Origin of the sequence: Streptomyces maremycinicus (assembly GCF_001184025.1) — a bacterium.
Lineage (GTDB): Bacteria > Actinomycetota > Actinomycetes > Streptomycetales > Streptomycetaceae > Streptomyces > Streptomyces maremycinicus.
The window spans coordinates 342,516-400,186 of the sequence record NZ_BBYG01000017.1 but is presented as its reverse complement, the minus strand read 5'-3'; the positions used below and the strand labels follow the sequence as shown (position 1 = coordinate 400,186).

The window sequence follows — 57,671 nt, the reverse complement described above, 5'->3', positions numbered from 1 at the left end:
GGGGACGCGTACGAGGTCGGCGGGGATCGAGACGGAGGTACGCCGGTGGCGGCGATCGATGAAGCGGTGTTCTCCCGCCTCCGCTTGGGGGAGTGGCTTCGTAGTGAAGCCGGGGAGGTCCGCGAGGGCGTCGTCGTAGGTGGTGAAGCGATCGGCGGCCACTTTGAGAGAAAGCGGGAGAGCAGGCTCCCCGGCCGCCGGTACGTAGTACGCGCGCAGCCGTTCGGGCAGCTCCAGGTAGGCATCCAGGCTCTGCCGCCACATCCGGCCGCGGCGCATCGGCCAGAGCAGGTGTCGGGCTGCGGTCACCGCGGTCTGCTCGGCGGTTCCGATGGGGAGTTTCGCGGCCTGCACGAACCGGAGACCATGACCGCCGAGAAGTGTCCACGCTCCGTTGGCCGCGTGGCCGGGTGCCACGGTCTCCAGTAACCGCAGGGCGAGCTCGACCTGGCAGAGTAGGGTCGGCCGGGTCCGGGCATGCTCTTCGGGCCAGGGACCCAGGGCGGCGACGACTGGCTGGTACCAGCTGCTGCGGTCACGCATGATCCGCTCCGTTCTTCCGGGCGCCATCGGCCGGCGCCGTGTGGTTTCCGGCCGGGGGCGACTGGGTGCGCACTGTGCGGGTGGGCGCGATGGACGCGTCCGGTCCGCGTTCGCCGGACAGCCGCAGCCGTGCGGCCCGTATCAGTTGCTTGTCAGTCAGAAGCCGCAGGCCGTCCGCCCCCGCACCACGCTCCCGGGTGTAGACGTCGAGGTAGTCGCGGCGGGCGCGCACCCGGAAGCTCGGCACCACCCAGCAGGCCTCGTCGTACGGCGGCTCGGCGCGGACCGTGGCGGCGGCGCGTCCGAGGAAGGCGGGGTGTGCCCAGTCCTTGACGTCGACGGCCCACACGTGGCCGTCGGGGAAGGTGACGCGCAGGTCGTACGCGTCGAAGCCGGGCCACATCTCGACGGTGAGCCCGAGGGCACGCAGTTCGCTCTCCAGCGATACCTCGGAGCGTCCGGGACCGGTGACGAACTGCCGCAGGGGTTTGCGCAGTTGGCGCAGCTCACCCACTTCCGCCGCGACGAGTTCCCTCCCGTGCGGTGCGGGGCCCCGGTGCCGACACTGGTCACGCTCGCACCACCACTCGTTGTTGGACACCGGGTGGAGCAGGGTCAGGCAGCGGTGGCAGCACAGGTAAGCCCCGTTCCGGCGGAACCCGAGGGGGACGGGGGCGTAGATCTCCTCGATGAGGAAGCGGACCGGGTCGAGGAAGAGGTCCGTACTGACCTCGGTCCAGTCCGCCTCCGTGAGCACAGGCTGGGTGACCAGAAGGCGGCGGAAGGCCGTGTACGACTCGGGCGATGACATGGCGCGGCAGGCACGGAGGGCCTCGTGGATTACCAGACGGTCGTACTGTCGTCCGGTGCTGTCGCCGTGTCCCTGCACGGCGAGTTCGTGGCAGAGCTGCGCGGGCTCTCCCGAATCCGCGTCGATGAGTCGGTCGGCGGCGTCGAACAGATCGGCGGGCAGCCTGTCGAGGGGCCAGCTGCCCAGGGGACGGGCTCGGGCCCAGCGCATCATCTCGGGCACCCCTGCTGGAGGCTTGGCCCTGTTGCGCAGGCACTGGAGCACGAGGGCGTCCAAGGCGCGCTGCGCGGCGGGCGGGTAGGGCAGGGTGAAGGAGTCGAGGCGGTCGACGGCCGCCAGGTGTAGGACGGCGGTGGCGACGTCCCGGAGGAGGACGACATCGGGGTTGGACAGCCAGTCCGGTACGAGTTGCTGGTCAGTCATGAGCGGAGGCCTCTCCTCTCGGTGTGGGCCTCGCATCCGGGGAGGACGCTGCCCCTGGGGCGGACAGGCGGTCGGGCGCGAGCTGCTCGTCAGGTACGTGCCGGGGTGTCTCCTCGTAGGGGGTGTCCACGGCGGGGCTTCCCGGGCGTGGATGGTCGGTGACGTAGGCGGTGCCGGGCCGGCACCAGGTCCGGGCTTGGCAGCCGTGGCAGTGGCGCCCGGTCCTCGGTTCGTACGTGGTGTCGTCCAGGAGTGGCTGGGCGAGTTCGGCGATGACGGCCCGGGCTTCGTCGACGTTCTCAGCGCGGCCGGGGTCGATGGGTTCGAGCCGGCTCTCCCCATGACCTTCGCGTAGGTGCTCCAGTTCGACCCAGGACCGGCGCGGCTCGGCGCCGAGCGCACCTGCATGGAACAGCAGTACCCCGAGGGCGAGTTGAGGGTAGGTACGGAGCAGTGACTCGCGTTCCCACAGCGGGCGGGCCGACGTCTTGGTCTCGCGCCAGATCCATCGTCCGCGATGGGTGTACACCAGGTCGGGTACGGCGAGGACGACGACGTCGAGCTCGGGCACGTACGTCGTTACCCGATGCTGTACAAGCACCTCCTCGTCGGCGCCGAGCCCGTTGAGCGGACACAGCAGCCGGTGCTCGGCGAGCATGGCGGCGGCTTCGCGTGCGGACGCGTCGTCGAGTACGGTACGGGCGCGAATGTCGACCGGCCCCGGGGGCTGACGGTCCCGGCAGCCCCGCGTTGGGCGTTCGGCGTGCTGCGCGTCGAGCCAAGCATCGACGGCCCGGCCGCGCTGTGCGCCCTGGTTCTCTCTGGACAGATCGTTGAGGTGCAGCCGCCGTACCAGGTGGTACTGGGCAGGACACTCGGCGTGCAGGCGCAGATCCCAGACAGATATGGAGCGGCGTTTGCGAACGGGGACCGGGGGCCGCCCGTTCCACAGCCGCGGGGTGCGTTTGAGATCCGTACAGCTGGCGAGGGCCTTGCAGTCGACGCAGCTCTCCCCGGGCCGCACACCGGTTCCGGTCGCGGCGGAGAGGAAGGCAGGCACGGCGTCTTCCGTGAATCGCCGGCTCGCCTCGGCCGGGTCTGTGGAGAGCAGCCCCTGTACGGAGCCGTCGGCGCATCCGACATCGAAGACGCGGAGCAGTCCGGGCGGCCGGACGACATCGGTCGCAGTGGGCGGAGGTTCGCTGCGCGCCTTACGCCGCGGCGTGGGCGCGCCGTACACCATCACCTTGGCCACGGCCGCGAGTTCGGCATCGGGGCGGCCGGTCTTGGCGCGGCCCAGGGAGGGGAGCCACAGGTCGCGCACCATTCCGTCCTGAGAGGCGTACATTCGCCCCCAGAGGGTGTGCTCGTACTGCCGGACACCACGCGGATCGGGGGTGTCCGTGCGGAGGGTGCGCCACGTCCATGGCTTCAACACCGGCTCGGTCGGGGGCAGTCCGGCCTCGACGGCAGCAGCCTGCTCCTGGTGGCGGGCGGCTATGTAGCGCTCCAGGGCGTGGGCGGTCCAGGCCAGGTGAGCGGGGTGGACCGGGGCGCCCCACCCTCGAAAGGGGCCGCGGGTGTTGCGGAGTTCCTCACGCACCCGCTCGATGGGCCAGCCACTGTGCTCCACAAGGTCGAGGGCCGTGAAGAGAGGGGCGAACGGGAACTCCTCGCGCGGGTCGGGCCGGAACGGTACGGGCGGTTCGGCGACGAGGAGGGGGCGCATCGCCGTGCGCCGGTGGGTAGGACAGGCCGCGTCGTCGGGCCGGGCCATCCGGGGGCTCGCCTTGATCAGCCAGTCGTGGCCGACGACACCCGATGGATTCTGCATGCTGACCCCCGTGGATGGCGGCATGGGCAGGAGGTGCCCAGGACTGATGGGACTCTATTGAGGCCCGATGCCAGTCGAGCATGACATACGTTTGTGAACTCAGTCCATGGACTACTCGCGTGATGCTCCCTTCACGCTACTCTGGTGTGCCTGATAAAGCAGGAGCGCAAAGGGGCACGGCGGTGGACGCGGATACGTACAGGCCCAGTGCGGGCGATCTCATCGACGGGCGTTACGAGTTGAGAGACTCGCTCGGCAAGGGCGGGATGGCCCAGGTCTGGCGGGCCCGCGAGGTGTCCGGGGGCCGGGAGGTGGCGGTGAAGTTCCTGCGCCACGACTCCGAGGCCCTCTATTGCCTCGAACCGTACGAGCGGGAGGCCGAACTCGCAGTCAGGAACGCCCGGTTCCGGCGTGAGGCCAGCCTCCTGGGTACGCTCGACCACCCGGGTATCACGGAGCTGTACGGCAGCGGATCGCACCAGGGCGTGCCGTATATCGCCATGCGACTGGTGAACGGGGTGAGCCTGCGGACCTTCCTCGACGAGCACAATCCCCTGCCCCTTGCCACGGCGGTCGCCGTCGCCGCGCAGATGGCCGGGGCACTGGCCTGTGCGCATACGCTCCCCGTTGTTCACCGGGACCTCAAGCCCGCGAACATCATGATTGACGACGAGGGCGCGGTGGTCCTCATCGACTTCGGGATCGCCAAGCCACTGCGCGCCGATGCCACGCGGTACACGGCGCACGGTTCGACGCTGGGCACCCGTGGCTATCTGGCGCCGGAACAGCTCCTGGAGCTGGAGCCGACCGCTCGTACGGACGTCTACTGCTTCGGCTGCATCTTCTACGAACTCCTCACCGGACGGCCCCCGTTCCCGCTCGGTGCGGACTCCGGCCTGACCGACAAGCACCTCCACGAGGAGCCGCTGCCGCCGAGCGTGTACGCCGCGGGCATCCCGGAGCCGATCGAAGATCTGGTGGTACGGATGCTTGCCAAGAAGCCCGAGCAGCGTCCCGCCGTCGGCGAGGTGCTGGCGATGCTGGCCCCGTTCGCGCCTCGGCCTGGTGCCCCAGGGCCCAGTCCGCGTACGCACCCCGACCCCACCGCCCCGTTGCGTCGGCCGCAGGAGCGGGCCCCGCGCCGCCCCGCCCCCGCTCCCTCGCCCGCCGAATCCGCGTCGACCGAGGAGGAGTGGTTGGATCAGGGTGCAGTCGACCAGCTGTGCACGCAGGCCGAGTCGGAGATCGCCTCCGGCGAGCCGGGCGACGCGGCCGCCGTGCTGGTTGGCCTGACGGAACGGGTCCGCAGCGAGTGGGGAGAGCGTCGTCCCCTGGTACGCCGTGTGTGGCAGGCAGCGGCGGACGGACTCCGCTTGGTCGGCGATTTCGGCTCCGCGACCCGTCTTTATCGAGCCATCGGTGACGACCTCATCCACGGGGACGGCCCGGCCGAGCGGGCCGAACGGGCGGTCATCCGGCTGCGCCTCGCCGAGTGCCGCCTCGCCTTCGGTGAGCTGGAGTCCGCCATCAGGGCGGTCGAGGCGGCGGGCCGCACCGCCGCCGGGTTGACACTGGATCTCGCGGCCCGCGTCGAGGCCGTACGCGTCGCGGTCGACACCCAGCTCTCGGCCCGCCTGGCGGACCCGGGGGATGTGGGGGCGTGACCGCTCGCTGAGCAGCTGGGCGATGTCGTCGACGCACGGCCGCATCCTGCGGACGACCGGAGACTACCCGCCGGTCCCACGGACACGAGTACGTAAGCACGGTCCGCGCAGGCCGGGCCGCATGACGCTCACAGTTGGCGGCAGAGCGTTGCGTGAGCCAGACGGACCCGGCCACCGTGTCACGCTCGCCGTCCTACGCCCCGCCCGCCAGGCGTCCGGCCGCGACTTCGTCGCCGAGGTCGCGGACGAGGTCCGCGCCGAGGTCGGTGGCGCGGCGCAACACCCGCTCGAAGGAGTCCAGTTCACGGAAAACCTCGCCGTAGCGGCGCTGTTCGCTGAGCGGGACCTGGCGGACTTGGAGGCGGCGGACGTCGATGCGGGAGGAACTCGTCGTGTGGGTGCCGGCCTGCCGGGCGTTGGCCGGGGCGCGGAGCGAACCGGCGAGGAACCAGGCGTCGAGCTGCTCGGGCTGCACCCGCACGGCATGCAGCTGCGGACCGAGGGCGGTCGGCGGCCCCTCGTGGACCCAGGCGGAGAATTTCCGCGCCACGCCCACGACCACGATGTCCCCGGGTTGGACGATCACGGCCTCGCGGGCCGAATCGCCGTCGGAGGCGAGCCAGCCCCCGGGTTCCCCCGTCCCCAATAGGTCGGGAACGGTGAGGAAGGGGATGTCGCCGTCGGACGAGGGGCTGGTGCTGATCGACTTCTCCGGTGGCTGTTGGCCGCCGCGCAGGGTGAGTGCACCGGCCCGGGCGAGTTCGGCGACGGTGGTCGCTGTCGGTGTGTCCGCCGTGGCTGCGACGAGGTCGAGCGCGGCGAGCAGCTGCGCCGACTTGTCCACGCTTGCGGTGAGTGCGGTGAACTCCCCCCAGGACGCGGCCAGTCGGGGCGCGGTGTCCGCTGGGGACGGGCTGATGTGGCGTCCCGGGGTGAGGTCGACCTCGTCGTCGAGGAGTTCGATGACGGGCACCTGCGCGACGTAGGCGGGGAGCTGCGGGGAGTCGGCCTGCTCGACGGCCTCGCGGACGAAGGCGCCGATCGATGCCCAGTCGGGGGCGGGGGCGCTCTCCCGCGTGGAATCCCGGGGGAAGCGTGACGCGGCGTCGGCGACCAGGAGTCGCCCGCCCGCCTGCTTCTCCTTCCCGGGCACGGGCGTTTGCAGCAGCCACAGGTGCAGGGAGACGCTGTGTGGTGCCGCGCATCCCGGCGGCAGTGCGACGACGGCCCGGAGGTGGCCGGTGCGCAGCAGCGAACCGCGGATTCGTCGTCCGGCCTTCCTGGCCGCGACGGCGGGCGGCAGCAACAGCACAGCGGCGCCGCCGGGATGCAGCCGGGCCAAGCAGTGCTGGACCCACGCGAGTTCGGGCTCGGTGCGCGGGGGCAGCCCGTAGCTCCAGCGGGAGTCGGTGGCGAGCTCCTCATATCCCCAGTCCCGTTCGCTGAAGGGCGGATTGCACAGGACGATGTCGGCGGGGTCATCGGCGAAGGGGTCGTCGCGCAGCGAGTCGCCAGCTCGCACATCGATGACGGCCCGCCCGCCCTCCCTCTCAGCGAGTCTCAGGCGGGCGTCCGCAAGTGCGGCGAGGACAGGGTCGCGGTCACCGCCGAGCAGGGTGGGCTCCCCGCCTCCGGCTGCCTTCACCGCTTCGGCCCCGGCTACGAGCAGGTGCCCGGTGCCACAGGCCGGATCCATCACTGTGACGCTGTTCGAGCCGCTCCCAGCGCTGGTGGCCGCGCTGAGAGCGAGGCTCGCCATGAGTGCTGCCAGGGGTTCCGGCGTCGTGGCGATCTGGCGTACGTGGACATCGAGCCACCGGCGCAGCAGGAACGCGAATGTTTCGGCTTCCCCCTCGCGCCGCCCCAGCGCCACGGTCCGGTCGATCAATTCCGCAGCCTCAGGGGGGAGTTGGCCACAATCCTCGTCCTCCTGGCTGGCGAGGAGCCGTCCCGTCCGTGCGATGGTATCCCCGGTCTCGTCGCGTCCGCCGAGCACCTCGAAGCGGGGCCAGAGCCATTCCCGCTCGACGGACTTCTTGAGTTTCTTGTTCTCGCGCAGCCAGTTCTCGATGTCGGTCATGGAAAATTGGGGGTTGACGTCGGTGCCCGCGATGCGCTGGGGGAAGGTCGGATGCCGCCGCCGCCAGTTGCTGACGGCAGCCCGCCCGACGCCGGCGAGGCGGGCGATTTCGGCCAGAGTCACCGGTACGGCGCGAGGCGTGGTCATCTGCACTCCCAGGGCGTTTCTTGGGCGAACGAGGATTTGCCCCCGACGGTGGGTGCGTGATCGAGCCACCCTTCTCCTCTTACGTCCGTCAGGCTACTACGGCCATTGACTTTGTTCACAGGTCAGGCATGGTCGTTCAGACGCTCCATGCACCTGATCGAGGAACGGGAATGCGGAGACGGACATCCCGGCCACGACCACGCAGTAGAACTCAAGCCCCTTGACGCTGTACAGGCTCGACACCTAAACGCCGACCGTGTCGGCGGGCTCCCTCTCCTCGACCCGCACCACCGGAAGCCTCGCCTTGGCGAGCTCGCTGATCTACGCAGCGTGCATCTCGAACCGCGCAGACCGCGATCTTCGGGGAAGTGACCCCGGCAGCCTGCCAGTCGCGCACCTGCCATCCACGGAGTCGGCCAGCTCCGGACCCATGCCCCGGGCGCAGAGGCCGCTCGCCGAGCAGCAGGGAGCCGTCAAGGTTGCTCGTGGCACGAACTGTGTTGCGCGATGTGTGCGAAGGCGGAGCTGAACGCAGTGACCGTGACATGCTCCACGGCGAGTGGAGGATGGGCGTAAGTGTCCCAGGTTTCGGAGAACTCGGCATGCCGGGAGAGCGCTTGCACGGTCTTCGGATCGTGATTACCGGAGGAGCCGAGCGTGGTGGTGTAAAAGTGCTTGAGATCGTGGAAACGTGTCGTTCCGGGAAGCCCGGCCAGCCTCACGGCCCTTTTCCACTTGTCATGAAAATCGCTGCGCAGGACAGGCCTGCCGAAGCGGTTGGTGACGATGAGGTCCTCGCCCGGTGGCTCCGCGTAGCCGCGCGCCCTGCGGCGCTGCTCGGTGTATGGCGAAACGAGCTCCGGTTCAACGAACTGTGAACTGTGCTGGGTCAGCTGCTCGATCAGGAAGTGGTCCACTGGCAGCGTGGCGTAACTGGCTTTGGTCTTGAGCCCTACGGCCTTGCCGCGCTGCCGTTGCTCCTTGATGCAGAGCCGGTCCTGGCTCTGCATGACTTGGCTTTGCCTCAACCCAAAGGCCTCACCTTGACGGAGCCCGGCGCACGCGGCGAGCCAGATCAGGATCTCGTAGCGGGGCGCCACCTTGCGCATGGCTGCTGCGATGGCTGCGACCTGTCCGGGTGACAGCGCGACCGCTACGCGCTGTGTGACGTCCGGAAGGTCGATGCGCGCCACGACGTTGGACGGTAGTGGAACGTCCTCGTCCAGCATGTAGTGCACAAGAATCCGCCAAGTTTTGAAGATCTGGACGACCGTGCACGTGGAACTGAGGCTGGGTTTGACGAGGAGCCAGTCGACTAGCGCCGTGGAGTCCCGGCGGCGTAGCGCGCTCGCGGGCCGGCGTCCGGCGAACGGCAGGATGTGATTCCGAAGATGGCTCTCGTAGGTATTTGTCGTGTTGGCGTTTTTGTTTCTCTTGCGCCTCCTCTCGATCAACTGTTTCGCGTAGAACTCGACAGGCAGGCTGACTGCACCCGGGTTACCCGATGTACCCAACTGCATGGCTGCATGAAGATTATCCAGATGGTCGCGGCACTCCTGCCAGGCGGCAAAGGAGCGACGGTACTGTTTACCGTTGGAGTCCGCGTATCGGGCTTGCCATTGGAGTCCTCGCCCGTGATCCGATGAGGGATACAGCGGGCGACGTGTCGTTCCACAGCGGCATGGGATCTCCCCGCGGTCCGGTTTTGGATACGTCTTGTGCCAGCGGTCAAAAGGTTCGTTTGGCCTGCCCATGAAATCCCGCCTGCCTGTCTACTGTTTACCCCTCGGCCTTGTTGACCTCGCGTTGGCTTCGGAGCCCGAGTGCTCCGTTGATGGCTGCGAACAGGACCTGCCCACAGCCATCAACGCCAGCACGCGAGTGCTGACGACGGCCGACGGTGTGCTGCTCTATCCGTTCCCCGCGCAGACTTTCCACTACGGGAAGTAGTTATGCACAGCTGTTCATGGTGTACCTGATGGGTTGACGGTCGAGTCACCATGTGTCTGAAAGCTCATCGCCGCCCGATCCGCGACTCCTGGCCATCGGTCTGCAAATTCGACGCCTCAGAGAAGAGCGCGGTTACAGCTTGGAGCAGCTTGCTGAACGCAGCGGATTGAGCTTTCGAGGCCTCATCTATATCGAGCACGGGAGGCGCAATCTCAGCGTGCTGACACTCCTCGGCATCGCAGCGGGGCTTGGTGTGGAACCAGGGCGGCTCGTCAACCATATTGGGGGAGAACCCGAAAAATCCATCTCGCACTGATGTGGGATAAGCACTTTGTTGGTGGTCATTTTTCTGAGGAGCTCAATCGCCACCGCCCCCTCGCCGACTGGCCATGAACTCGGCGGTGCCCGAACGGCATGACGTTTTGGCGTGTCCGGGCGGCTGATTGCTGTACTGCTGCTATCCCCTGTGGGCAGCCCACGCGGAGTTCCGCGGCTGTTGTCGGGCCCGATCCGTGTCGTTGTCGGGTGAGTGCCTCCGGAACCGCGAGTTCCCCACGACCTCCCCGATGACGGGGGAACGAGGTGTGCGCCTGAGGCTCGGCCGATAGTGTCACCGCTGGTGATCGAGTCGGGGCAGAGGCCATCCCAACCCGATGGGGGAGTATGAGCTGGCCCGGCAGACAGCGGGGAGGGGTGCGTGCACGCTCAGGAGACCACGTTCAAGGAGCTCGTCCAAGGCGAGAAGCAGTTCCAGGTGCCGCTTTACCAGCGCACATACAGCTGGCAGCAGGACGAGCTGCAGCAGCTCTGGGACGACGTGCTGGAGCTGGTCGAGGAGCACCTGGAGGGCAGGACGCCCGCGACCCACTTCCTCGGCTCCGTGGTGCTCGCCCCGGGAAGGATCACCGCGGGAGGTATGCAGCGCTGGCTCGTCGTCGACGGGCAGCAGCGGCTCACCACCCTCATGCTGGCCCTCACCGCGCTGCGTGACCGCTACCGGGAGCGCGGCGCCGAGCGGGACGCCGACCGCATTCACGACCTCGTGCTCGTCAACAGGTACCGCAACGGCGACGACCACTACCGTCTCCTGCCGACACAGGCGGACCGCGAGGCCTTCACCGCGTGCGTCGAGAACACCCCCAAGGCCGGTGGCCCCGGCAATGTGGGCGCCGCCTACCGCTTCTTCGTGGCCGTCCTCACGGAGGGCGAGGAGAACGGCGGCGAAGCGTGGACGGGCGCGGTGGAAACCGTCCTGAGCAGTCTGGTGTCCATCGTCGAGATCACCGCGGCCGAAGGCGACAACGTCTACCGCATCTTCGAGTCCATCAACAACACCGGTGTCGGTCTCCGCCAGAGCGACCTGCTGCGCAACTACCTCTTCATGTGCTTGCAGACCCGTGGCGAGTCGGTCTACCGCAACCACTGGCTGCCTATGCAGGAGCTCCTCGGTCCCGACAACCTCGAACTGCTCGTCTGGCTTGATCTGGTTGTGGCTGGCAACAGCCGGGCCAAGCAGAGCGAGATCTACCGCGACCAGAAGAAGCGCCTGGAGCCACTGAGCACCGACGAGGCGGCACTGGAGGCCGAGATCGCCTCCCTCGCCCGGCGGGCCGAACGGTTGATGCGCATCCTGGAGCCTCGGCGGGAGCCGGACCCGGAACTGCGAGAGGTCCTGGAGAGGCTGTTCCGTTGGGGCGGTCAGACCCACTACCCGCTGGCGCTCCAGCTGCTCGACCGTGTCGACGACGGCCGGGCCACGCCCCAGCAGGCCGCCCGAGCGCTGGCCTACGCCGAGAGTTACATGGTGCGCCGCCTCTTGGCGGGCCTGTCCACCACGGGCAGCAACCGGGTCTTCATGGAGATGCCCAAGGAACTGGAGAAGGACGACGACCCGGCGGACGCCGTACGCCGTTTCCTGTCCCGGAACAGGACGGGGGCACGAGTCTGGCCCGGCGACGAAGCGCTGCGCGAGGCTGTCCGCACCCGCCCCTTCTACAAGGCGGGCCGCAGCAACCAGCGGTTCCAGGTGCTGCGCCGACTGGAGGAGAGCTATGACGGTAGTGAGCCCGTGGACTACGCCAAGGCATCCCTCACCGTCGAGCACGTGCTGCCGCAGAGCCCGGCCCAGCAATGGTACGACCTTCTCGCCGAGGACGCCGAGGACGGCCAGAGCCCGGACGAACTCCACGCCCTGCTCGTCCACACCCTGGGCAACCTCACCCTCTCCGCGGACAACGCGCGCCTGTCGAACCACCCCTTCCGCCGCAAGCAGGAAATCCTCGACGCCAGCGCCTTGCGCATGAACCAGCGGATCGCCGCCGAGGAACGGTGGGCGAGGAAGGAGATTCTCGCCCGCGCCGACGAACTGGCGGACAAAGCCGTGAGGTTGTGGCCCGGCCCCGCCGAGGGAGTCGTCCAAGCAGAGGACGAGTGGGCTGGCTGGAAGGAACTCCGGGCTGCGCTCCTCGCCATGCCGGCCGGCACGTGGACGACGTACGGCGATGTGGCGGCACTGATCGGCACCCATGCCGTCCCAGTGGGCCAGCACCTGGCGACCAGGGTTGGTCTGCACGGCGCGTACCGCGTGCTGACGGCGGACGGCCGCGTCTCGGCGGGCTTCCGGTGGCCGGACGGCAAGGAGTCCGGCGACGCGCGAACCCGCCTGGAAGCGGAGGGAGTTCGCTTCGACGACGCGGGACGGGCCCGCCGGTCCCACCGGCTGACCACCGCCGACCTGGCTACCCTGCTCGGCAGGGACACCGCGGATGAGTCCGTGCCATCCGCGCAGGCCGAAGTCGAGCAGCAGACAAAGGCCGACCGGTTCGAAGCCCAACTCCGCGACAACCAGACCGAGGAGACCGTGCAGGGCGTCCTCGGCGCACTGCGTTATTGGGAGCAGCAGGGCGGCCACCTTGCCTACGGCCGAGCCGACGAGACCAGTTGCTTCCCAATGGTGCGGTTCGGCGACACGCGCGACACCGCCCGTGCGCTCTGGCCGCTGGGGATCTACCCAGTCGCGGGCACTGTCGAAGTGGTCTTCCAATACTTGAAGCGGCGGCCTCCGTTCGATGACGAGCCAATGCGCCGGGAGCTGATGATCCGGCTGAACGGCATCGAGGGCATCGACCTGGCGGAGGCCAAACTGGACCTGCGTCCATCCTTCGCCCTGGAGGTCTTCTCCGGGCACAGCGAGGAGATCTGCGTGGTGCTGGAATGGTTCGCGCAGACCGCCGCTCTGGCTGAGGCCCGCCGCATGATGGACGACGGTCCGGACACGCTCTGACGTTGTCATCACGGGTGTGAGGCCCGAGAACGCATGGGCCCCACACCCGTCGAACCCAAAGTGCTACGGACGCGGACCGCTGATGACTGGTGCCAGGAACGGACTCGGCGTCCCGTGCCAGGACACACGCAGTGCCTCCCGCGCCCGCGTGCACGCCACGAACAGCACGCTCAGCTCGCTATTCACATCCTCCTGGTGCTGCTGCGCGTCGACGTCCACCGGAGTCACGGCGGACTTCATCGGAACCGTGCCGTCCATCACCCCGGCCACGGCGACGCAGCGGAACTCCAGCCCCTTCATCCGGTGCATGGTCCCTATCCGCACCCCCGCACCACTGCGCCCGGCCCCCAGGACGAAAGAAGGGATCCCGGCGCGTTCCAGGGCCTTGGCGATGTCCCGCCCGAACTGGATGAACCGCACCGCGATGCCGATGTGTTCCGTATCCACGCCCGAGGCGGCCCACTTCTCCACCTGGGCCACCAGCGCCGCCATCTCCTCGGGCTTCGAGGCGTGTCCCGCGGTCTCGGGCCGTTCGCCGTGCATCGTGGAGCGATAGCCAGCCAGGGTCTCCTTCCCCTCGTCCATGTCGTCGGGCTTCTCTCCGGTCAGCAGCGCGGTGGACCAGGCGAGGATCTCCTGCGTGGTGCGGTAGTTGACCCGCAGCCGGTACGAGCGTCCGACGACCTCGACGCCGAGCGAGCGAAGCGAGACCCGGTTGCCGTAGATACGCTGGTGGGTGTCCCCGGCGAGGAACAGGTCGTCGGCGCCGGAGCCGACGAGGGCCCGCAGGAACCGCCACTGGGCGGGGTGCAGGTCCTGTGCCTCGTCGACGACGACATGCCGGAAGGGCCGCTTGCCGCTCCCGTCCAGGACACGTGCGGCCTCGGCGCACACCTGCAGGAACGTCCATTCCCCGGCCTGGCGCAGCTGCTCCTCGAAAGCGGAGACCGCACGCCACACCTGAAGGCGTTTCAGCGGCCCGAGCCCGCTCCCACGGCCTGTCCGCAACACTTTGAGGTATTCCTCGGGAGTGGCGACGGCATGCGCGACGACGACGTGCCGCCACTCCTGGTCGAGGAAGACGTCCGTGAAGTCGAGGTTCAAGCGTCGCGCGATCCGCGCCCACCGAGCGGTGATCTCCTTCTGGTCGAAGACCAGTTTCAGCGGTGCGCCGCCGCGGTCCGCCCGTACGATCTCGTTGGCCAGGGCGTCGACGTTCACCACCCGGATCTTCGCGCGGACAGCGTCCTCCGTGATCAGCAGCTCCATGCAGCGCTGCAGTTCGGCGGCCAGGTCCTTCGTGTAGGTCGTCAGCAGTACACAGCCGTCGGGCGCGTCGGCGGGCAGGCCCCGCGCGAGGTGGTACGCCCGGTGCAGCGCCACGACGGTCTTGCCCGTACCCGGCCCGCCGGTGACCCGCGCCGAGCCGGCGTAACTCTCCTGGTAGGCCACCCGGTACTGGCTCGGATGCAGAAAGACCCGCCAGGCGTCGAAGGGGCGCTGAAGGATCTCCAGCAGTTCATTGGCTCCGGAGACGAGGGCGATACGGCCGCGTGAGCGGCCCATCGCGGTGCCCAGCTCGTCGCCCTCGGAGGCCCGGGCGCTCCGCACGGCTGTCCGGGCGTACGCCTGCACGAGCTCGCGGTCGATCTCCTCGGGCTTCATACCGGTCGCGAGCCCGAGCAGCACGTCGTACTGCTGCTCGGGAAGCACCTTGTGCAGTGCCTCCAGGTGGGCCTCGTCGGGGACCAGCCGGATGATCGGCAGGATCTCCTCGTCGACCCCGAGGCTGCGCAGCACCTTGTCCGGATACTCCGCGGCGGGGAACAGACGGGACGGCTCGTCGGCGGCCAACGCACGCAGCCCAGCCGTGGCCCGCTCCAGGGCCACATCGTTGCGTATCTCGATGCCCTGGGTGGCCTCGTTCACCGACGCCCGGTGCTTCGCCGCCCAGTCGTTGGCCTTGTCGTGCGGGAGCACCCTCAACAGCAGATAGCTGTCGCCGGACTCCGCCTTGAGGACGACGCCGCGCCAGAAGTCGGTGATCCGGATGGTCCGCAGCCGCGGATCCTTCTGGTGCGTGAGCTTCTCCAGGTGCAGTCCCGCGTGCTTGGCTGCCGCGAACTTCTCGAACACCTCGAAGACGCGTTTCTGGACGGATTTCTCCAGCGTGGCGAACTCCATCAGAAAGTCCCGGTGCATGCCCAGCGTCGCCATCCCCGCCCCCTCCGGCCAGCCTTCCAGGAACTACGATCACTTTACTGATCGCCCCGCCAGGAGGGGGAGTTCGTGCACACCATCGGCCAGGGCACCGTGCTCGGCGACCGCTACGCACTTGACCGTCCTCTTGGACGCGGCAGCATGGGGCAGGTCTGGCAGGGACGCGACCTGCACTTGGGGCGTCCTGTCGCCGTCAAGACAGTCGCCGCGGAACTCCTCGCCGAGGCGGAGGACCGCGAGCGGGCGCGGCGCCGCTTCGTACGGGAGGCGAAGGCCGCGGCGGCGCTCGACAGCGACAACATCGCCACCGTCCACGACGCGGCCGTCACCGGTGACACCCACTGGCTCGTGATGCAGCTCGTCGATGGGGCGACGCTCGGTACAGTCATCGACGAGGCCGAGGAGGAACGGCTCGACGTGGCGTCCGCAGCGGCCGTCGCCGCCCAGATCTGCTCCGGCCTCGCCGCCGCGCACGCCGCAGGTCTCGTCCACCGGGACCTGAAGCCCGAGAACGTCATGATCCGTCGCGACGGCGTGGTGAAGATCCTGGACTTCGGCCTGGTGAAACTGATGGCGGACGAGGGCCCGAGACTGACCGCCACCGGTGAGCAGCCCGGCAACCTCCGCTACGCGTCGCCCGAACTGCTGTCGGGCGACGCGGCGCTCGACGGGCGCAGCGACCTGTACAGCGTCGGCTGCCTGCTGCACCACATGCTCGCCGGAACCCCGCCCTTCCCCGCGGAGCGGCCGTTGGCCGTCCTGCGCGGGCATCTGCACGACGCGCCGCCCAGCCTCGCCACGGCGGGCGTCCCCGTACCGGACGCGCTCCAGGAACTGGCCCTCGCCCTGATGGCTAAGGGCCGCGAAAATCGGCCCTCCTCGGCCGCCGAGGTGTACGGCGCGCTCGGACCGTGGCTGCCCGCCGCCCGCCCCGGCCCCGGCACCCTGCGCGGCTTCGGTACCGAGGACCCGCGCCGACCGTTCGTGCTCCCGCAGGGCCCGTACCCGGTGTGACCACCCGATCACCAGGAGCGTGAGAATATGCCGTACGGGCGACCGCACGAACTGGGCAGGGGGCCGAGTACGGCGTGACACGACGGATCAGAGGACACTACGAGCTGATCGACCGCCTGGGCCGCGGTGGCATGGGCGACGTGTGGTCGGCCCGGGACCTGCGGCTTGACCGGCCCGTCGCAGTCAAGTTCCTGTCGGCGGGCGGCCGCGGTGTCGACCTCGACCGCATGGAACAGCGCTTCCTGCGCGAGGCCCGCCTCACCGCCCGGATCCGCCACGCGAGCGTGCCGGTCGTGTACGACTCGGGTCGGCTCGACGGAGACGACGGCGACGGACTGTACCTCGTCATGGAACTCGTGCAGGGCGATACCCTCTCCCGGCTCCTCAAGCGCAACGGCCCTTTCCCGATCCACCTCGCCGCCGAGGTTGCCGCACAAGCGGCCGACGCCCTGGCCCACGCCCACCGCATCGGCGTCGTCCACCGTGACCTGAAGCCGTCCAACCTGATGCTCACGCCGAACGGCACGGTGAAGGTGCTCGACTTCGGCATCGCGGCGGCCCTGGAGCCGGACGTCGGCGAACCCCGGCTCACCCGCACCCAGGAAGTGCTGGGCACACCCGGGTTCATCGCACCGGAACAGGCGGACGGCGGGCGGGCGACGGAGCGGAGCGACCTGTACGCCCTGGGCTGTGTGTTGTACGAGATCCTGGCGGGCCGACCGCCCTTCACCGCGGGGACGGCCGTAACACTCCTCTACCGGCACGCGTACGAGGAACCGCCCCGGCTCGGCGATCTGCGCGGTGACATACCCGCGGGCTTCGCCTCCCTCATCATGGAACTGCTGGCAAAGTCCCCCGACGACCGCCCCTCGACGGAAGAGGTCCGCAGCGCGGCACGCCCATGGCTCACCCGGTCGCCCGGCCGGGCTGTCACCGGGAGAACGTCCGCCACCTCCGGGAGCACGTCTGCCAAGCCGGGCAGCGCGGCAGCCACCGGCTCCGGTGCCCTGCGGTCCGCTTCCGTGTCCGTATCACCCCCGGCCGGCCACTCCCTTTCCGGGCCGATCCCTGCCCCGCGCCCCGCGCCTACCGCAGACCCCGCCCCGGCCGCCGCCATACCTCAAGAGATCCTCGACCAGGCCGCCCGGGGCGACCACGCGGCGGCTGCCGCCTCGCTGGAGCGGATGCTGCACGAGACGGGCCGCCCGCTCGGCGACAGCGAGACCGTGGCGGCGCGGCTCACACTGTGCGACCTGCTGGTGAAGTCGGAAGAGTTCACCCGCGCCCACGGCGGCTACTCCGCACTCGGCGACGCGCTCCGCCGCAGCCGCCCGGCCACCGACCCGGATGTACTGGCCTGCCGGGCCGGCTCGGCCACATGTCTGGCCGAGCTGGGGCACACGACCGAGGCGCTGCACGAGTTCGAGAGTCTCCTGCCCGTGCAGCGGACCGTCTTCGGCGCCGCCGATTGGCGCGTGTTCGACACCAGGTTCCGGATCGGCTCGCTCGTTGCCCGGATGGGACGGCTGCGCGAGGCGCGTGACCAGCTCACCGCTCTGCGGCAGGAGCAGCAGCGGTTTTTCCCGGCTGACGACGAACGCCGCGCGCGGACAGATAGCCTGATCGCCCGATTGGAGTGGATGCTGACGGATTCCGAAAGAGGTTCGTGAACTTAGTTCACAATAATCCGTCGGTGCTAGCTTACTGCAGGAGGCGGGGCGAAGGCCCTGTATTGCGTAGTGTTCTGGCCGTATGCCAGGCCAAGGGGAGGCGGAACACCGATGACGCAGACGGCTCACCGGGAGCGAGGTGCGGCGGCTCCTCAGGAGCGACTACCCGGGGACGGTGAGCTCGTCGAAGTACGGGGTCAGAGCTGGGTCGTCAGCAGGGTGGAACCCGCCCCGCCCTCCGACGGCCGCGCCGCCACCCTCGTCCACCTCCAGTCCGTCGCCGACGGCCGCTTCGGGGACACCCTCTCCGTTATCTGGGAAGTCGAGCCCGGCCGCCGTGTCCTCGACCGCGGCTCCCTGCCCGACGCGTCGACCGGACAGTACGACCCGCCGTCCCGTCTCGCCGCGTTCCTCGACGCCGTCCGCTGGTCGGCCGTCGCCTCCGCCGACGTCAAGACCCTCCAGGCGCCGTTCCGCTCCGGCGTCGCCGTCGAGCCCTACCAGCTCGAACCCGTCTCCCGCGCGGTCGGCGCCCCCCGTGTCAACCTGCTCCTCGCCGATGACGTCGGCCTCGGCAAGACCATCGAGGCTGGCCTCGTCGTCCAGGAGCTGCTGCTGCGAGGGCGTGCCCACCGCGTCATGGTGATCTGTCCGGCGGGCCTCACCCTGAAGTGGCGCGACGAACTCGCAGAGAAGTTCGGCCTGGACTTCACGATCGTCGACGCCGAGCGCTGCGCCCGGCTGCGCCGCACCCACGGCACCGCCGCCAACCCGTTCCGCGTCCACCCGCTCACCATCGTGTCCCTGCCCTGGCTGCGCGGCACCAAGGCGCAGCGCCTCCTCGACGAGGTCGTCCCGACCCGCCAGGAGACGAGGGAGGACGGAACCGACCGCCGCTTCTTCGACCTGCTAGTCCTCGACGAGGCCCACCACGTGGCACCCGCCGCGCCCAAGCAGGTGTACGCCGTCGACTCCCAGCAGACCAAGCTGATCCGGCGGCTCGTCCCGCACTTCGAGCACCGCCTCTTCCTCTCCGCCACCCCGCACAACGGCTACCCCGAGTCGTACACCGCGCTGCTGGAGCTCATCGACAATCAGAAGTTCGCCCGTGGTGTCGACCCCGACGAGCAGGCCCGCAAGGAGACCGTCGTCCGACGCCTGAAGTCCACCATCACCAACCCCGACGGCTCCCCCCGTTTCCGCACCCGCCGCACCCGCGAACTCCCCGTCGAGTACACCGACACCGAACGCGAGATCCACGGCGTGCTCAGCAGCTTCTCCGACCTTCGCCGCAAGCGGATGACCCCAAAGGCCCGCGGCGGCCGCCGCGCCGCCGACCTGGTCACTCTCCTGCTGAAGAAGCGGCTGTTCTCCTCCCCGGCCGCCTTCCTGCACACCGTCCAGGTCTACCTCTCCCACCTCGACGACACCCGGACCCGTTCCCGCTCGGCCGCTGCCGAAGTCCCCGATTGGCTGGAGGACTTTTCCGACCTCGTCGCCGAACTCGACGACCTGGGCCTGGCGGAGGCAGAGGACGACGCCCTCACGCGCTCAACCAGCCTCACCCCGCAGGAGGACGGCGAGGAACTCGCCCTTCTCCAGCAGATGGAGCGCTGGGCACTGACCCACGAGGCCGCCGCCGACTCCAAGGCCGACGCGCTCATCCGCGAGCTGAAGGCCATCTGCCGCCCCGATGGCCAGTTCTGGACCAACGAACGCGTCGTGATCTTCACCGAGTACCGCGACACCCAGAAATGGCTGCTCAACCTGCTCCAGCAGCAGGAACTCACCGACGGCGGCCGCGTCGCCGTCCTCCACGGCGGACTCAGCACAGACGACCGTGAGGACATCCGCCTCGGCTTCCAGGCTCATCCCGCCACCGACGAGGGCAAGGTCCGCATCCTGCTGGCCACCGACGCCGCCAGCGAGGGCATCGACCTCCAGAACCACTGCCACCGCCTGTTCAACTACGACATCCCCTTCAACCCCAACAAGCTCGAACAGCGCATCGGCCGCATCGACCGCTGGGGCCAGAAGACCGACCCGGAGATCACTCACTTCATCGGCGCCGGCTGGGAGAACGCCGCCGCCGGATCCTACGAGGCCGACCTGGAGTTCCTCTCCCGCATCGCCCGCAAGATCGCCCGCACTGAAGCCGACCTGGGCTCCGTCAACGCCGTCATCGCCGACGCCGTACAGCGCCGTATGACCGGCGACACCACCCCCGTCGACATCGACAACGCCAAGCCCAAGCAGATCGCCGGTCGCCGCACTGGCGGCACCGTCGCCGCCGAGCAGAACGTCACTGCGCAGGCCAAGCGCCTCGCCGAGCAGTACCAGGAGACCGTGGACGCCCTTGGCCTCACCCCAGCCAACATCAAACGGGTCGTCGACACCGCCCTCACCCTGGACCACCAGCAGCCCCTGACTCCGCACTACAACGAGGACATGAAAGGCCTCTGGACCGTCCCGCCGCTCTCCGGCACCTGGGAACGGGCCACCCGCGGCCTCGCCCACAAACTTCGCCCAGCCGAGCAGCGCCCCGTCACATTCACCCCGCAGGTCGCTGCCCTCGGCCGCGACGACGTGGTGCTCGCCCACCTCAAGCACCCGCTGGTCGCCCTCTCCACCCGCCTGCTCACGGCCGCCGTGTGGAACGCCGACACCGTCGGTCTGCACCGCGTGACCGCCGTCGTTACCGACGACCCCGCCGTCGAGACGGCCCTCGTCTCCGCCTACGCCCGTTACGTCCTCGTCGGCAACGATGGCACCCGCCTTCACGAGGAGATCCTTTACGCGGGCGGCTGGTTCGGCGACACCGGCCGCTTCCGCCGCTGGGAGTCCGTACGCACCCAGGGCGCAGTCCTCGCCCGCGCGCTCGCCGACGGCGCCGAGGCCGCCCCCGACCTGCGGCACGCCTTCACCGACGCCTGGTCCCGGCTGGAGAAGCCCCTCCACGACTCCCTCACCGCCCGCGCCCGTGAACGCGGCACCTCCCTCGAATCGGCGCTGGCCGCCCGCCGCACCGAGGAGGAGAACCGCATCCGGGCCACCCTGGACCGCTTCGAGGCCACCCTGCGCGCCAAGCTCAAGGAGGAGGGCGACGACGACAACGAGCAGATCGCTCTCTTCGGCACCCGCGAGGTCACCACCGCCGAACAGCGCCAGTACCGCGAGGACCGGGACCGCTGGCAGGCTCGCATCGAAGGCCTCACCGCCGAACGCGAGCGCGAACTCGCCGCCATCGCGGCCCGCTACTACGAGCCGCGCTCCCACCTCTTCCCCGTCGCCGTCGTCGTCGTGATCCCCGCAAAGGAAGCCAGCCGATGAGCCGCTCCGCCGCCTCTTCCTTCCGTGGCTCCTCCCGCGGAGTCGCCGCCGCCAGGGCCAAGGCCATGGACGGCCGGGGCCAGCACCAGGAATGGCTGGACCTCACCGAGGTCTCCGGCCCTTTCCTCACCATGCCCGTCCTGCTCCAGGCCTGGCCCCAGCTCGACGCCCTCGACAAGGACCAGCGCACCCGGCTGCGCGCCCGCCACGCCGACTGGCAGGCCGACACCAACGCCGGCCGCGACGAGTGGACCGGCTACATCCTGCGCTCGCTGCTGGAGTGGGGCGATGCGCTTGTTCTGCGCGAGGGCCAGGACGACGACCTCGCCCTGGACCGCCTCACTCTCGACGTCCACGAGCACAACGCCCGTGTCCGCGCCGACTTCGCGCTAACCGAGCCTGGTACGGAACTCGCCGCCGAACCGGACACGGGGTCTGCTGCCAAGCGCGTACGAGTGCTGGGCATGACCATCCCCAGCGGCACCGCCCCAACGGCCCGCCCGAGCTGGGGCGACGACTGGGCGGCCGGCCCCGCCGACCGCCTCGCCCGACTCCTGCGCCACCACGACGTACCCCTCGGCCTGGTCACCGACGGCCGCTGGTGGTGCCTGGTCTGGGCCCCGGTCGGCGGCGTCACGACCACGGCCGTCTTCGACGCCATCGGCTGGAACGAGGCCGCCGAACGCACGGTCGTCCGCGCCTTCGTCTCCCTGCTGCGCCGCCGTCGCTTCTTCGAGTACGACGAGTCCGAGACTCTGGTCGGTCTGCTGAGGAAGAGCCTCGACGCGGGCGACGAGGTCACCGAGGCCCTCGGCATCCAGGTCCGCCAGGCCGTCGAGCAACTGGTGGACGCCATCGGCCGCGCCGACGCCAGCGCCATGGAACGCGGTACCCCCGGCCTGCGCGCGAGCGGCGTCGAGGCGAGCGAGGTCTACCGGGGCGCGGTCGCGGTCATGATGCGCGTCGTCTTCCTCCTCTTCGCCGAGGAACGCGGACTGCTGCCCGCCGACAACGAGGTCTACGCCCGCTCCTACTCCGCCCGCTTCCTGCGCGCCGAGCTGAAGTCCCGCGCCGACGCCGAGGGCGAGGCCTCCCTGGAGTACACGACCGCCGCCTGGCACCGCCTGATCGCGCTGTTCCACGCCGTGCACGGCGGAGTGCTGCACCCTGAGCTCGAACTCCCGGCGTACGACGGCTCCATCTTCGATCCGGACAAGTACCCCTGGCTGGAGAACAGCTTCCCCCTTCTCCCCATCGACGACCGCACGGTGCTGCACATGCTCCAGTCCGTGCAGGAGGTCCGTGTCGGCACGGGCAGGCAGAGGGAGACCCGCACGCTCAGCTTCCGCGCGCTGGGCGTGGAGGAGATCGGCTACGTGTACGAGGGCCTGCTCTCGTACGACGCCCGGCGCGCCGTCGAGATGATGGTCGGCCTCATCGGCCCGGACGGCGTGGAACACGAGGTACCGCTGAGGGAGTTGGAGTCCCTGGCGGCCACGTCGAGGGACGTGAAGACCCTCGCGAAGAAGATCTACGAGACGTGGAAGGACCCCAAGCCGCCGGCGAGCGCGGTGCGTCTGGAGAAGCTGCTGGCCCCGGCGAAGGCGGAGGCCGCGACGGAGGCGAGGCGTCTGCTGCTCGCAGCCTGCCGCGACGCGGCCCTGACGGAACGTCTGCTGCCCTTCTTCGGTGTGATTCGGAGGGACCTGCGGGACCTGCCGGTGGTCATCCCGGCGGGCGCGCTGTTCGTGACGGAGTCCTCGCTGCGGAAGAACACGGGTACGCACTACACCCCGCGCCGGTTGGCGGAGGAGGTCGTGCTGCACGCGCTGGAGCCGCTGGTGTACGAGCCGGGTCCGCTCCAGACGGCGGACAGGGATGCCTGGGTGCCGAAGACAGCTGAGCGGATCCGTGAGCTGAAGGTCGCGGACATCGCGATGGGCTCGGCGGCGTTCCTGGTGGCCGCCTGCCGGTACTTGGGGGATCGGCTGATCGAGGCGTGGGAGCGGGAGGGCCGCGAGGAGGCGGTCAAGTACCGGGCGGGGCGCGCTGTTGACGCGGTCACTGCAGCGGACGCGGAGTCCGACCCGGTAGTGATCGAGGCCCGGCGCCAGGTGATCGAGCACTGCCTGTACGGGGTGGACATCAACCCCATGGCCGTGGAGATGGCCAAGCTCTCGCTGTGGTTGGTCTCCATGGACCCGACGCGTCCGTTCACTTTCCTGGACGACCGGTTGGTGGCGGGGGACTCGCTGCTGGGTGTGCACAACATGGAGCAGATCAGAGCGGAACACCTGGAACCGACCGAGAAGCGCAGCCTGCTCACCAAGCACGCCGACGAGCGCGCGGAAGCACTGAAGAAGAAGGCCAAGGAACTCAAGGACCTTCGCTTGGCGATCACTTCGGTCAGGGGTGTGGACCTGGTCGCGCTGCAGCGTAAACGGGAGAAGCTCTCCGAGGTGAACCGCCACTCCGCACGGCTACGGCTTGTCGGCGACCTTCTCGCCGGTGCGGCACTGGCTACCTGTGCCTCGGGACGCGTCGAGTGGTACGTGGAGGACGGCGGCAAGCGCATCAAGGATCTCTTCCCGCAGGCTGAGCTCATCGTGGAACGGATCATCGACGAGGAGGTTTCGGAAGACTCGGATGAAGTGCGGGAAGCCCATGCCACCGCTGAAGAGTGGCTTTCCTCCGAAGCCCCGAGCGGAGGGCTGGCCCGACGACCTCTGCACTGGCCCCTGACCTTCCCTGAAGTCTTCACGGAACATGGCGGCTTCGACGCGATCATCGGCAACCCGCCGTTCCTCGGCGGCCAGAAACTCACGGGCGCCCTGGGCGAGGCGTACCGCGAGTACATGGTCGACTACCTCGCCGACAAGAAGCGTGGTAGCGCCGACTTGGTGGCCTACTTTGAACTCCGCGCTCACCAGCTCCTCAACAAGCATGGCCAGACGGGGCTCATCGCTACCAACACTCTGGCTCAAGGTGACACCCGTGAGGTCGGCCTGGACCAGTTGGAGGAGAAGAGGAAGGTCAGCATCCGGCGGGCGGTGAAGAGCGCACCCTGGCCTTCAAAGTCGGCGGTCTTGGAGTACTGCGCCGTCTGGACTTCGGTGCCGCCGCTCGCGAACGAGGCGGACAGAGTGCTGGACGGCGAGAAGGTTCGGGGCATCACGACGTCGCTGGATCCACAGTCACGGGTGAAGGGGCGGCCGTATCGACTGGTATCTGGGGACGCCTCGGGGCGACCAGGCGCCTATATCGGCTCCTACGTCCTAGGCAAGGGCTTCATCCTGTCGCCCCAGCAGGCCGAGGAGCTCATCCAGCGCGACCCGCGCAACCGCGACGTCCTCTTCCCCTACCTCAACGGCGAGGACCTCAACTCCCGTCCGGACTGCTCGGCGAGCCGCTGGGTGATCAACTTCCATGACTGGCCCGAGGAGCGGGCCCGTGAATACCCTGAAGTATTCGCCATCGTGGAACGCGACGTGAAGCCCGAGCGACTCAAGAACAACAACCGACAGCGTCGTGAGATCTGGTGGCGCTTCACCCGGCCCGCCATGGACTTGTACCGAGCCATCTCCGGCCGCGAACGTGTCTTGGTGGTAGCACTCGTGTCCCGAACCGTGATGCCGGCCCGAGTCCCAAGCCGACAGGTCCTTTCGCACAAGTTGGCCGTTTTTGCGTCCGCTTCCGACGGGGATCTCGCGTTCCTCAGTAGTTCGTTCCATACATGTTGGGCATGGCGTAACTCGTCCACAATGAAGGCTGACCTCAACTACTCACCGTCAGACGTGTTCGAGACGCTTCCACGTCCTACCTACTCATCAGGCATGGCAGATGCGGGTGCCCGCCTTGATCAGCTGCGAGCTGAGATCATGGCGGAGCGCAGCCTTGGTCTGACCAAGCTCTACAACCTCGTCCATGATCCTTCTGTCGGAGATGCCGAGATTGCAGCTGTACGAGATTGCCATCGAGCTGTGGACGAGGCTGTGTCGGCAGCCTACGGGTGGAGCGACCTGAACTTGGAACATGGGTTCCATGAAACTCGTCAAGGCGTGCGCTACACGTTCCCGATGCGTACTCTTACCGAGATCTTGGACCGACTCCTGGAGCTTAATCACCAGCGACATTTTCAGTCGCCCGCAGCAGTACGCGAGGGGCTGCTCTTCTGATCTTCAAAAGAGCAGGAAGTCGGCTTTTCCCCCGTGCTGGGCGTGGTTCAGTTCGAGCAATCGGTCGATCACTTCAGTCTGGACCGGCTGGGGTAGGCTGAAGCGCGTGCTCTTTCGAGTCGTTGTGAAGTCGTGCCGGAAGTGCAGGTCTTGCCAGTCGTAGGCCTGCATCACGGCATGGTCGACCTCCACATGTGCTGCACGCAGAGCATGGATATCTGCGTCGATGATGCTCGGGTCGTGAACGAGGTTGTAGAGCTTGGTCAGACCAAGGCCGCGTTGGAGCATGACAGATCGCCGGATTTGATCAAGCTCGGCACCTGCAACGGCCATGGTCGTGCTGCCGGTAGGCAACGGCATTGTCTCGTAAACATCTGACGGCGTATAGCGAAGGTCTCCCTTGAGGCTGGACGCCCGTGCGATTGCCCACGCGTAGTGGATACCGCTGTCCAGCAACGCCAAGTGGGCAGAATCCGAAGCTGCGAACACCCCAAGCATGTGTGAGAAGACCTGTCCTGTCGGTACCGAAACTGGCATCACGGTTCGGGACACGAGTGCCACCGCCAAGACACTGTCCAGTCCCTTGATCGCCTTAAGCATGGCCGGACGCTTCTCTGCATACTGCCACCAGTAATCGCGATAGACCTTGCGGTTGTTCTTGAGTCGCTCGGGCTTCACGTCGCGTTCCACGATGGCGAATACTTCAGGGTATTCACGGGCCCGCTCCTCGGGCCAGTCATGGAAGTTGATCACCCAGCGGCTCGCCGAGCAGTCCGGACGGGAGTTGAGGTCCTCGCCGTTGAGGTAGGGGAAGAGGACGTCGCGGTTGCGCGGGTCGCGCTGGATGAGCTCCTCGGCCTGCTGGGGCGACAGGATGAAGCCCTTCCCCAGAACGTTGGCCCCCTGAAAGGACTTCCCGCGGTTGGCTACCAGTCGGATGCCGAAATCTCATACTTTAAGACATTATTGAATGCTTAATGGCCATGTGATGGTGAGTCTGGTTTGCCAACCCCGTTGGTGCACACGTTCCCCTCATGGTCCTCGATGCCTTCATTGCTGCACAGCATGTGGACGGATACTCGATCAACACCATCCGTGCCAGAGCCCGCTGTATTCGCGCCATCGCCAAGGCGGCCCTCGTTCGGGTTGAGGACTTAACAGTCGATCATGTGATGGCCTACTTCGCGGTGCGCTCGCTCAAGCCGTGGTCCCGGCGGACCTACCTCAACCACTTACAGGCTTTTGGTAGATGGAGAGGCGTAGATCTTGTCACAGGCATTCGAAAGCCGCCGGCACCGCGTTCAACGCCGAACCCTCTGCCGGAGGGGGACCTGGCCCGCATTACTTCAGTCGCACGGGGCCATCATCGCGCGTGGGTGCTCTTGGGGGCCTTCTGTGGTCTGCGAGCGCATGAGACAGCCAAGCTCAGACGTGAGGACATATCGGTTCTCCAGGACGGCGAGGTCGTCCTGCGGGTGCAAGGCAAGGGTGGACGTACCGATATCGTCCCGGTCCCTCCCGTTGTCACTCAGAAGCTAGACCTCACGGCCGAGGGGCGCCTATGGGGCGGAGTCACCCCTGAGCGAGTTTCGCGCACGGTCGCTGCCATCGCGGCCAAGGAGGGCATCCGTATGCGCTACCACCAGCTGAGGCACCGCTTCGGGACAGCCGTCTATCGCGCCTCGGGGCGTGATCTCCTGCTCACCCAGCGCCTGATGCGGCACGCTTCACCGGCGACGACCGCAGGGTATGCGGCAGTGGCCGACGATCAAATCCACAAGGTGATCGGGTTGTTGCCGGGCGCAGACCCCAACCGCAAGAGGCACGATGGTGAGCGAGGGGTGACAGGCTGTCAACAGTGTCGCGCCCGCATCGCCTGATCGGCTGCGCGTCGGGACGGGACTTCGCGCTGTGCCTGACGCTGACGCCGGAGTCGGTGCGTGTCGAGGTCACCGACACCCGGCCGGGCGGGCTTCCCGCCTACACCCAGAGACTGCCCGAACTGCCAGCGACGGAGGCCGAGTCGGGGTGCGGGCTGCTACTTGTGGAAGCCCTCGCCGACCGCTGGTGCACGGGACCGCAGGGCCCCTGCACCAAGACGCTGTGGGCCGAGGTGGATCGGGCGCCCAGTCACTGCTGACGCCTCGGTGGAGCCTTTCGAACAAGGGCAACTACCTTCAATGAGCGCGACATTGGGCAACGCGCTACAGTGTCGCCACGCCTACGGTCCTCGGCTTTCCCGCCTCCGCGTGAGGCATGCCGGATATCGTTCCCGCATGACGTATGGGGGGACCGAGCGAGCCGGTATGTCCTTTGGCGCGGGCGTGGCGCCCTGGACGCCGACACCACCCGTGATCCGGGATGCCACGCATGATGCGGTGATCGTGGTGCCGGGGATCATGGGCAGCGCCTTGCGCGACACCACGACCGGGCGGTTGGTGTGGGGACTGCGTGATCCTCGGTGGGTGGTCGAGGCATGGCGGCACGAGGACGGGATGCGCCCGCTGCACCTGGACGACGACGAACGATCCGGCCGGTACGGTCGGATCGAAGCCACCGAGTTGCTGCGCGTCCCGACGGTGGCGCCGTTCCTGAAGGGCTTCGAGCCGTACGGCGATCTTCTTGACGCCGTCCGTGCTGTCGCCCGCCCCAAGGCCGTACTTGAGTTCGCGTACGACTGGCGGCTCCCCGTCGCCGTCAATGGAGCGCGGCTGGCGGAAGCCGCTCACGATCACCTGGCGCGGTGGCGCGCCAGCGAGGAGCATGCTCGGGCACGTTGCTCGCATCCGGACGAGCGCGAGGCGCGTTTGGTGTTCGTCGCCCATTCCATGGGCGGACTGGTCACCCGGGCCGCCTTCGCCCACGCCGCCTCCCAGGGCAGCGACCTGACCCCTGAAACCAGGGCCGTGGTCACCCTCGGTACCCCGTTCCTGGGTTCGGTCATGGCGGCCGTCATCCTCAATGGTGACCACTCCGGCCGGCTGCCCGCCCGGCTGCGGCGCCGAATGCAGGCCCTGTGCGCGACACTGCCCGGTGTACACGACCTGCTGCCAGATTACCGCTGCGTCGACGCGGGTCTCGATGTCCACCGGCTCACCCCGGCCGACGTGGCAGTCCTGGGAGGAGATGCCGAACTCGCCCGCGAGGCGCAGGAGTTCCAGCAGCACCTGCGGGAGAAGGGACCTGCGCTGCCGGGGCACCGCGCTGTCGTCGGCGTCGCGCAGCCGACCGTGCAGAGTCTGCGTCTCGACAGTGGTGTGGTGCACGAGCAGTACCTCTCGTTCGAGCGCAACGGTGACGGGGGCCTGGCCCGTGACCGCAACGGCATCCCGCTTCGCAGGGACCGGGCCGGGGATGGCACGGTCTACCGGGACGCCGCTTCCTTCGGCCCGACCATGGGCGTGACCCCACTCCCGCTGCAGCACGGTGCCCTGGCAAAGGACAGCGTCGCCATCGCCTATATCCGCGCGGTGCTCACCGAGCACGATCAGGACCTCGGCCCCGCGTTGGGTGAGGGGGACATCGGTCTGGACGTCCCGGACTGCGTCGAGGCGGGCCGGCCCTGGTTGCTGCGCCTGAGGCCCGGACCGGGTTCCGTCTTGGACACGTATGCCGGGATCACCTGCACTGTGCAGGACGCCGAGACCGGCCTGCGTGTTGCCACCGGTCGGCTCGGCTGGCACGACGGTGAGATCGGTGCCTCGATCACCCTTCCCGGGCCGGGCCTCTACCGGGTCAGGGCCGATACCGGCGGCAACGCCCCCGTCACCCAACTTGTCCTGGCGCTCGACTCCGACGACGACTGAGCGCAGTGCGTCATGACCATCTCCGACAGCACTGACGGAAGACCTCTGCAGTTCTTCCCCATCGGCATCGGTGTCTATCTCCACCTCCCCGGGCTGGAGACGGATCCCGAGATCGAAGGCATCGAGGCGTTGCTGAAGCCGTTCGGTTCCCAGACCGAACCCTGGCCGGTTTCCCCGGAGGACCGCGGGGTTGAAGCCGTCACCACGCGCCTGACGACGTGGTCCGCTCCCCGAGACATCGGCGACACCGTCCTCTACTGGGTCGGTCACGGCTTCAGTGACGGAGGGCCCACCTCGTTGCTGGCACACGCCCACAGTCCCAAGCTTGTCGCCCCAGACGGCATCGACCCACCCACTCTGCTGCGGCACCTCAAGGCCAGGCAGGGCAGGAACGGCGCCGGCTGGGCCATCGTCATCATCGACGCCTGCACCTCCGGGCGCTTCGTCGAACTGCTGACCGGGGACGCCTACCGGGATGGGGACGTCCACAACTTTCTGCTCGTGGCGACGTCCAAGGACGGGAGTACCACGCTCGGTGCGTTCCGCAGAGCGCTGACCACCGTCCTCACGGTGACCTTCCGCGCACAGCAGACCATCGACCTGCACGACCTCGCCACGGAACTGAACCGCAACCTCCAAGGTTGCCCTGTCACGCCGAAGACGGATACGGGGCGTGCCGTGCTGCGGCGCACGCGGTCGACCATCGCGGCGCATACTCAGGCACCGCTGGATGTGGTCGCCGAAATCGATGCCGTCATCGCGTCCCTGACCGACGACGAACGGCGTCACTTCGTCCCCAAGGCCAGTGGTGCCGAACTCGGTGAGCAGACCTGGTACTTCCAGGGGCGCGTCGAGGAACGTCATGAGATCCTCTGCTGGCTCGCCCGTGCCGCACCGGGCATGCTCGTTGTCACCGGAGCGGCAGGATCGGGAAAGTCCGCCTTGCTCGGGCATGTCCTGGTGCACTCCCGGCGTGAGCTCTCCGACATCCTCATCCGCCACCGGCAGCTCGACCCCCTTCCCCTCGGCAGCCCCCGCCCCTATGAAGCCTTCGATCTGGTCCTCCACCTGACTGGGGCGACACCCAGGGAGGTTGTGCTGCGGATCGCCGCGGCAGCCGGGTTCCCCACCCCTCCCGAGGGGCCGATCGCCGAACAGTGCTCGTGGCTGATCCAGCAGTTCCGCAGGACGGACGACCCCGTTGCGGAACAGGTTCCTGAGGCCGACGATCCCGCTTTCACCGTCCTGGCGGACGCACTCGACGAGGCCCGCCTGCCTCTGACGATCGCCGAGCGGATCCTGAGCCCTCTGGCGGATCTCCCCGGTGTTCGGGTCGTCGTCGGCACGCGCGGCTCCACACTCGAAGGCCCCGACCTGCCGGAGCCGGCGGACCGGGACCTCACTGACGCTCTGGGCGTCGGCCGGGAGCGGAACCGGAAGGTCGTTCACGTTGACCGTGACGAGGAGGCCATGACCAGCTACATCCAGCGACGCCTGGAGGTAGCGCGCAGCAGGGGTGAACTCCAGGTGGAGCCCGCACAGATCGACCACCTGGCGAAAGCACTCGGGTGCCTTGAGCGGGAGTTCCTTTACGCACGCCTGGCGGTGCACGAGATCATCGCCACTCCGGGACTCGCCGACGACCCCGGGCCGCTGCTTGAGGACGACCACCGTCGGCTCTTCGCCCGCGCCGTCGACCGGCTGGCCGAGAAGGCTCCTGTCAACCAGGCCCTGCTGGAGGCGCTGGCCCTGGCACAGGGGCACGGCCTGCCCCTGACCGGGGGTGTGTGGGCCGACGTCGCTACAGCACTCGCCGACAGCCCTGACATGAAGGTCACCGACGCGGATATCGAAGAATTGACATGGACGGCGGCCCCCTACCTCCTGCTTGACACGGAATCCGGGCAGAGCGTGTACCGACTGGCCCACCGGACCTTCTCCGAGTACTTCACCCGGACGGTTCCGTCCTCCGCGCACGACGACCGGCACCGCCGTATCACCGAGCACCTGGCGACGCCCCCGACCGGGCCGGAGCAGCGCCCCAACCCCTATGTCGTGCAACACCTGCCCACCCATGCCGGTCTCGCCGGGCCCGACGGATGGCAAGCCCTGGCGGACCGTCCCCAACTGCTCGACCGGCTGAACCCCTCGGCGGTCGTCTCCAGTGTCATGCTCAGAGCCCTTGGCCGATTCCAGCTGCCTCCGGCGGTGGCGGGAGTCCTGTTCGCCCGAGAGCAGCTCACCAAAGCGAACCCCCGGGATCGGCGAGGACTGCGCGAGCTGGCGAGCCTTCGCTGCACGCCGGAGACCGTCGTACAGCGCTTCGGCAGGAGATCTTCCGACCCTGATGCGGCCTGGTCCGTGGCCTGGGGCCAACTGAAGCGCCATGCACCCCACTTGCGTCTCACCGGTCACACCGGCTCGGTACAGACCCTCGTGGCGTTCACGGACGCCTCACAGCGGGTGCTCCTGGCTTCGGGTAGTGACGACGGGGCGGTGCTGATCTGGGATCCGGTGAGGGGGGAGACCGTGGGGGACCCGGTGACGCCGCACGACGGCGCCGTCCAGTCGATCGCGGAGTTCGCGGGCCCGAGGGGGCGGACTCTGCTGGCCACCGGGGGCGCGGACGGCACGGTACGCATCTGGGACCCTGTCAAGGGAGAGACAGTGGGGGAGCCACTGACCGGCCACGACGACTGGGTTCACTGCGTGGCGGCGTTCGAAGACGCCGACGGGCAAACGCTGCTGGCCACGGGAGGCGGAGACGGGACGCTACGCGTCTGGGAGCCGCTGACCGGCAAGGAACTGGCGGTGGGAGGCCTGGACGAGTATGCGATGGACCTGGACCTGCACACCGACCAGGAGACCGAACGGCTCGTGGAGACCGGCCACGACGGCGACGTCTACTCGGTGGCGGCGTTTGTTGGCCTAGACGGCCAAGATAGGCATGTTCGCCTGGCCACCGCAGGCAACGACGGCACGATACGGATCTGGGACCCGGCCACCGGGAAGGAGACCACCGATCCCCTCACCGGTCACGAGGGAGCCGTCTTCTCCGTCGCGGTGTTCAAGGGGCGGGAAGGGCAGGTGCTGCTGTCATCGGGCGGTGAGGACGGGACGATACGGATCTGGAACCCGGACATCGGCAGACAGACCAGGGCACCTCTCACCGGCCACGGCAAGCCGGTCCGCGCGGTGGGAACGCTGGTCGAGAAGACCGAGGCCGGTGAACGGACCTTGCTCGTCAGCGCCGGCGAAGACAACAGCGTACGACTGTGGGATCCGGTCGGCGGCGAGCCGGTGACAGCGCCTCTGACAGGCCACGAGAACTGGGTGAGGACTGTGTCGCCGGTGCCGCCTCTGTCTGGCACACACCCACTGCTGGCCACCGGCGGTGACGACCACACGCTACGGATCTGGGCACCGCACGACGGCCGAACGGCAGGCGTGCCGTTCGACGACGCCGTGACGACCACGCGGACGCTGACATCCTTCAGCGGCGAGGACGAACAGACCCTGATCGCCGCCGTGGACGGCGAATCGAAGCTGCGCGTGTTCGACCCGGCCGAGGGCGAGCAGGTCGACGGGCTGGAGACCGAACATGACGGTGATGTCCTCACGGTGACCACGGTCCGAGTCGTCCAGGACGATGACGAAAGGCTCGTCTTCGCCATGGGCGGTGAGGACGGGGTCGTGCGGTTGTGGGATCCGGGCACCGGCGAGATGACCGGTGAGGTGGTGACGGATCACGCCCGTGGGGTGCGTGCTCTATCGGCGTTCGCCGGGTTCGGTGGGCGGTCATTCCTGGCCACGGGTGGTGAGGACGGCGTGGTGCGGTTGTGGGATCCGGGCAATGGTGAGAAGGCCGGTGAGGTGGTGACGGATCACGCCGGTGGCGTGCGGGCCCTGTCCGCGTTCGTCGGCCTTGGCGGCCAGTCTCTCCTGGCCACGGGTGGTGAGGACGGGGTCGTGCGGCTGTGGAACCTCATGACCGGCCAGGCCGTAGGGGAGCCGTTAGCCCATCCAGGCGTGACCGCCGTGGAGTCGTACCCGATCCCGGGCCGCGAAACCATGCTGGTCACGGGTGACGGCGACGGAACCGTCCGCTTCTGGAACTGCGAGACGGGAACCGAGACGCTGAGGATCCCCCTGGGCCTTTGCGTGAACGACGTCGCCTGCGTTGACGGAGACCTGGCCCTGGCCACAGCGGAAGGCCTGGTGCAGGTGAGCCTCGAAGCGGCATCGAACCTCACGGGCGGGTCCTGAACCCCGCTTCCGGCCCAGGTGCCCGGCCTTCCGCCCGGCACCGGCGCACTCCGTGTCGGCCTGACGTGCCGGACGCCAGACGCCGTGCCGCCTGTCGGTGGCGACGGTGTCAGCCCGTGGTGGTGATGAGTTCGTCGAGCAGTTGCTCCAACAGGCTGTTGTCGCCGAGGAAGCTCTTCACCGAGGCGTCCTCATTGCGCTGGGCGTCCATGCCCGACCAGTTCACGTCGTATCCCGCGTCAGCGCTGAGCTGGGCCAGGAACGCTCGCTGGGCGCGGCCGTTGCCCTCGCGGAACGGGTGGAGGACGTTCATGTCGCCGTACAACTCGGCCAGTTGGATTGCGAACTCCTGGCGGGGGAGATCCCGCAGATGGCCGGAGGAGGCGAGACGACCGAAGACCTCTCCGGCGTAGGGCACCAGGTTTCTCGCCGGACAGAACGGCGTGCGCTTGGCGATGTTCACGGTGCGTAACTCGCCTGCCCACGCATAGATGTCCCCGAAGACCGCGGCATGGAACGCCTGGAGATGACCGAGGTCGTACGCACCGGGCAGGGGGCGTTCGGCGAGCAGGACGAGGCGCGCCCGGGTGATGTCCGCCTCTGCTGCCGCGAGCGCTTGATGGTCGGTGATGCCGAGCTTGTTGCGCAGCACGCCGTTGGGCATGGCGTACGGATCGTTCACCCTGCCCGCCGCTCCGAGGTCTGACGGTGGCGGGTGATCGCGCGGGCGACAAGGGCGTCCGCGTCGAGGTCGCCCTTCACGTACGCCTCGGTGTCGCGGTCGGAGGCCTCGGAGGCGTGGAGCCCTTCGGCCTCGATGGAGCCCGTGGCCGAGGCGACGGCCGCACGTCGTGCCGCTCGGCTGCTCAGCGCCTCGAAGGCCTCGACGGACAGGAGGACGCCCTGGGGTTTGCGGTGGGCGCCGATCAGGACCGGGTCGGCATCCGCGCCGGACTCCGACAGGTCGGTCAGGATCCGCGACAGTCTCGCGCGCGCGTCGCTGACAGTCACGACTTCGGGGATCTCCATGCTGTCACCGTACCCATATAGAGTCTTGATTCTGTACAGATACTAGTACGGATTCCGGTGGGACGCGTGGGTGTGGCGGAGAGCGCAGCTCATTACGTCCGCTGATCTCGCAAAACTGGTGTGAACTAAGTCAATCGACATCATGCTGAAGCCGCTCGCACTGTCACACCCCCGCGATAGCCTCACCCCATTGGCTCACCACCTGGCAGAAAGGGCCCGCCCCATGCCGTCGTCCCTGCCCGCCGCCCCCGGCGTGCCGCCGCATCCGTTGAATGAGGTGCCGCAGACCTTCCGCCCCGGGGACTCGTACGACGTACGTGACGGGCTGGTGACGTACATCCGGCGGGACCTCCTCGGCCCATGGGACGGGGAGACGGAGGAACTGCCGCACCGGTCGGCGGGGCCGCGCGACCGGTACCTCGTGGGCATGCTCGGGCCCCGCCCGGACGGTGGCGACGACGCCCGCCGGATGGCTCGCAGTGCCGCCCAGACCGGCGACGACGAGCTCGGCAGCGACGACGGGCAGGCCGCCGAGGGCGGCGAGCTGCCCGAACGCCTCACCCCGCAGGCCGCCGGCCGTATCTGGGCCTCCTCCATGGGGCTGTCCTTCGTGGTCCCGGCGTCCATCGGCACCCTCAGCGTCACCGCCCGCTGGGGGCGGTACTCGCTGACCGACAGGATCGTCGACACCAGCCCCAACCCTGTGCGGGTGTGGGGGCGCGAGCCCGTGATGCACCACCCCATCGACGTCCAGGTCACCCGTGCCGGCGACCAGCGGCGCGTCCTGGAGGGGGACGACACTCACGGCATCCACCTCGACGTACAGGTCCGTGAACGCCCGGCGGGAGCGGCCGGCGAGGACCTGCGTGTCGTGGAGGTCGCTCTCGTCAACCGGCTCCCCGAGAGCACCTCCGACCGCAGGGACACCCAGTGGCTGTTCCAGACCGGTCTGGAGATGACCGCGTTCCCCGACGACCGGGCGGCCGTCTTCCTGCCCATCGACGACCCGCTCGACCCCCGGTCCGCCGGGGCCTCCGAGGAACCGGAGGAGCGGCGGCTGCGCCTGCTCTACCGCGACAGCCTCCGCTACGCCGTCGGCCGCAACGTCGCCGTCACGGCCGGCGTCCGCCACGGCGAGCGGCGGGCCCACCGGCTGGCCACCACCTGGCTGCCGGAGTACGACGTGCGCGCCACCACCGCCCCCAAAATCGATGAACAGCCGCTGCTGGCCGGGCTGGAACTCGGCATGGACGAACTCGCGGCCCTCGCCCTGCCCGGACGCCGCGCGGAACTGAGCGCAGCCCTGGCCCCGCTTGCCGACGGCTACAGCACCTGGCTCCAGACCCAGCGGGAGAAGACGCGGACCCTCCCCGCCGACCTGCGTACAGCCGCAGAGGCGGCCATCGACCAGGCCGAGGACGTGTGTCACCGCATCGCCTTCGGTATCGACGTCCTGTCCACGGACGACGACGCGCTCGAAGCGTTCCGGTTCGCCAACCGGGCGATGGCCCTCCAGCGGCGCAACACCGCCATCGCCGGCCGACGCGCCGGACACGAGGACGACCCCGCCTCCTACCGACGCGCCCATGAGGAGGTGCACGCACAGGGCAAGGAGGCGGCCGAATGGCGGCCCTTCCAGCTCGCCTTCGTCCTGCTCAACCTCGCCTCACTGAGCGCACCCGGCCACCCGCACCGCGGCACTGGCCGCGAGGCCCTCGTCGACCTGCTGTTCTTCCCCACCGGCGGCGGCAAGACCGAGGCCTACCTGGGCCTCGCCGCGTACACCTTCGCCCTGCGCAGGCTCCAAGGCATCGTGGGCAGCGGCACCGAGGCCCACGACGGCAGTGCGGGCGTCGCCGTCCTCATGCGCTACACCCTGCGGCTGCTGACGGCCCAGCAGTTCCAGCGGGCCGCTGCCCTCATGAGCGCCTGTGAGGTGCTGCGGCGCGAGGAGTACGCGCGTGACCGACGCTGGGGCGGCACCCCGTTCCGTATCGGACTGTGGGTGGGGACCTCCGTGTCTCCCAACTGGTTCGGCGAGGCACAGGAGCAGATCGCGGGTGCCCGGGAGAGTGCCAGCGACAAGCACGCACGCGTCATCCAGGTCCTCAGCTGCCCCTGGTGCGGACAGGGCCTGACCGCCCACTCCAACATGGACTACGACGCCGACCGGCGCCGCGTGCTGCTGTACTGCCCGCGAGGCGAAGGCGCGGACCGCTGTCCCTTCTCCCGGCTCGGTTCACCCGACGAGGGCATCCCCGTGCTCACCGTCGACGAGGAGATCTACCGCCTCGCCCCCGCCATGGTCATCGCTACTGTCGACAAGTTCGCCCAGCTGCCCTGGAACGGCTACGCCGGGCTGCTGTTCGGCCGAGTCACCGAATGGTGCCCGCGCCACGGCTACCGCCACGACGACCTCGACGAGCGAACCGGCTGCCGTAGCCGTCACACCCGAAAGGGGACGCTGGAAGCGGTGGCTGCCCAGCCCGTCACCCGGCTGCGGCCCCCGGACCTGATCATCCAGGACGAGCTGCACCTGATCTCCGGCGCCCTCGGCACCACCGTCGGACTCTTCGAGGCCGCCATCGACCAACTGTGCAGCTGGACGTACTCCGATCGCGACGGCGTACGTCACGACGTCGGTCCGAAGATCGTCGCGTCCACCGCCACCACCAAGCGCGCCGCCGAGCAGGTGCGCGGCGTCTTCGCCCGCCAGGTCGCCGTCTTCCCGCCACAGGTCCTCGACGTCGGCGACACCTTCTTCTCCCGGCAGGTGGAACTCGCCCGGGACAACCCAGGCCGCCGCTACCTCGGCGTGTGCGCCCACGGCACCCGGCTCAAGGCCGCCGAGATCCGGGTCGCCGAGATCCTGCTGCTCGCCGCGCAGGAGCAGTTCGACACCTACGGAGACGCAGCAGACCCGTACATGACGCTCGTCGGCTACTTCAACGCCACCCGTGAACTCGCCGGCATGCGGCGCTACCTCGACGACGACATCGCCACCCGTGTCCGTAGCAACGGCGGCCGCAAGGGGCACGACACGATCGCGAACCGCATCCCTACCAAATCCGGGATGCTCACCATCCAGGAACTGACCTCCCGCATCTCCTCGGCGGACATCAGTGCCACCCTCAAACGGCTGGAGTCCCCCTTCGACCCGGAACGGGACACCACGGAGCGTCGCAAGGCCTTCGCCGCCGAATACGTGGCGGCACGGCGGGACAAGCGCGAACCGCGGGCCCGCATGACGCCCGTGCAGGAACGCGCGGTGGACGTCGTCCTGGCCACCTCCATGCTCCAGGTCGGCGTCGACGTCTCCCGCTTCGGCCTGATGCTCGTCGTCGGCCAGCCCAAGAACACCGCCGAGTACATCCAGGCGTCCTCCCGCGTCGGCCGTGACGCGCGGCGTCCCGGCCTAGTCGTCACCCTCTACAACTGGTCCCGGCCGCGCGACCTGGCGCACTTCGAGGACTTCGCGCACTACCACGCGACCTTCTACCGCCAGGTCGAAGCCCTGTCGGTCACCCCGTTCACCCGCCGCGCACTCGACCGCGGCACCGCACCGACGTACATCGCGGCGTTGCGCCAGGCTGCCTACGAGAACTCCCGCAACACCGACGCCCAGCACGTGGATCTTCACGGCGACCTCGCCCGGCAGGTCGAACAGCGGCTGCTGGAACGGGCGGACCGAGTCGGCGGTCAACGCGCGCAGGACTATCTCACCGAACGCATCGACGCCCTCAAGGACCGCTGGGAGGAACGGCGCGAGGGCGGCGGCATCCTGGGCTACCGCAAGGAGAAGAAGAAGGACACCCTGGTTACCGGACTTCTCCACCGTGCCGACGGCTCGCGATGGGACGAACTCACCGTACCCATGTCCATGCGGGAGACGGAGAACGAACTCAACCTGCTGCTGCCCGGCGGCGGTAACTTCGTGGACCAGCCCACCAACGGCGGCCCCGCCTGGTACTTCGGGGCTGCGGGCAGCAAGGACACGTCCGCCGATGAGGATACCGGCGGTGACGGTGGCACACCGGTCGACGCCGATGAGTACGGAGACGCCGCAACCGCGGCAGGAAAGGGACGGCGATGAGCGGCAACTACTATCGGCGCGTGGGTGCCGCACGCCCCAGCCACCTCATGTACACGGCCGGCGTCGGCGCGCTCGTCGACCTGCCTAACTTCTCCGTCCTGGTCAAAGGACTCGAATCCTGGAGCCACACCGGGCTCCTCCCCGACGACTACCTCATCGAGGAACCCCGGCTGCGCACCGCCGTTAACCGGGCCCTCCAGCTCTACGGCCGGGCACAGATCAGTGAACTGCGCTCCGCTCCCTGGATGGAAGGTGCCGACGGCGCCCCCAAGGACTGGGCCGCCCAAGGCATCGGCGTGCCCGTCACGCCCTTCCCGCAGTGGCTGCGCTGTACCGCGTGCAACCTGCTCGCACCCATCGACTCAGAGGCTTTCACCTTCCTCAACAACAACCCGCGCACCCCGCACGAAGCGAAGTTCGCTCACAGCGACTGCAAGTTCGGCAGGCCCCTCGCCGTGACCGCCCGCTTCACGCTGGTCTGCACGAATGGGCACCTCGACGAGTTCCCGTACGCGATGTTCGTCCACCACGGCAACCTGTGTGCGAAGAGTCCCCGGCCGCTGATGCGCATGAAGGACCACGGCGGCAACCAGGCGGCCAACGTCACCCTCGAATGCGTCGCCTGTGGGGAGAAGCGCAACATCCGTGACGCGATGGGGGAGCGGGGCCGCGCCGAGCTGCCCGCCTGCCGCGGCCGCCATCCGCACCTGTCCGCCTTCGAGAGTGACGGGTGCGACCGCGAGGCCACTCTGATGGTGGCGGGCGCCTCCAACCAGTGGTTCCCGATGACGCTCAGTGCCCTCGCCCTGCCACCGAGCAGAAACCAGGACCTGACCGAACTCGTCGAGGAACGCTGGGTGGAGCTCCAGAACGTCACCTCGCGCCCGGTCTACGACGCACTGGCCGCCATGCCTCAGTTCACCTACCTCAAGGAGTACGGCCCGGACGCGCTGATCGCTGCCGTCGAGGCCCGCAGGCAGGGCAACGCCGGACAGCAGATCCAGCCCGCGGCGGAGGTGGCGGCCGACCTGCTCAGCCCCGAATGGGACGTCCTCGCCGCACCGCACGTACCCGACCCGACCGATGACTTCGCGATGGAGAGCGTCACCGTGCCCCCGGCACTCGGCGAACTCTTTGCGGACGTCCGCCAGGTGCAGCGGCTACGAGAGGCCCGAGCGCTGGTCGGCTTCACCCGGCTCGACGCCCCCGACCCTGAATCGGACGAGATCGCCACTCTCGTGCGCCTCTCTCGCACCTCGCAGAACTGGGTACCGGCCAGCGAAGTCCGAGGCGAGGGCATCTTCCTGCGGGTACGCGAGAACCTGATGGCGGACTGGGAGGACCGAATGCAGAAATCACTGCAGATGGCCGCCCACCGGGACGCCTTCGGCCGATTCCGCAGCAACCGGAAGTCGGACCGGATCACCGGGCCCTTCGACCCCATGCGAGGCTGGCCCGGCGAACGCTACATAGTCCTCCACACTCTCTCCCATCTGCTGATCCGCACCATCGCCCTCGAATGCGGCTACAGTTCGGCAAGCCTCGGCGAACGCATCTACGCCGGAGACGAGGAGACCACTCGTACCGGCATCCTCATCTACACCGCCGTTCCCGACTCCGAGGGCACTCTCGGCGGCCTCGTCTCGCTGACGGAGGACGCTCACTTCGAAAGAATCGTGCGCAGGGCCCTGGAGGACGCGGCCCGTTGCTCATCCGACCCGCTGTGCGCCGAACGGCTGCCGAAGGACCCTGCGGACTACCTGCACGGCGCGGCCTGCCACGTCTGCCTCTTCGTCTCCGAGACCACCTGCGAACGCGGCAACCGTTTCCTGGACCGGCGTTTCCTTGTCCCGCTCGGTGACGACACCGACCAGGTACTCACTCCCGCGAGTCTGAGGCCGTGAGCCGCCAAGGATTCGAGGCGGCAGCCGAGCAGGCGGTCATCCTGCTGGGGCCGTCCCGGACCAAGGACTTAGCGGGTGTGTTCGCCCGAGGCCGGGGCTTGGAGCACGCCCTGCTCCTGGTCCAGGTCCCGGCTGCAGGCGACGCCATCCGGGCGCTGTACGAGGCAGCCCACAGCGATTGCATACCGTCGGCCGAGGCTGCTGCCTACCTTCGCGGCTTCGTGGCGGGGTGGTCCCGGCGCGGAGACGAAGTAGAGGTACGGACGGTGTGGAGCGGGCCAGCGACACCGGGCGTCCCGGTCCGCGCGACTGCACGCGTACTCACCGAGGTCGTCAGCCGGGCCCGCTCTGAACTGCTGGCCATGACGTACGCGGCCCGCCGCCACCCACCGCTCATATCGGCCCTGCGCGAAGCCGTCGCACGAGGTGTGGAGGTCCATGTTGTCGTCGAAACCCGGCAGGGTGCGGCCGGACTGCTCGACGGACCCGAACCGGCTGCTGCGTTCGCCTCGGTGTCTGGCCTGAGACTCTGGCACTGGGCTCCCTCTGCACGTGAGCACGAGCGTGCACGGCAGCACGCCAAGCTGGCTGTGGCCGACCGCCGCGTCCTTCTGGTGGGCAGCGCAAACCTCACCGAATCCGGAGTACGCAGGAACCTGGAAGCTGGCGTGCTTGTCAGCGGCGGCGCCGCTCCGCAGAGGGCCGCGGAGCATATTCGGGAACTGCAGCGTCGGGGAATTCTGAGGCTCCTGCCATAAGCCAATTACTATCCGCTACACCATGGCTTCTACTGATCGAGCCAATGGTGTACTCCTCGCGGACCATGCTCCGGTGGCACCGTCGAGCATCGGATGAGCCCCGAGTTCGGATAGTCGAGAAGGCTCGCGCCTGGTCGCAAGGGCAGATTGCGTGCTCAGGCACGCACGTTTTGCAAGTGTTTAGGAGCGGGTGAGGCGACGGGTGAGGCTGGTGATGACGGTGGTGCCGAGCAGCCACCCTGAGAGGGAGCTGAGCCAGACGATCCAGGCAGTGCTGTCGACGGGGGTGAACGCCTTTTCCTGACCCAGGTCGAGGACAGGCAGGATCAGGTCGAGGGAGAAGACGATCGGTTGGAAGGACGGTCCGTGGGATTGGGCGGGCTGTGGTGGTGCTGCTGAGAAGGCGATGGCAGCGGTAGCGACAAGGGCCAGCAGCCATATGAGCGCGCGCCCCGGTCTGTAGCCGTATCCGACGGTGGCGTCTTCAATGTAGCTCCAGATTCGGGCAGGCCTTGGCAGGCTACGCCGCCGTTGTCGAAGCCGGGCCAAGAGTACTGTCCGCGCGTCGTCGTCATGGCCGAGTTGACGATAGTAGGCGGCCAACTGTTCGTAGGGCTGCGGGTGGTAGTCAGTGTCGCGCTGCAGCCAGGGCAGACGGTGAGCGGCCGGCATCACCGGATGGAGAGCTTGATAGGTGAGTGCGGTGAGCGCAATCTGTGCGGGCCAGGAGTCGGCGGCATCGGTGATGGCCACGATGGTGGCAGCGCTCAGGTCGACGGTGGCGGGTGGCGCAGTGAGGGCCTCTAGATGGAGCGCTCCGAGGACGGCGCGGTGCAGGTCGACGGTTGCTTCCTGCGCGAATGTTGTCCCGATGACGGAAAAGATGCCCTTGACCTCAGCGCGGGTCAGGTCCAGGGTTCCTGCGACGCGTGTCGCATTGTCCAGTGTGATGTTTGCTTCCACTCGGGCTCCGGGAGCTCGAAGCGCCTGCTGGTGGTAAGGAAGGAGCGTGCTGGCGGTGAGTTCTATCGATTCGCCGACGACTGCAGCGAACAGATTGACGCCCCCTTCAACCGTTAGGCCGTCAGCGTAGATACCACCACCGACGGTGAGAGTAGGTGCGTTGACGGCCCACCCAGTGGTACTGCGTATGTCGGCACGGGCAAGCCAGCATTGGCCGCCAATCGTTGCGCCGAACAGGCGGATGCCGCCGCCGTCGACCAACAGGTCGGTACAGCGGAGGTCTTGAACGAGGTGGAGGCCGTCGCCACGGAACGCCGGACGTTCCCCCTCCCCAGATAGGCGGGCCTGGGTGAGCTCAAGGGTGAAGGCCTGGGCGCCCCACAGGTTCAGTCCGCCCGTCACGTGAGCGGAGTGTGCGTACAAGCCGCCTTCGACGCGGAGCTGAGGCCCGTTCACGGCAAAGCCGTATCCGTTGCCGGTGATGCGGGCGGAAGTGAGCCACAGATCACCCCTGATCTGCGCGCCGAACAGGTCAACTCCGCCACTGACCAGCTGGTCGAGCGTCAGATCGCCGTCGACGCGCAGTCGGTCCGCGCTCAGCCGGGGTACGCGGCAGCCGGTGAAGTCCGCCGCGCGTAGGGAGGCGTCGGCGAGTTCCACCCGCTCGTCGAACCGACAATCGAGGAGGGAGAAGGCGATCTCGACCGCGGCGTAGTGCAGCTGAAGGCGTCCGGTGATGTGTGCGCCGATCAGCTGAAGCCGCGACACCACGCCCGGCTCCGGCGCAGGGGGCTGCAGTAGGAGAGCGGCAATAACCTCGGCAGGGACTTCCTGGCTCATGGAATGCGGGTCTTGCGTTGTGCCGTCGGGTGAAGCAGCGGTGAGATCGAGGGGACTGCCGTTGCGTACTGCTTGCCACAGGCGTTGTGAGATCGGATCCCAGTGGGCGGGTGGTGTAGTCACCTTGACGATGGTGCCCGCCCCCGGCTGCCAAGTGTGAACTGTTGGACGCGTCTTGGACGCCGCGGAGCCGTCAGCGTGCGTGCCGCCTTCGGCGTGTGTAGGTTCGAATCGCTCGCCAGTTGCCCCGGCATCTCGGCAGGCTGCCACCCACACCGTAAAGCCCGGCGCCCCAGCGTCTTTCGTTGTGAGACGTCTGGTTAAGGGAATTCTGTGCCCAGTGGCTTCAGGTCTGGCGGGTAGCCCTTCGCACGGAGCCAGGCGTCAAGGGCGAGAGCGACGATGTCACCGCGAGGGATGTCGGTGTCGGCGTTGCATCGGCGGATCCGGCGCTGGAACTGAAGAACTTCAGGGACGGCATGGTTCAGCTGCCCTCGTTTGGTGTGCCGGTCCTTGATGACGTTGAGAGTGTCGGGGTGCGGCGTCAGAGCGTCTGCGGCTGGCTGGAACTCGGCGTCGAGCGCGGCGGCGATTTCACGCAGTCGGCGCGCGTAGGGGGAGTCATCGGGCACGAGAGTTGCTCCGGTTGGTCCGGCTAGGCGGATAGCTATCCGCCTACTGGGCTATTGGAATAGTCGGCACGTGGGGCGGCCGCACCCTGGAGTGGGGCGGCCGCTCCTCGTGCACTGCCGTTGGGCTCAGAACCCGCGGGCAGTGAGCCACTCGTCCAGCGCGACCGAGACGATGTCGCCGATAGGCAGGTGGTCGAGTTCGTTGTCCAGCGCGAAGCGCTTGATCCGCTTCTTCAACTTCAGGGCAGCGGGGACCGATGAGTCGAGGCTCTCGCGCGTGATGATGCGCTGGTTGAGAACGACGGCGGTTTCGGGAATGTCCTTGGGACGGCCGGCCCCCTGAGCCCACGGTGTCCCTTCGTGGGGCGCTGCCTGAGATTGCACGTCCTGTTCCTGGTGAGCCCGTGGAACATCGGTCCTCGCGGGGAACCCGTTGCCGCCTGTCGTCGGAGGAGCTGCGGGGCGAAGCGCCACCTCGGCGCCCGAGGCTGCGCCAGGAGCCGTGGACGGGCTGTGCTGCGCAACGGGTTCGGTCGGCTGGAGCGCAGGTGCTGCAGGATCGGCAGCCGGGGCCACAGGCGCCACCTGCCGTTCCACCGGCATTCCAGCGGACTCTGTCCCCGCCTCGGGAGCGACGACAGCCGGGCGAAACGGCTGACTGGTGGCTGGCTTCGGCACGGAGCCGCTCGGTGTGACCTCAACGGTTGGCTGGGCGGAGGACTGCGCCACTTCGGGCACCGCATCGGTCCGGCCCCGCGCCGATGCCTCGACGGGAACGGCGGAAGGAGCGGACTGCACCTGCGGCTCGCTGGCAGCGGGACGGCCTTCGCCCTGGGCGGCGGCGTACTGCTCGGGGGTGAGCTCGGCGGCCGGGGGAGGGGGCGGGGCTGTCTTCTTGGCTCCGCCCAAGGTACGGCCGCCGGTGCGGCGGGCCGGGGGCTTCATGCGTTCGGTCATGCTGCGGTCAGCTCCTTCATCAGGTTGGCGTACTCGCTCAGTTCGGTGGGGATCTCGCCGAAGGCCTCCATGTAGTGGACCCAGGAGTGGATGGTGGTCTCGGCGAGCGGGAACGGCTCGTCGCGGTCGGGGCCGATGCCCTCGCCCTCGGCGGGCTCCAGCAGCTGGTCCTTGGCCCGGCTGGGCAGGCTGGTGCGGTCGTCGGCCTTGACCATGACCACGTGGGCGGTGACGCCCTGCTCGTTGCGGGTGGCGGCGCGTTCGGCCTCGTCGAAGGTGGCCACGAGTTTGCGGCGCTCGATTTTGGTGGGGGCGACCGGCACGAGCAGCAGGTTCGCCTCGGTAACAGCCTCGTGGAAGATCCGGGCGCTGCCGCCGCCGGCGTCGACCACGATCGCGCCGAACTCGGCGCGCTTGGTGCGGATGTACTCGGCGATGTCGTCGAACGGGTACCGCTCGACCATCAGGTGCTCGGGAATTTCGAAGCCGGCGGCCTGGGCGACCTTGAACCAGTCGTAGGCGGACTGGCTGGTCGCGTCGGCGTCCAGCAGAAGCGTCGGCAGGTCGAGGACGACGGCGTAGTAGAGGGCGATGAACCAGGCGGAGGTGGTCTTGCCGGTGCCGCCCTTGAGCATGCCGACAACGATCACGAAGGCGTCCCAGGCGCTGGCCGTGGCCGCGGCCAGGGTCTTGGTACGAGTGTTCTCACTCACGGTGCTTGATCTCCTGAATCGGGAAAGGTGTGTTGACGTGCGTGCATCGACCAGAAGGCCGACGCACGGAGGCAGCTGAGTGCGGACAGAGGAGGGGCTCGTGCGGCAGCGCTGGATCCGGGATGGCACGCCATCGGTCCTGCGATCTGCCAGGCCCGGCCGGGGACACCTGCCGGGGCTCTCATAACCCCTTCCTCGGGGCACGGGCCGGGCCGTGGTTGTGCTTGGGCCGCATGCGGGTGCCCGCCTGGCGCAGGAGCCGATAGACGGTGCCGACGGAGTAGCTGCACTCCGCGGCCAGGTCCGGCACCGTGGCGCCGGCCTCGTACCGCGCCCGCAGGGACAACGCGAGGTTCGTTCGCCGTGCGGCATCGGCCGCGGAGCGGATGCGCAGCGTCTGCTGGGTGGTCCGGGGCGTGCCACCAGCCTCGATCAGCAGCCGCCGAGCCACACGTCGCGTTACCGACCCCGCCGCAGCCAACTCCGCGAGGGTGGCGCCCTGTTGCTCGTAGAGGCGACGCAGGCGGGCTGCGAGGTTGCGGCGGGCTTGCCCGTCGCGCAGCCTGCGCGTCTGCCATGAGGTGCGCATCTCGGTCCCGGCCTCGTGCAGCCGGTTGAGGACCGTGCCGTAGGACAGGCCACTGCTCGCCACGAGTTGGTCCACGGTGGAACCGGACTCGTACTGCTCCCGCAGTGCTTGCCCGGTGATCTGATCGCTGTGACCGGCTGTGGGCCGAGGGGGTGGGTTCACGCTGCGGACTCCCATTTGCTGAGGGCTTCGGCATGGGCGGCGGCCAGCTCGTCGTAACTGCGCTGGTCGGCAGGGGTGATGAGGATCAGCCGCCCGTCGGTGGCAATCCGCCAGCCGGGAGCGGCACGGCCACTGGCTGGATCGAGGACGCAGCCGCCCGGGGCGTGCCACGCGGCGGGAACTTCGTCGGGGCGTGGCGCGGGAACCAGCACCTGGCGCCCGTCGCGGAGGATCACCACGGCCTTGCTGCGGTGCTCCGACAGCCGCTCCAGTGCTTTCTGGTACGCCGCGCGCTCGGCGGCGTGCACCGCCTTGCGCCGGGCCGCGACGCCCGTGATTCCGTGCCGCGTCGCGACTGCGTCCCAGCCGCGGGCTGGCTCGGCGATCTCTTCGGCCGCAGCCTCTGGAGGGTGGTCACCGAAGCCTTCCAGGGCGCGAGGTGCCAGGGTCCAGGTCTCACCGCCGTGGTGGACGAGGCCGTGGTCGGCAAGGCGCCGCAAGGTGCGGTAGAGGGTGGCGCGGGAGACGGAGGACGAGCCGACAAGCTCGGCGACCGTCTGTGCCGGCCGGGCGTGCAGTGCACCGATGATCACCAGTGCGACGCTGCCGAGACCGCGGTGGGCGAAGGCGTCGTGGCCCATCAGTCGGCCGATGACGGTGGAGTCGAGGTCGGCCGTCGTGTCCGTCTCAGGGGTGAACCACTCCTCAAGTGCCGGGTCGGGGGGGTACTGAGTGGTTCGGAAACGAGATTGCGCTACGGGGATGCTGTGGCGGTCGGGGCTGCCCTCGGCGAGGTACCAGGTCGAGCCCTCGCGGCCGTGGCCGACTCGAAGGCGTCGCAGCCAGCCCCGCGGTTTGAGGACGGTCTCGTAGACGACCCGGAGGGTCGTGCGGGATATCCCCGCTTCCTCCGCGGTCTGCCGCTCGCTGGCGTGGTGCAGGGGACCGCCCGCGATCTCGGCGAAGTTCAGATGCGCCCGCAGGACCCGTAGCGCGGTCCGCCCACGTTCCCCACGCCAGGGCGTCGTCTCGATGCGGTCGCGCAGCGCGGCGAGAACCTCGTACGCGTGGTGCCGCGATTCCAGCATCGTTGTGCTGCTGACCGCGGCCGAGGCGCTGACCCATACGCGACCGATGTACGCCAGGGCACGCGACTGCCCGGACCGCAGCGCAATGCTCCGGGCGTGCCACCCGCCCTCGTGCTCGGGATGCAGCAACAGCTGCGCCAGCTCGTCGACGGTGCCGCCGACGCGAGCGACATGGCAGGCGATGGCCGCCGTGACCCGGTGCCCGTGTTCGGCCACGCCCTGACGGGTATCGCGTAGGGACACGGTCCGGCCGTCGGAGGCGAGCCTGCTGTAACTGCCCGCCGCGTAGCGGCCAGTGAGGTCTCCGAGCAGAATGAGATCGGCTGCAGCCGTAGGCAGATGGTGAAGACCCAGTCGCTCGCCTGGGTGAAATGGCCGTCGGAGAGAAGCTGTCTGGTGGGTGCTGTGTGGCACTGTGGAGCCGTCCCGCAAGGACAGAGACGCCACCCAGGCCCGCTAAAACCACGGGTGGTGTCCGGTACCGACCTCCAACCGGTGCCAGCGATGCCTCCAGGATGGCCATCCTGGAGGCATTCGTATGCCTGGCTCCGATGCCGGAGGCAGACGTCCCCATCGCGGCTCGACCGAGGTCGATTCCGAGTGCTGTCAGCGGGTTCACAGCCCGATCAACGCCGTCTGACCTGGGCAGACTCGGACTAAGACAGAGGGCGGTTGCCTCTGATTGGCTCCGAGCAGCTCGGTTCGAATCGGGGTCGAATTAGAGCGGTTTCCTCTGACTGCCTCCGGTCGCCTCTGCGACCCGACCTAGCAGGTCACAGCCGATACTGCCCACGAAAGCGCAGGTCAGAAAGGTGCGTCAGGAATACCCGGCGTACAGCCCGACTCGTCTGCCGCCTTCCTGAGGTCACGGCCCCGCGCCCCGCCCGCCGCCCACCCGGCGTCGCTCTCAGTAGTGGTAGCGGGCCTTGAGGATCTTGACTTCCTTCTCGTCCACGCGGTACACGAGCCGGTGCTCGTCGTCGATCCGGCGTGACCAGTAGCCGGACAGGTCGCCCTTCAGAGGCTCCGGCTTGCCGATGCCGGTGAAGGGCGCGCGCTGGATCTCGGCGATCAGCCGGGTGATCCTGCGGGCCATTGCGCGGTCCGAGCTGAGCCAGAACAGGAAGTCCTCCCATCCGGCCGGGTCGAAGTGGACGCTTCTCACCCGTCACCCGCCAGCTCTTCCAGCTCGGCCATGGTCCTGGTGATCACAGCCTCGCCGGACCGGTCCCGTGCGATGGCCTCCATGAGGCTGCGCGCGTTGGCGGGAGAACGCAACAGGTAGACGGTCTCCTGCCAGGAGTCGTAGTCCTCGGCGGACATCAGTACCGCGTCGCCGTTCTTGGAGCTGATGCGGACGGGGGTGTGGTCGTCGTTGACGCGTTTGATGAGCGGGAAGAGATCCTTGCGGGCCTCGCTGGCGCTTATGGTCATCTGCGGCACCCTCTCCTGGCGGTACTGGAAAATGGTACTGCAATGGTACGACTTTCTCGTACGAGATGCGGGGTGCGGGGTCTTCGGGAGTGCCGTCCCGCGGACCTGGGCGGGGGTTTCGCCGGGGGCGCCGTGGCTCTCAGGACACCGCCTTCTCCTGGTACTGCCCCAAGTACTTGAACGCGCCCCCCGTCGCCCGGTACAGGAACATCGCGTCGTGGTTGTAGCCGTAGCCCTGTTCGTATTTCACCGTTCTGGTGATGCCGGTGTACGTCACCTCGAGCATCCGGCGGGCTATCGCGCCGCGTTCCGTGATCGGAGTGCCGTTCCTGGTGCAGGCCTCGGCCAGGAACATCGCGGCGTCGTAGGCCTCCGCCGCGTACCAGCCGGGGGCGGTGCCGTAGCGGGCGCGGTAGGCCTTGGTGAAGGCGCGGGCCGCGGGGCGGGCCGTCGGGTCTGTGAAGGCGGTGGCGAAGACCCAGTCGTTCCCGGCGGCGCCGGCCGTGGTGAGGAACTCCGGGGCGAAGGCGCGTTCCGTCGCCAGGCGGGTGCCGGTGAAGCGGGCGGTCCGCAGGGCGGAGGCGAAGCCGGCCGCACGGGCCGCGTCGCCGCCGAAGAGGACCGCGTCCGCGCGGGCGGACATCACCTGGGCGGCCAGCGACGCGTAGTCGATCTTTCCGGCGGGCACGCTCACCACCGTGACGTCGCGGTCGTCCTGGCTCAGGGCCTTCCTGGTCTGGTCGCACAGGTTCCAGGAGAAGTCCTTCTGCGCCCGGTCGTCCACCAGGAAGGCCCTGCGGGCGTCGACGTGGTTGCTGAGGTAGCTCGTACAGGGGGCTGCCAGGAGCCCGTCCGCGACACGCAGCGCCGCATGGCAGTGGAAGACGTTCTCGTCCAGCACCGAACTCTCGGTGTCGGCGCCCACCGAGACGGACACCACGGGCATCACCGCCGTGGTGTAAGCGACCTTGGTCGCGACGAAGCAGGCGTCGGTGGTGGGTCCCAGCACGGCGAGGACGTCGGCGTCCTTCGTCAGCCGGCCGGCCAGCGCCGCGGCCCGTCCGGTGTCACCGCCGTCGTCGTATGTCCGCAGCTTCAGCCGTACGGGGCGGTCGCTGTCGGCGTTGATCCGGTCGACGGCCATGCGGACCCCGTTGAGCTGGGCGTTGCCGCCCGCCTTCCGGGCGCCGGTCAGATCGCCTTGGAACGCCACGACCAGTTCGGTGCGCGGACGGCGGGTCCCGGACGGCCCGGACGCTCCCGGTTTCGAACGGGTGCTCCACCACCAGGCCCCGCCGCCGCCCGCCGCGAGCACCCCGGCCGTCGTACCGAGGCGCAGGAAGCCGCGGCGGTCCATGCCGTGCGGGGTGGGCCGGGTGGCCGATGCGGCCGTCAGCGTCGCGGCCTCGGACGACACCGTGCTCGCCGACGCCGACGCCGACGCCGACGCGACCGCCGACGCCGGTGCGGCGGGCGCCTGGGTCGGCTCGATCGCGCCGATGGCGAGCACGGCCGCGGACCGGGTGTTGATCAGCCGGGTGACCTGCGGGGGCAGCCAGTCGGACCCTCCGGCGGAACCGGGTTCCGGGCCCTCCGGGCCTTCCGGGCCTTCCCCGAGTCCCCCGAGTCCCCTGGATCTGCCGAGTTCCCCGAGTGCCCCGAGTTCCTCGCGGACGCGGGTCAGGCTCGGGCGGCCGGGCGGGTCCTTGTGCAGGCAGGCCCTCAGCAGGGGAGCCAGGCCGTCCGGGAGCGCCGCCGGGTCGGGCTCCTCGTAGACCGTGCGCAGCAGCATGCCCGCCGCCCCGCCGCCGCCGAACGGCCGCACCCCGGTCCCGGCGTACGCCAGCACGCAGCCCAGGGAGAACACATCGCTCGGCGGGCCGATCTCGCCGCCCCGGGCCCGTGCCTGCTCGGGGGAGAGGAAGCCGGGCGACCCGACGATCACGCCGCTGGAGGTCAGCGCCGTGGCCTCCGGGGCACGGGCGATACCGAAGTCGATGAGCCGCGGCCCGTCCGGGGCCAGCAGGACGTTGCCCGGCTTCACGTCGCGGTGCACCAGACCGGCGCCGTGCACCGCGTCGAGCGCCTCGGCGAGCCGCGTCCCCAGCACCCGCACGGAAGCGAGCGACAGCGGCCCGAAGGTGTCCACCGCCTCGGCCAGCGAGGGCCCCGGCACGTACGAGGTCGCCAGCCACGGTGTCTCCGCGTCGGCGTCCGCGTCCAGCAGCGGCACCACCCAACGGCTGTCCACCTGCCGGGCGGCCTTGACCTCACGGCGGAAACGGGCCCGGAAACCGCTCTCCTCGGCGTACGAGGAACGGACCGTCTTCACCGCGGCGATCGCTCCGCCCGGCGCCCGGGCCAGGAAGACCACGCCCATGCCGCCCGCGCCCAGCCGGCGCAGCAGACGGTAGCGGCCGATCCGGGACGGGTCGCCGGTGCGCAACGGCTCCATCAGACGGTGATCGGCGCGGGGCCGCCGTACACGAAGTCGCCCTGCTCGACCCGCCAGAGGAAGCCGCCGGTGCCGTCGATGGCCATCATGCCGTTCTCGTCGAAGGCGAACGCCTTGGTGATGCCCTGGTACTTGCCGGCCCGCACGGCCTCGAGCAGGTTCCCCCGGGTGCGGCTCTTCGACGGCAGTCCCGAGAGGGCCTTCAGCAGCATGGCGGTCACGTCGTAGGCCTCCGCCGCGTACCGGGGCGGCGGCTCCTTGAAACGCTCGCGGTAGGCGGCGGCGAACTTCTTCGCCTCGGGCTTGACGGTGGCGTCGATGACCGGTGCCACCAGCACCCAGCCCTCGGCCGCCTCCTGAGCCTTCGTCAGGAACCGTCCGTCGAGCAGCGCCGGGCCGGACACCCGCGCACCCTGGAAGGCGCGTGCGCGCAACGTGGCGGCGATCAGCGCGCCCCGGTCGGGCAGGCCGGCGAAGAAGACGGAGTCGGCGCCGGCGGACAGCACCGTGTCCACCGCGCCGCCGAAGTCACGGCGCATCGCGCTGACCACTTCGGGGACGGACGGGTGTCCGACGCTGTGGAGCGTGTTGCTGAGGGAACTGCTGAGGTCCGTCCCGTAGTTACCGGCCGGGCGGTCGACGACGATGCCGACCTTGCGCGAACGCGCGGTGCCGCGCAGGTAGTTGCTGACGTAGAAGGACAGCACCGCGTCGGGCAGCCGGGCGTGCAGGAAGGAGCGGAAGCCCTGGATGGAGAGGGCGGTCGTGCCGGTGGAGACGGCGACGACCGGCAACAGCCCCGCGTCGTACTGCGCGAGCGAGGCCTGCCCGGTGGCGTCGGTGGTCGGGCCGACCACGGCGATCACCGTCGGATCGTCCGTGAGCTCCGCGGCGAGCCGGGTCGAGACCGCCGGATCGCCCCCGTCGTCGACCGCCCTGACCTTCACGGTGAACGGGGCGTCCCGGCGCGCGTTGAACTCCGCGACGGCCAGCCGCAGTCCGCGCTCCTGGGCCCTGCCCGTCTCCCGCTGCGGGCCGCTCAGGTCGCCGTGCAGGGCGACGGTGTGCACCGGGCGCCGAGCGGACGCGGCGGCGGCAGGGCTGCGGCCTCCCGCGTCGTCGTCCCGGGTGCCCGCCCACCACGCCCCGCCCCCGCCCGCCGCCAGTGCCACGGCCCCGCCGGCGAGCAGCAGGAAACGGCGCCGGCCGGCCGGACGGGCGTCCCGCGGCTCCGGTGACCCGCTCGTCTCGCGCGTATCGGGTTCTGTCGGCCCGCTCGTCCCGCGCGTATCGGCTTCCGCCGGGCCGGGTTCCGCCGGGCCGGGACCGGGCGGTGCGTCGGACGGCGCCAGCGTGTGCTCGATGTCCGGCAGCGCCAGCGCGGCGGCTGAGCGCTCGGCGATCAGCCGGGTGACCGGCTCGGGAAGCCAGTCGGGCGTCTCACCGGCTGCCTCACCGGCCGTCTCACCTGCCGCTTCTGCGCCCGTCCCTGCGCCTGCGCCTGCGCCCCCGCCCGTCCCTCCGCCCGTCTCAAGGTGCCGCCGTCCGTCCCGCGGAGCGCCCTCCGGAGCCAGCTCCCGTACCAGCTCCTCGGCCGCGGGCCGCCGGGACGGATCCTTCTCCAGGCAGCGGCCCAGCACCCCGACGAGTCCCGCGGGCACGCCTTCGAGGTCCGCCGGATCGTGCACGGCCCGGTACAGCAGGGCGTCGACCGCTCCGGCGCCGAAGGGTGCCCGGCCGGTCGCCGCGAACGCCAGGACGCACCCGAGGGAGAACACGTCGCTCGCCGGGCCGATACCGTCCCCGCCGCGCCCCTCGGCCTGCTCGGGCGACAGATAGCCGGGCGTGCCGACCACCATCCCGGTCGCCGTGAGCGTCCGGTCCTCGGGCGCCCGGGCGATGCCGAAGTCGATGAGCCGCGGCCCGTCATGGGCGATCAGCACATTGCCCGGCTTCAGGTCCCGGTGCACCAGCCCGGCCCGGTGGACCTCGCCCAGCGCCTCCGCCAGCCGGGCGCCGAGCAGCCGCAGCCCGCGCTCGCTGAGAGGCCCGTACGCCGCCACCGCCTCGCCCAGGGAGGGACCGGGGACGAACGCGGTCGCCAGCCACGGTGGGTCGGCGTCCGGGTCGGCGTCCACCAGCGGTACCACCCAGGGGCTGCCGACCCGCCGGGCCACCTCGACCTCGCGGCGGAACCGCTCCTTGAAGCCGGGCTCCTCGGCGTACTCGGTGAGCAGCACCTTCAGGGCTACCAGGGCGCCGCCCGGCGTGCGCGCCAGGTACACCACGCCCATGCCTCCGGCGCCGAGCCGGCCGAGCAGGCGGTGGTCCGCGACACGGGCGGGATCGGACGAACGCAGCGGCTCCATCAGCGGTTTCCTCCGAGTTCGAATTCCACGCTGTTGAGCATCGTGACGTTGGCGTTCGACGCGAACTGGTCCAGCTGGGCTTTGGTGTACCCCTGGGCGCCCTTGATCGACACCGCCAGGGTCACCGTGCCGAGCCGGGTGACGTACCAGCGGTAGGTCTGCGTGCTGCTCCCGGTGAGGTACGAACCCATCTCGACGACCTGGTCGTCTGCGTAGGTGTTGCGGCCCTGGCCGTACGGAATGGCGGCCGACATGAGTTCGGTGATCCGCTCGTCGCTGCGTACCTGTTGTTCCCGGCAGCGCAGCGGCTCCTCCAGGGTGTCGGCGAGCCGTTCGTCGGCGTCGCGGGCCGTGGCGTGCACCGTGACGGCGGCCATCACCTTCAGCTCGCCCTTGCCCGCGCCTGCGGGGATCTCGCTGTAGCGGGACAGGGAGGCCAGGACGCCCTGCGGGAGTCCCTGCCGTACCCAGCGGCACTGTGCGTCGAGCACGGCGGCGGTGCCCGGGGTGCTCTCGGCCGGCCGCTGGGCCCGGAAGTCCGGCCCCCACCCCTCCGGTCGCAGCGCGACGGTCGCCGCCAGTGCCTCGGCCTGTGGACGTGTCCTGGGCACCCGAGCGGGGTCCGCCTCGAACGGCGTCAGCGCGGACGCGCCACCGGCCGACGGTGACGCCGAGGGAGCGCCGGACGCGGTCCCGGCCGCCGCGCCCGAGGACGTCGTGGGGCTCGGCTCGGCCGCCTTGTCGTCGCCCCCGGAACCGCAGCCGCCGAGTATGAGCGCGGCCCCCGTCACCGCGGCCGTCACCCGCCATGGCCGAACAGCCCTGCGTCCAACGGCGTTGCCGTCCATCCCCGCCCCCTCCGCCGGCGAGCCCCCGCTCGCGTGGGTGATCGTACAGAGGGACGTGGGGCGCGGGCGGACGGTTCTGCGAACACGGGACGGCCGCGGTCAGCGGGCGCCGGCCCCGCCCTCGCCCGCACGCCCCACCGACCGCTCCGCCACCCGCGCCAGATGTCCGGCGAACACGCTCCCCGCCTCCGGGGTGAGCGTGCGCAGTGCCACCAGCGCCGTGATGGCCACGTCGCACAGTTCACCCTGCACGTCCTCCCACGTGTGGGTGACGCCCTTTCGGGGATTCTGGCCGGTCGCGCCGATGACCGCCTGCGCGACCTCGCCGACCTCCTCCGACAGCTTCAGCACGCGCAGCAGCAGGCCCTCGCGGCCGCCGTGCGCCACGTCGGCGTCCAGCCAGCCCCACAGGGCGTCGACGGTGGTCCAGAGATCGGCGGAACCCGCGGATCCGGCCGGCCGGTTCGATTCGGTGGGTCCGGTGGGTCCGGCGAGCCCGGTGGGTCCGGTCGGTTCGGTCCCGGTGGATGCGGTGGGCCCGGTGGCACGGGGCTGAATGTCCATCAGCGAAGCCTGCCAGGCAACGTCCGCCCCCGGGACCGTCCCCGGGGACCGCCCCCGGACCGCGTCCGGCAGCGGCACCCGGCACCCGGTATCCGGCACCGGCACTCGTTATCCGCACCCCGCACCCCGCACCCCGCACCCCGCATCCGGTATCCGCACCCGGTATCCGGCACATGCCTCCGCCCCTCCGGCACCCGCCTCCCCCCCCCGGGAGGGCTACTCCTCGAAGAGCGCCTCCTGCTCGCCCTCCTCCTGCCTGCGCAGGCGCTTGTTGCGCATGCCGATGACCACCGTCGTGACCGCCGCCGTCACGCCGAGCGCCGCCGGGACCATCCAGCGGCGGTCGACCGTGTGGCCCAGGACGTGGTCGAGGGAGAGGCGGCCCGGGCCGGTGATGGCCAGGCCCGCGGCGGCCAGCCCGAGGGAGGCGGCGTGCTCGTAGCCGCCGTTCTGCGCGAAGAAGCCGTTGGGGACGTGCACCGCGGACGCGCCCGCCATCGCGCCGGCCGCCGCCGCGCCCGCCGCCGGGGTGGCGAGGCCCAGCGCGAGCAGCGTGCCGCCGCCGGCCTCCGCCAGGCCCGCCGCCGTGGCACTCGCCTTGCCGGGGGCGTAGCCGACGGACTCCATGAACTGGCCGGTCCCTTCCAGGCCGTGCCCGCCGAACCAGCCGAACAGCTTCTGCGCGCCATGGGCGGCCAGGACTCCGCCGGTGCCGAGCCGGAGCAGCAGCAGTCCCAGATCACGACGGTCGTAACAGGTCACGATGACTCCCTGAGCAGAGAACGGCGGTTTCCGGAGAACGGGAAAGGAGGCGGGACGGGAAACAGAGGCAGAAACAGGAGAGGGACCGGAACCTGAACCGGAGCCGGAACCTGAACCTGAACCGGAGCCGGAACAACCCCTTCCGCGTTTCCACCGTCGCACCACTCACACCCGTCCGGCCCGTCCTGGGCGCCGTTCGGGTGGCGGGGTCCGGAGCGCGGTGTGAGGGTGACCGGTATGGCGATCCAGATCGACAGACTCAGCGACCCGGCCGTGCGGGCCTTCGTCGCCGCCGTCAACGCCCATGACGAGGAGGCCTTCCGCGGCCTGCTCACCCCCGACGCGACCATGGCGGACGACGGCTCCGACCGTGACCTCGCCGAGTGGGCCGACCGGGAGATCTTCTCCTCCCGCGGCCACATGGACGTCACCAAGGAATCGGACGGCGGGCGCTCGCTCATCGCCGACTACCGCAACGACACCTGGGGCGAGATGCGCACCCGGTGGAGCTTCGTGGTCGAGGACGACGGCCGGATCTCCCGTTTCGAGACCGGTCAGGCCTGAGACCCGCCCCCCCGAGAGGGAGAACGGCGAAGGGCCGTTCACCGCCGGGCAGGCGGTCAACGGCCCCTCGGGAGCTGCGGTGGTTCACCAGGAACGGGCGGTCGCCTGTTCCGTCAGGGTGAGCCGGCCCGCCTTGATGGTGGCCAGGCGCGGGGCCCGGCGGGCGATCGACGAGTCGTGGGTGACCATGATGAAGGTCAGCCCGTACTCGTGCCACAGCCCTTCGAGGACCTCCATGATCTCGTCGCGCATGCCCTCGTCGAGGTTGCCGGTGGGCTCGTCGGCGAGCAGCACCTTCGGCTTCTTGACCAGCGCGCGGGCGATCGCGACGCGCTGCTGCTGGCCGCCGGAGAGCTCCGCCGGGGCGTGCGTGAGGCGCTCGCCCAGGCCGACCGAGCGCAGGGCCTCGGCCGCGCGCTCGCGCCGCTCCGCGGGCTTCACCCCGAGCGGGACGAGCGCCGTCTCGACGTTCTCCTGCGCGGTCAGCGTCGGGATGAGGTTGAACGACTGGAAGATGATGCCGATCTTCTCGGCGCGCAGTCGGGTCAGCTTCGCCTCGCTGATCCGCGCGAGGTCGACGCCGTCCAGCTCGACGCTGCCCTCGGACGGGCGGTCGAGGCCGCCGATCATCTGGAGCAGGGTCGACTTGCCGCCGCCCGTGGGGCCCTGGATGACGAGCTGGTCGCCGTCCGCGATCGTGAGGTCGATGCCGCGCAGCGCCTCGACCGTCTCCTTGCCGCGCGTGTAGCGCTTGGTGACGCCGGTGAGGTTGTACATGGGTTCTCCGGGTTCTCCGTGTTCTCCGTGAGGAAGGTGACGACTGGTCGGGGCGCGGTCTAGGAGACGCTGCGCAGGGCGTCCGCCGGGCGCATCCGGGAGGCGCGCCAGCCGCCCATCGCGCCGGCGATCAGACCGCCGGCGACCGCGAGGCCGACCGCGAGCGCGATCGTGGTGACGGAGACGGGGGCCGAGAGGGCGATCTCCATCGTGTTCGCGGCGGACTGCTGACCGGGACCGCCGCCGCCGGGGCCGCCGCCCATGCCGCCACCGCCACCGCCGCCGGTGCTGCCCAGCTCCGCGGTCAGCTTCGGGCTGATCGCGGTGACCGTGTACGCGGCCGCCAGGCCCAGGCCGATGCCGAGGGCGCCGCCGAGGAGGCCGTTGACCATGGACTCGCCGACGACCTGACGGGTCACCCGGCGGCTCGGCCAGCCGAGCGCCTTCAGGGTGCCGAACTCGCGCACCCGGCGGGACACGGCCGAGGAGGTGAGCAGCGCGGCCACCAGGAAGGCGGCGACGAGGACGGCGATCGACAGCCACTTGCCGACGCTGGTCGCCAGGTTCGAGGCGGTGGAGAGAGAACCGGAGACGGTCTCCGCGAGGTCGGCGGAGGTCGTCACGGTCGTGCCGGAGATGTTCTTCTGGATCGTCGCCTTGACGGTGTCGATCTGCTGGGAGTCGGTCGCCTTGACGTAGATCGTGGTGACCTGGTCCGCCGCGTCGGCGAGGGTCTGCGCCTGCTTCAGCGGCAGGTAGACGTCCGTGGTGGAGTCGCTGCTGTCCGGGGTGGCGATCCCGATGACCTTGTACTTGGTGCTGGAGATCGTCAGCGTCGAGCCGACCTTGTACGAGTTCTCCTTGGCGTACGACTTGCTGACGACGGCGACCTTGGCGTTGCCCTGCGCCGACGTGAACGTCACGCCCGAGGAGATCTTCGAGGTAGCCAGCGGG

At 69.3% G+C, this 57,671-nt stretch carries 39 protein-coding genes (2 of these 39 cut by a window edge); 15 read left to right on the top strand and 24 right to left on the bottom strand.

Annotation, left to right across the window (positions count from 1 at the left end):
• The 3 genes in view from AOQ37_RS27200 to AOQ37_RS27190 are tightly spaced (each overlapping or abutting the next) and all read right to left on the bottom strand, a layout consistent with a single transcriptional unit that may run on beyond the window.
• Window positions 1-543, bottom strand: the 5' portion of a protein-coding gene (locus AOQ37_RS27200) for a pPIWI_RE_Z domain-containing protein (RefSeq protein ID WP_062647832.1). It extends 3,231 nt beyond the left edge of the window; 543 of the gene's 3,774 nt are visible here — the first part of the coding sequence; it begins with the start codon at window positions 541-543; its stop codon lies off the left edge, out of view.
• Window positions 536-1,777 (bottom strand): pPIWI_RE_Y domain-containing protein, encoded by a 1,242-nt coding sequence (locus AOQ37_RS27195; protein WP_062647830.1) that lies wholly within the window; start codon window positions 1,775-1,777, stop codon window positions 536-538. Before AOQ37_RS27195 ends, AOQ37_RS27200 begins: the two co-directional genes overlap by 8 nt.
• Window positions 1,770-3,611, bottom strand: coding sequence for a PD-(D/E)XK nuclease family protein (locus tag AOQ37_RS27190; RefSeq protein WP_234437013.1), 1,842 nt, complete (start codon window positions 3,609-3,611; stop codon window positions 1,770-1,772). The genes AOQ37_RS27195 and AOQ37_RS27190 overlap by 8 nt, the downstream gene beginning before the upstream one ends.
• A gap of 182 nt (window positions 3,612-3,793) precedes the next feature.
• Between AOQ37_RS27190 and AOQ37_RS27185 the strand changes: the two genes are divergently transcribed.
• Complete coding sequence (locus AOQ37_RS27185) at window positions 3,794-5,275, top strand: serine/threonine-protein kinase (protein ID WP_062647828.1); 1,482 nt, start codon at window positions 3,794-3,796, stop codon at window positions 5,273-5,275.
• Window positions 5,276-5,468: 193 nt separating this feature from the next.
• Here AOQ37_RS27185 and AOQ37_RS27180 read toward each other — a convergent pair whose 3' ends face one another.
• Window positions 5,469-7,502 (bottom strand): N-6 DNA methylase, encoded by a 2,034-nt coding sequence (locus tag AOQ37_RS27180; protein WP_062647826.1) that lies wholly within the window; start codon window positions 7,500-7,502, stop codon window positions 5,469-5,471.
• A 473-nt stretch (window positions 7,503-7,975) separates the two neighbouring features.
• On the bottom strand, window positions 7,976-9,022 hold the full coding sequence (locus AOQ37_RS27175; protein WP_078890371.1) for a tyrosine-type recombinase/integrase: 1,047 nt from the start codon (window positions 9,020-9,022) through the stop codon (window positions 7,976-7,978).
• A gap of 482 nt (window positions 9,023-9,504) precedes the next feature.
• Between AOQ37_RS27175 and AOQ37_RS39045 the strand changes: the two genes are divergently transcribed.
• Both AOQ37_RS39045 and AOQ37_RS27160 read left to right on the top strand, forming a co-directional pair.
• Window positions 9,505-9,768, top strand: a complete 264-nt coding sequence (locus tag AOQ37_RS39045; RefSeq protein ID WP_234437012.1) for a helix-turn-helix domain-containing protein — start codon at window positions 9,505-9,507, stop codon at window positions 9,766-9,768.
• A 381-nt stretch (window positions 9,769-10,149) separates the two neighbouring features.
• Window positions 10,150-12,735: a GmrSD restriction endonuclease domain-containing protein gene (locus AOQ37_RS27160; RefSeq protein ID WP_062647820.1), complete on the top strand. Its 2,586-nt coding sequence runs from the start codon at window positions 10,150-10,152 to the stop codon at window positions 12,733-12,735.
• Between the two features lie 63 nt (window positions 12,736-12,798).
• Here the strand turns inward: AOQ37_RS27160 and AOQ37_RS27155 are convergent, their stop codons facing one another.
• Window positions 12,799-14,952, bottom strand: coding sequence for a UvrD-helicase domain-containing protein (locus AOQ37_RS27155; RefSeq protein WP_062647818.1), 2,154 nt, complete (start codon window positions 14,950-14,952; stop codon window positions 12,799-12,801).
• A gap of 72 nt (window positions 14,953-15,024) precedes the next feature.
• On the opposite strand from AOQ37_RS27155, the gene AOQ37_RS27150 reads away from it, so the two are divergent.
• From AOQ37_RS27150 to AOQ37_RS27135, 4 genes are all read left to right on the top strand, one after another.
• Window positions 15,025-15,969: a serine/threonine-protein kinase gene (locus tag AOQ37_RS27150; RefSeq protein ID WP_234437011.1), complete on the top strand. Its 945-nt coding sequence runs from the start codon at window positions 15,025-15,027 to the stop codon at window positions 15,967-15,969.
• A 74-nt stretch (window positions 15,970-16,043) separates the two neighbouring features.
• A complete protein-coding gene (locus tag AOQ37_RS27145) occupies window positions 16,044-17,639 on the top strand; it encodes a serine/threonine-protein kinase (RefSeq protein WP_062647816.1) in 1,596 nt (531 codons plus the stop codon).
• A gap of 111 nt (window positions 17,640-17,750) precedes the next feature.
• Entirely contained in the window at window positions 17,751-20,969 is a 3,219-nt protein-coding gene (gene drmD / locus AOQ37_RS27140) for a DISARM system SNF2-like helicase DrmD (RefSeq protein WP_062647814.1), read from the top strand.
• Window positions 20,966-25,144, top strand: a complete 4,179-nt coding sequence (locus tag AOQ37_RS27135; protein WP_107085305.1) for an Eco57I restriction-modification methylase domain-containing protein — start codon at window positions 20,966-20,968, stop codon at window positions 25,142-25,144. Before drmD ends, AOQ37_RS27135 begins: the two co-directional genes overlap by 4 nt.
• A gap of 3 nt (window positions 25,145-25,147) precedes the next feature.
• Here the strand turns inward: AOQ37_RS27135 and AOQ37_RS27130 are convergent, their stop codons facing one another.
• Window positions 25,148-26,020, bottom strand: coding sequence for a type IIL restriction-modification enzyme MmeI (locus AOQ37_RS27130; protein ID WP_308418052.1), 873 nt, complete (start codon window positions 26,018-26,020; stop codon window positions 25,148-25,150).
• Window positions 26,021-26,178: 158 nt separating this feature from the next.
• On the opposite strand from AOQ37_RS27130, the gene AOQ37_RS39040 reads away from it, so the two are divergent.
• The 4 genes from AOQ37_RS39040 to AOQ37_RS27110 are packed head-to-tail and all read left to right on the top strand — an operon-like array spanning window position 26,179 to window position 33,216.
• Window positions 26,179-27,024 carry a tyrosine-type recombinase/integrase gene (locus AOQ37_RS39040; protein WP_078890370.1) on the top strand — a complete coding sequence of 282 codons (846 nt, stop codon included), beginning with the start codon at window positions 26,179-26,181 and terminating at the stop codon, window positions 27,022-27,024.
• Window positions 27,003-27,284: an ATP-binding protein gene (locus AOQ37_RS27120; protein ID WP_063781183.1), complete on the top strand. Its 282-nt coding sequence runs from the start codon at window positions 27,003-27,005 to the stop codon at window positions 27,282-27,284. The genes AOQ37_RS39040 and AOQ37_RS27120 overlap by 22 nt, the downstream gene beginning before the upstream one ends.
• A 40-nt stretch (window positions 27,285-27,324) precedes the next feature.
• A complete protein-coding gene (locus tag AOQ37_RS27115; RefSeq protein ID WP_234437010.1) occupies window positions 27,325-28,950 on the top strand; it encodes a lipase/acyltransferase domain-containing protein in 1,626 nt (541 codons plus the stop codon).
• Window positions 28,951-28,962: 12 nt separating this feature from the next.
• A complete protein-coding gene (locus AOQ37_RS27110; RefSeq protein ID WP_062647806.1) occupies window positions 28,963-33,216 on the top strand; it encodes a hypothetical protein in 4,254 nt (1,417 codons plus the stop codon).
• A 109-nt stretch (window positions 33,217-33,325) separates the two neighbouring features.
• Here AOQ37_RS27110 and AOQ37_RS27105 read toward each other — a convergent pair whose 3' ends face one another.
• Window positions 33,326-33,898, bottom strand: a complete 573-nt coding sequence (locus AOQ37_RS27105) for a Fic/DOC family protein (protein ID WP_062647805.1) — start codon at window positions 33,896-33,898, stop codon at window positions 33,326-33,328.
• Window positions 33,895-34,245 (bottom strand): antitoxin VbhA family protein, encoded by a 351-nt coding sequence (locus tag AOQ37_RS27100; RefSeq protein ID WP_062647803.1) that lies wholly within the window; start codon window positions 34,243-34,245, stop codon window positions 33,895-33,897. The genes AOQ37_RS27105 and AOQ37_RS27100 overlap by 4 nt, the downstream gene beginning before the upstream one ends.
• Before the next feature lie 223 nt (window positions 34,246-34,468).
• Between AOQ37_RS27100 and drmA the strand changes: the two genes are divergently transcribed.
• The 3 genes from drmA to drmC are packed head-to-tail and all read left to right on the top strand — an operon-like array spanning window position 34,469 to window position 41,000.
• Window positions 34,469-38,338 (top strand): DISARM system helicase DrmA, encoded by a 3,870-nt coding sequence (gene drmA / locus AOQ37_RS27095; protein WP_199825089.1) that lies wholly within the window; start codon window positions 34,469-34,471, stop codon window positions 38,336-38,338.
• Entirely contained in the window at window positions 38,335-40,242 is a 1,908-nt protein-coding gene (gene drmB / locus AOQ37_RS27090) for a DrmB family protein (protein ID WP_062647801.1), read from the top strand. Before drmA ends, drmB begins: the two co-directional genes overlap by 4 nt.
• Complete coding sequence (gene drmC, locus AOQ37_RS39035; protein WP_078890369.1) at window positions 40,239-41,000, top strand: DISARM system phospholipase D-like protein DrmC; 762 nt, start codon at window positions 40,239-40,241, stop codon at window positions 40,998-41,000. Before drmB ends, drmC begins: the two co-directional genes overlap by 4 nt.
• A gap of 180 nt (window positions 41,001-41,180) precedes the next feature.
• Here the strand turns inward: drmC and AOQ37_RS27080 are convergent, their stop codons facing one another.
• The 13 genes from AOQ37_RS27080 to AOQ37_RS27020 form a co-directional block, all read right to left on the bottom strand.
• Window positions 41,181-42,926, bottom strand: a complete 1,746-nt coding sequence (locus tag AOQ37_RS27080) for a hypothetical protein (protein ID WP_159401373.1) — start codon at window positions 42,924-42,926, stop codon at window positions 41,181-41,183.
• A gap of 197 nt (window positions 42,927-43,123) precedes the next feature.
• Window positions 43,124-43,435 carry a hypothetical protein gene (locus AOQ37_RS27075; RefSeq protein WP_062647788.1) on the bottom strand — a complete coding sequence of 104 codons (312 nt, stop codon included), beginning with the start codon at window positions 43,433-43,435 and terminating at the stop codon, window positions 43,124-43,126.
• Between the two features lie 126 nt (window positions 43,436-43,561).
• Window positions 43,562-44,392 carry a hypothetical protein gene (locus tag AOQ37_RS40515; protein WP_159401372.1) on the bottom strand — a complete coding sequence of 277 codons (831 nt, stop codon included), beginning with the start codon at window positions 44,390-44,392 and terminating at the stop codon, window positions 43,562-43,564.
• Entirely contained in the window at window positions 44,389-45,105 is a 717-nt protein-coding gene (locus AOQ37_RS27065) for a ParA family protein (RefSeq protein ID WP_062647784.1), read from the bottom strand. The genes AOQ37_RS40515 and AOQ37_RS27065 overlap by 4 nt, the downstream gene beginning before the upstream one ends.
• Window positions 45,106-45,286: 181 nt before the next feature.
• Window positions 45,287-45,856: a helix-turn-helix domain-containing protein gene (locus AOQ37_RS27060; protein ID WP_306305220.1), complete on the bottom strand. Its 570-nt coding sequence runs from the start codon at window positions 45,854-45,856 to the stop codon at window positions 45,287-45,289.
• Window positions 45,853-47,187, bottom strand: coding sequence for a helix-turn-helix domain-containing protein (locus tag AOQ37_RS27055; RefSeq protein ID WP_062647780.1), 1,335 nt, complete (start codon window positions 47,185-47,187; stop codon window positions 45,853-45,855). Before AOQ37_RS27055 ends, AOQ37_RS27060 begins: the two co-directional genes overlap by 4 nt.
• 664 nt (window positions 47,188-47,851) lie before the next feature.
• The gene (locus AOQ37_RS27050; protein ID WP_062647778.1) at window positions 47,852-48,109 is read right to left on the bottom strand and encodes a Txe/YoeB family addiction module toxin; all 258 of its coding nucleotides are present in this window, start codon (window positions 48,107-48,109) and stop codon (window positions 47,852-47,854) included.
• A complete protein-coding gene (locus AOQ37_RS27045; protein WP_062647777.1) occupies window positions 48,106-48,378 on the bottom strand; it encodes a type II toxin-antitoxin system Phd/YefM family antitoxin in 273 nt (90 codons plus the stop codon). The genes AOQ37_RS27050 and AOQ37_RS27045 overlap by 4 nt, the downstream gene beginning before the upstream one ends.
• A gap of 139 nt (window positions 48,379-48,517) precedes the next feature.
• Window positions 48,518-50,833, bottom strand: coding sequence for a bifunctional serine/threonine-protein kinase/ABC transporter substrate-binding protein (locus AOQ37_RS27040; protein WP_063781182.1), 2,316 nt, complete (start codon window positions 50,831-50,833; stop codon window positions 48,518-48,520).
• Window positions 50,833-53,202, bottom strand: coding sequence for a bifunctional serine/threonine-protein kinase/ABC transporter substrate-binding protein (locus tag AOQ37_RS27035; protein WP_062647773.1), 2,370 nt, complete (start codon window positions 53,200-53,202; stop codon window positions 50,833-50,835). Before AOQ37_RS27035 ends, AOQ37_RS27040 begins: the two co-directional genes overlap by 1 nt.
• Window positions 53,202-54,050, bottom strand: coding sequence for a hypothetical protein (locus tag AOQ37_RS27030; protein ID WP_234437009.1), 849 nt, complete (start codon window positions 54,048-54,050; stop codon window positions 53,202-53,204). Before AOQ37_RS27030 ends, AOQ37_RS27035 begins: the two co-directional genes overlap by 1 nt.
• A 99-nt stretch (window positions 54,051-54,149) precedes the next feature.
• Complete coding sequence (locus AOQ37_RS27025; protein ID WP_062647883.1) at window positions 54,150-54,461, bottom strand: MazG-like family protein; 312 nt, start codon at window positions 54,459-54,461, stop codon at window positions 54,150-54,152.
• Between the two features lie 369 nt (window positions 54,462-54,830).
• On the bottom strand, window positions 54,831-55,376 hold the full coding sequence (locus AOQ37_RS27020) for a DoxX family membrane protein (RefSeq protein WP_062647769.1): 546 nt from the start codon (window positions 55,374-55,376) through the stop codon (window positions 54,831-54,833).
• A gap of 237 nt (window positions 55,377-55,613) precedes the next feature.
• Between AOQ37_RS27020 and AOQ37_RS27015 the strand changes: the two genes are divergently transcribed.
• Window positions 55,614-55,940, top strand: a complete 327-nt coding sequence (locus AOQ37_RS27015; protein WP_062647767.1) for a hypothetical protein — start codon at window positions 55,614-55,616, stop codon at window positions 55,938-55,940.
• A gap of 84 nt (window positions 55,941-56,024) precedes the next feature.
• On the opposite strand, the gene AOQ37_RS27010 is transcribed toward AOQ37_RS27015, so the two are convergent.
• Window positions 56,025-56,717, bottom strand: coding sequence for an ABC transporter ATP-binding protein (locus AOQ37_RS27010; protein ID WP_062647765.1), 693 nt, complete (start codon window positions 56,715-56,717; stop codon window positions 56,025-56,027).
• A gap of 59 nt (window positions 56,718-56,776) precedes the next feature.
• Window positions 56,777-57,671, bottom strand: the 3' portion of a protein-coding gene (locus AOQ37_RS27005) for an ABC transporter permease (protein ID WP_062647763.1). It continues 578 nt past the right edge of the window; only the last 895 of its 1,473 coding nucleotides appear in the window; its start codon lies off the right edge, out of view; its stop codon occupies window positions 56,777-56,779.

Excerpts from the sequence above, each read along its gene's own strand:
- AOQ37_RS27195 (WP_062647830.1), bottom strand. The coding sequence starts at position 1,777 with ATGACTGACCAGCAACTCGTACCGGACTGGCTGTCCAACCCCGATGTC.
- AOQ37_RS27190 (WP_234437013.1), bottom strand. The coding sequence starts at position 3,611 with ATGCAGAATCCATCGGGTGTCGTCGGCCACGACTGGCTGATCAAGGCG.
- AOQ37_RS27180 (WP_062647826.1), bottom strand. The coding sequence starts at position 7,502 with ATGACCACGCCTCGCGCCGTACCGGTGACTCTGGCCGAAATCGCCCGC.
- AOQ37_RS27175 (WP_078890371.1), bottom strand. The coding sequence starts at position 9,022 with ATGCAGTTGGGTACATCGGGTAACCCGGGTGCAGTCAGCCTGCCTGTC.
- AOQ37_RS27155 (WP_062647818.1), bottom strand. The coding sequence starts at position 14,952 with ATGGCGACGCTGGGCATGCACCGGGACTTTCTGATGGAGTTCGCCACG.
- drmD (WP_062647814.1), top strand. The coding sequence starts at position 17,751 with ATGACGCAGACGGCTCACCGGGAGCGAGGTGCGGCGGCTCCTCAGGAG.
- AOQ37_RS27135 (WP_107085305.1), top strand. The coding sequence starts at position 20,966 with ATGAGCCGCTCCGCCGCCTCTTCCTTCCGTGGCTCCTCCCGCGGAGTC.
- AOQ37_RS39040 (WP_078890370.1), top strand. The coding sequence starts at position 26,179 with ATGGTCCTCGATGCCTTCATTGCTGCACAGCATGTGGACGGATACTCG.
- AOQ37_RS27115 (WP_234437010.1), top strand. The coding sequence starts at position 27,325 with ATGAGCGCGACATTGGGCAACGCGCTACAGTGTCGCCACGCCTACGGT.
- AOQ37_RS27110 (WP_062647806.1), top strand. The coding sequence starts at position 28,963 with ATGACCATCTCCGACAGCACTGACGGAAGACCTCTGCAGTTCTTCCCC.
- AOQ37_RS27100 (WP_062647803.1), bottom strand. The coding sequence starts at position 34,245 with ATGGAGATCCCCGAAGTCGTGACTGTCAGCGACGCGCGCGCGAGACTG.
- drmA (WP_199825089.1), top strand. The coding sequence starts at position 34,469 with ATGCCGTCGTCCCTGCCCGCCGCCCCCGGCGTGCCGCCGCATCCGTTG.
- drmB (WP_062647801.1), top strand. The coding sequence starts at position 38,335 with ATGAGCGGCAACTACTATCGGCGCGTGGGTGCCGCACGCCCCAGCCAC.
- AOQ37_RS40515 (WP_159401372.1), bottom strand. The coding sequence starts at position 44,392 with ATGACCGAACGCATGAAGCCCCCGGCCCGCCGCACCGGCGGCCGTACC.
- AOQ37_RS27045 (WP_062647777.1), bottom strand. The coding sequence starts at position 48,378 with ATGACCATAAGCGCCAGCGAGGCCCGCAAGGATCTCTTCCCGCTCATC.
- AOQ37_RS27040 (WP_063781182.1), bottom strand. The coding sequence starts at position 50,833 with ATGGAGCCGTTGCGCACCGGCGACCCGTCCCGGATCGGCCGCTACCGT.
- AOQ37_RS27035 (WP_062647773.1), bottom strand. The coding sequence starts at position 53,202 with ATGGAGCCGCTGCGTTCGTCCGATCCCGCCCGTGTCGCGGACCACCGC.
- AOQ37_RS27030 (WP_234437009.1), bottom strand. The coding sequence starts at position 54,050 with ATGGACGGCAACGCCGTTGGACGCAGGGCTGTTCGGCCATGGCGGGTG.
- AOQ37_RS27015 (WP_062647767.1), top strand. The coding sequence starts at position 55,614 with ATGGCGATCCAGATCGACAGACTCAGCGACCCGGCCGTGCGGGCCTTC.
- AOQ37_RS27010 (WP_062647765.1), bottom strand. The coding sequence starts at position 56,717 with ATGTACAACCTCACCGGCGTCACCAAGCGCTACACGCGCGGCAAGGAG.